Below are 48,014 nucleotides of genomic sequence, written 5' to 3' on the forward strand. Positions count from 1 at the left end.
GCGAGATCGGATCGCACCGCGTCAAGGCTGGCGGCGTTGCGCGCGGCCAGCTGGATCGGATGGCCCTGGGCGGCAAAGGCATGAGCGATGGCCTGTCCCATGTCAGAGCGGGCGCCAAGGATCAGGACGGGCAAATCGGTCACAGGGAAAGCCTTTCGGATTGGGCCGAGGCGAAACGCGCCTTGAGACCAAGGGTTTCGCGCATCTCTTCGAAGTCACGCACGCGGGCATCGGCCTGACGCAGGGTTTCGGCGCGCATCCGGCTGTCCTTGGCCAGATAAAAGCGCCCGCCGTGGGCGACGGCGATGGCGTCAAGCCGTTCCAGCAGGTCCAGAGTGTGTGATTTCATCGGAAAGTCGAGCGCCAGCGTGTAGCCCTCCATCGGGAAGGAAAAGGCGCTGTCCTGCGCTCCAAAGCGTTTGAGCACGGCCAGAAAGGACCCCGCGCCTGCGTCGGCAATCGCCTGCAGCAGCTCGGTCAGCCCCTCGCGGGCAGAGGCCAGCGGGATCACGCATTGGAACTGGGCAAAGCCGCGGCGGCCATAGATGCGGTTCCACTTCAGCACTGAGTCGAGCGGATAGAAATAGGTGTCCCAATCCACCAGCGCCTCACCCCGGTTCCAGACACCCATGCGGTAATAGGCTTCGTTGAAGGCACGCACCGTCCAGCGGTTGAGCGCGAAACCGGGGAAGTCCAGCGGCACGGAGAGCTTGCGCTTGTGACCGGCATCAAGCGGGCTGGCGGATTTTTTCGGGTCGAGGTCAGAGAGCTTGGCGTGTTCCCCGAGGATCACCAGCGACCGGCCCAGATGGGCGCCCTGCCCCATGCAGTCGATCCATGCGACGGAATAGGTGTCCTGCCCGTGCGCCTCGAAAAGCTCCATCGCGGTGGCGAGGTCGGGGGCGGGCAGGGTCGTCTGCTTGATCCAGGCCGTCTCGACGGGACGCAGGCGGATGGCAGCCCGCAGGATCACGCCGGTCAGGCCCATGCCGCCCAGGGTCCACCAGAAGAGGTCGTCCTTGTCCTTGCGGGTGGCGCGGCGCACCTCGCCGTCCGGACCCATGATCTCGACCCAGTCGACGCAGGCGCCAAAGCTGCCCTCGACATGGTGGTTCTTGCCATGAACATCCGCTGCGATGGCGCCGCCCAGGGTGATCAGCCTGGTCCCCGGCGTCACCAGAGGGAACCAGCCGTGCGGCAGGAAGGCGTCGATGACATCGCCGAGAAGGACACCGGCCTCAGCCACCAGGCGGCCTGTCCCGGCGTCGAATTCCAGCATGTGATTGAAATGGCGCATGTCGAGCGTCAGGCCCGCGCCCACGGCGCTGTCGCCATAGGACCGCCCGTTGCCGCGCGCGATCACCGGCCTGTCGCCGGTGACAAGCGCCCGCAGCGCCGCCTCGTCGCGCGGTGCGCGGACCTCTGTTTCGACCTGCGGAAACCGGCCCCATCCGGATAGTTTCATGACATCCCTCCCAGCCGCGCATCGGTAAAGACAAAGCGCCGATCGAGATTGTACTTGATGACGTAGCCGATGGTGAGGCCAAGGACTGCGCCCAATTCGCGCATCACATCGGTTTTCCAGAATATCCAGAAGGCGGTTTCGGTCCCCCAGAAGACCGCCGTCGTCACAAGCCCCATGAGGGTGTAGAGCGTGAACTTGCGCCCATGCGCACGCAGACCGGTGGCGTCGTCGTAAAAGATCCAGCGCTTGTCCAGCAGGTATTTCACCACCAGCCCCACCAGCGTCCCCGCCCCCACCGCCAGCGCAAAGGCAATCCCGCCCTCACCCGCCAGCAGGACCAGCCGCTGGGTTGCCAGGTTGGCGAGCGTGGCAAGCATGGCGAAGCCCGCGTAGCGCAGCAAGAGCGCCTGGCGCGTCATCCTCACAAGGCACCGATCACGGCGAACCCGAGGCACAGCAGCATGCAGAGCTGGCTGACGCGGTCCCGGGCGGCATAGACCAGCGGATCGTCGTGCATGTGGCCCCGGTGCGCGATCATGATGGTCCGGGTGATCCAGAACAGCAGCACCGCCCCGATCCCCCAAAGCATGTAGGGCGCATTGTAGAGCTCGCTGATATCCGGGGAGTCGACATAGAGGACCAGCACCAGCACCGAGACATAGCCTGCCGCGATGGCGATCATCGTGATGATCGGCAAGTCTCCGACGTTGTAGCCCCGCCCGCGCGCATGCAGCGTGCCGCGCCGGGCGCTGTCGACCAGTTCTGCCTGACGCTTGACCGCTGCAAGGGCGAGGAAAAAGAAGATCGCAAAGGCCAGCAGCCAGACCGACAGCGGAATGCCCGTGGCCACGGCGCCCGCGACGATACGCATGCTGTAAAGCCCCGCAAGGGTGCAGATGTCGATCACCATCTTGCGCTTGAGGTTCAGCGAATAGGCCGTTGTCAGCACGAAATAGCCGCAGACCACCGCCAGAAAGAGCGGGCTCACCGCCAGCGACACAGCCGCGCCCGCCAGGAACAGCGCAGGCGCCATGATCATCCCGTGCGACAGCCGCACCGCGCCCGAGGCGAAGGGCCGCCGCTTTTTGCGCGGGTGGGCACGGTCGGCGTTCAGGTCGATCATGTCGTTGACGACATAGACGCTGGAGGCCACGAGGCTGTAGGCAACGAAGGCGGACATGGCCAGGAACACCGTCGCAGGATCGAACTGGTGCCCCGCCAGCATCGGCAGGAAGACCAGGATGTTCTTCAGCCATTGATGCGGGCGCAGCGCCTTGATGTAGGGCCGCAGGGTCACGGGCTTGGTGGTCAGGTGTTCGACCTCGGGGGCGATGGCCTCCGCCTCGGACTGCAGCCGTTTGGAGGCGTTCACTGTGACCGCCCGGGCGGATTGTTCCCAGACCGGCAGGTCGGCGGAACTGTCCCCCATGTAGACGTATTGGCCCGGCCCAAAACGATCCGACAGAAAGCTGGCCTTGGCCTGTCCCTTGAGGTTGCGCGTCCCGTCAGAGCCATGCACCTCGTCGAAGTCGCCCAAATGCGCGGCAATGGCCTCGGCCAGGCTCTGGTCCGAGGCCGTCACAAGCGCGGTGCGCCCGCCCTTTTCGCGCCAGGCCCGGACATAGGCCAGCACGTCGCGGTCATAGGGAAGCGTCGCCGTCTCCAGCCGGGCGGTTTCGGCAAGCCGCTGTTTCAGTGCCGCACGTCCCTGGGTCAGGGCGCGCATGGCGGTCAGGGCGACGGTCCAGTCGCGGCCGAAGGCGGTCCAGAAGCTTTCGTACAGCATGTCGCTGCGCAACAGCGTCCCGTCGAGATCGACAACCAACGTCAGCCCGGTCCGGTCGTGCAGCGGATCCTCCGCTGCCCCGCCGGACTGACCATCCGGACCGCGTGCTGGCTCTGCGTACATTACCCTGTCCATTCAGGTGTTTGGAACAGCCGATACCCTAGGCGGGCCAGCCTGTCACGTCGAGCGCGGAAAACCTGCGGCGCGGAATGTGTCCGAGGGGCCACAGGCCGGATCCCGCCCTGCCGCAGATCCGGACTCGGCCCCTGCCCGCCGAGCGGTCTTGACCCTGCGGCACCCATGCCGCGGACGGCGTTTATCTTGACGCCGCAACCACCTGCCCGCCACACTCCGCCCAAAGCCAGACAGCCGAGACGCGGGAGGAATGCGGCATGATCAGCCAGGAGCTCAATGATCGTTTGACCAGAGTGGGCCGGGACCAGCCCGCTGGCGAAGTGCTGCGCCGCTATTGGCAGCCCGCCGCGCTAAGCGATGAGCTGAAAGGCCCCCGCCCGGTCGTGCCGGTCACCTTGCTGGGTGAGAACCTGGTGCTGTTCCGGGACAACGAGGGGGAACTTGGCCTGATCGGGCGGCACTGCCCGCATCGGGGCGCCGACCTTTGCTATGGCCGACGCGAGGACAACGGGCTGCGCTGCCCCTTCCACGGCTGGCATTTCGACCGCACCGGCCAATGCGTCGAACAACCCGGAGAGCCCGAAGGCTCGAAGATGCATGAACAGATCCGCACGCCCGCCTATCCGGTGGTCGAGCGTAACGGAATCGTCTTTGCCTACCTCGGACCCGGAGACCCGCCGCCGCTGCCGAATTTCGACTGTTTCCGCGCGCCGGACACGCATGTCTTTGCCTTCAAGGGGCTGTGGGAATGCAACTGGCTGCAGGCGCTGGAGGTCGGCATCGATCCGGCCCACGCGTCGTTCCTGCACAGGTTCCTGGAGGACGAGGACCCCAAGGACAGCTACGGCAAGCAGTTCCGCGACAGCGCGGCGGACACGAACATCCCGATGACCAAACTGCTGCGCGACTATCCCCGCCCCGAGATCCGGGTCGAGGAAACCGATTTCGGCCTCAAACTGACGGCGCTGCGGCACATGGAAAACGGGCTGACCCATGTGCGCGTGACCAACCAGATCTTCCCCGAGGCGATCTGCATCCCGATGAGCCGCGAGATGACGATCACCCAGTGGCACGTCCCGATCGACGATGAGAATTGCTATTGGTATTCGATGTTTACCAGCTTCGACAAGCCGGTGAACAAGGACCTGATGCGCGAACAAAGGCTCAAGGAACACCGCCTGCCGGATTACGCGCCGCTCAAGAACAAGCGCAACGACTACGGCTATGACCCCGAGGAACAGGCGCGTGAGACCTACACGGGCATGGGGCTGGATATCAACGTGCACGACCAGTGGGCGGTCGAGAGCATGGGCCCGATCCAGGACCGCACCGATGAACACCTGGGCAAGACCGATGTCGGCATCATCCGCTATCGCCGGATGCTGCGGGCCGCGATGGATGCGCTGGAAAAAGGCGAGGAAGAGGCCCTGCCGATGCGGGGCGCGGTCGATCCGTCGACTCTCAAGGGGCCGCTGTCCAACGATGCGATTGCCGACAGCGCCGATTGGGACGCGGCCAGCCTGCGTGCCGATGCCGAACGGCGCGACGCCTGTCCCTGGGACGCGGGTCTCTGATGCGGGATCACCTGGCGCAGGGACGGCTGTGCCGTGACGGGCTGTTGCAGCCCGAGGCCGCGGCAGAACTGATGGCGCGGGTCGAGGCCGAGGGGATCGAGACCCTGCGCATGCTCTTTGCCGATGCCCACGGCATCCTGCGCGGCAAGACGGTCACGCGGCGCGGGCTGGAGGGTGCCTTGAAGGCGGGCCTGCGGGTTCCTTCGACGCTCCTGCTCAAGGACCTGTCGCACCGGACGGTCTTTCCGATCTGGTCCGAGGCAGGCGACACGCCGATGGCGGGTGCCAGCGACGTGATGCTGGTGCCCCGGGTCGAGACATTCACCCCCCTGCCCCATGCGCCGCATTCGGCAATGATCCTCTGCCGCGTGCTGCGCACCGACGGCAGCGCGATCCCCTTCGTTCCGGAAACGCTGCTGCAGGGGGCCGTCGACCGGCTGGCCCTGCGCGGCATGCGGGCGGTCATGGGGCTGGAGGTCGAATTCCAGGTGTTCGAACCGGTGGAGGCCGCACTGGATCATGCCGACGCCACCATGCCGCCGCGCCCGCCGCTGACGCGCGGCGTTAACCAGGGCTGGCAGTATCTCACCGAAACCCGCTACGACGCTGCCGAACCGCTGCTGGACATCCTGCGGCGCAGTTCCGAGGCGATGGGCCTGCCGGTGCTCTCGGTCGAGGTCGAGATGGGGCCGAGCCAGTTCGAGTTCACCTTTGCCGCAGATGACCCGCTGACGATTGCCGACCGGGCGGTGCTGTTCCGCACGATGGTCAAGGAAGTCTGCGCGCGCGAGGGTTACCTGGCCTCTTTCATGGCCAAGCCCCGGCTGGAGAACGCCGCCGCCAACGGATGGCACATCCACCAGAGCGTAACGGACATGGACGGGCGCAACCTGCTGATTCCGGATGAGGGCGGTGTGCTGACAGATGTGGCCTCGGGCTGGATTGGCGGGGTGTTGGCGCATGCGCGGGCTTCCTGCATCGCAACGACACCCACCGTGAACGGCTACAAGCGCTACGCGCCCTACCAGCTTGCCCCGAACCGGATCGGCTGGGGTGCGGACAACCGGGGCGCCATGCTACGCGCGCTGATGGCCCCGGGCGACGAGGCCAGCCGCGTCGAGAACCGAGTGGCGGACAGTGCCGCGAACCCCTATTTCGCGCTGGCGTTCCAGATCCTCTCGGGACTGGACGGGGTCGAGGCGGGGCACAGCGCGCCCGCCCCGCTTGAGAACCCCTACGACGACGCGGCAGAGCAGCTGCCCGCCACCCTGGGCGAGGCGATTGCCGCCTTCGAGGGATCACAGTTGTACCGCGACGCCCTGGGGGAGGCGACGGTATCCTACCTGGCCACGCTGAAGCGGGCGGAATGGGACCGGTATCTGTCGGCGATCTCGGAATGGGAACAGGCGGAATATTTCACCGCTTTCTGAGGCGCCGCGCCGTCACAGCCCCAGTTCGGCGGCCAGGTCCTCCGGCGTCATGGCCCCCGCCGCCGCGCCGCTGCGCGCAAGCCGGGCCGCAAGGGACGTTACGGCCATGTTGAGGGGCGCCTTGCCGCCGTTGCGCCGGGCGATCAGCGCCACCTCGCCATTGAGGTAATCCGTCTCGACCGACCCCGCCCCGCGCAGGAAGCTCTGCGTGGTGGAGTTGCCGGCCCGGTCGACGCCCTCGACGGGCGCAATCTCCAGCAACGTGCCACGGCGCGGGTCGCCGTCGCCCATGTCCTGCCAGGAGACACCGGCGTCCCGGAACACGGCCTCGGCCTCCTGACGCAGGGCGGTGGTGATCTCGGGCGCCTTCACGCCCCGCCCAAGGGCCGCCTCGACGATATTGCCCAGGTTGACGATCAGCTTGCCAAACTTGTTTTCCATCACGGTATCCGTGACGAATGACCGGATGCCGGCGCCGGTCATCGCCTCTGCCAACACCTCGTCCGACGCGTCCGACCCACCCGGATAACGGCCGATGTCGAAGACGCCGTAGTTGGGACGGCCGAAACAGATCGCTTCGTCTGCCGCGATGTATTCGGCTGGCAGCATCACGTTGATCCCGTGCACATTGTCGAAGAACCGCAGGGCAAGGTCCTCGTTCGCGACACCGTTCTGCATGCAGAAGACCGGTTGAGAGACATAGCCAGCGGCACGCAGGTCGCCCAGGGCCGCGGCGCTGTCCTGGCTTTTGGTCGCCAGCAGAATCATGTCATCTTCGCGCGGCGTCAGCTCTGTCGCCTGCTCGACCAGGGCCAGCGGCACCCGCTGTTCGCCCTGGTGGCCGCGCAACAAAAGGCCCTTGTCACGCACAGCGGCCAGCCGCCGCCCGCGCGCCACGCCGATCACCTCTTGCCCAGCCAGGGCAAGCGCCGCCCCGACGACCCCGCCAACGGCCCCGACCCCGAAAATCACCACCCTCATAACCGTCTCTCCCGTCCGCGTTCCGGGCGCGAGCATGGGGCGCTGAACCAGGGGGCGCAAGTCCGGCCACGGGTGGCTTGGCCACTGTGGACCACATTGTTTCGAAAACCGTGATACAGTGTTTCCATGCGCTCCAAAACCACCTGCACAACCGATGCGTGAAAGCTGGTAACCTCGGCTTGGTTTCGGTCCGATTGGCGGCTCCCGGCCGGGGTATTCCGGGAAATGACAACCTCTGGACGGTGCAACGCCGTGTAGGGCCAAGGGAGAAATGCCATGCCACCTCTCGGGATCACGGGATCGCTGGACGAGATCGAGGATGTGACCGGAGCATTCGAGATCGAGGTGGTCGTGCGTTTCGACGACCTCGACGCGGGCTATTGGCAACGCGTCTTCGACTTTGGCGACGGGCCGAACAGCAACAACCTGCTGCTGACGCAATATGAGAACACCAACACGCTGATGTTCGTCCTCTACCAGGATGGACAGGCCTACCGCGTCACGGCACCAGAGGCGATCGTCGAGGGAGAAACCGCCACCTGGAACGTCGGCTTCGCGGCTGATGGCACCATGTGGATCGACAAGAATGGTCTCCGCTTGGCCGAGGCGCCGGGCGTGGTTCCGACGGAAACCGCACGGCTCAACGAATTGCTGGGAGAGTCGAACTGGGCGGACGATACGCCTCTGGACGGTGCGATTTTGGGCATAGACGTGACCAACGCCGGCGACGCCGTGGACGGCGGGCGCCTGAACATGCCCGAACAGATCGGCGGGGCCTTTCAACTGGATGTCGTCACCCGGTTCGACGACCTCGACGCCGCCCAGGACCAGACCGTCTTCGATTTTGGCGGGGACGGACCCGAAGGCGCGATCCGGCTGCAACAGGTGGGCACCTCCGACGCCCTGCGCTTTTCGATCGTTCAGGATGGGATCACCCACGAGATCACCGCCGAGGGCGCCCTGGTCGAGGGGGACTACGCGGTCTGGTCCGTCGGGATCGACGCGGACGGGCGCATGTGGCTGGAAAAGGACGGTCTGCTGCTTGCCGAGGGCGCGGGGGTGGTGCCGGCGGATGTGGACAGGGGACTTCTCATGGTCGGCAGCCCTGCCGGATCCGATGGCGGAGCACTTGACGGCGTTGTGCTGGACCTGACGGTGACACAGGGGACAAGCGATCCGGTTGATCCCGTCGACCCGGTGGACCCAACCGACCCAGTTGATCCGGTGGTCCCGGTTGATCCGGTTGATCCCGTTGATCCTGTCGACCCGATAGAGCCTGTCGAAGGCCCGCAACAGATCGACGGGGCCTTCCGGATCGACGCAACCGTGCGTTTCGATGACATCGAAGGCGGTTACTGGCAGCGCGTCATCGACTTTGGCGACGGCCCGGCGACGAACAACATCCTCTTTACCCAGATCGAGAACACCTCAGGCATCATGCTGGAACTCTGGCAGGACGGCGAGGTCTATCGCGTCGTGGCCGAGGCGGCCATCGTGGAAGGTGAAACCGCCGACTGGAGTTTCGGCATCGACGAGACCGGCCTGATGTGGATCGACAAGGACGGTGTGCGACTGGCAGAGGAACAGGGTGTGGTTCCGGCGGACGTGGATCGTGCCAACCTGCTGGTGGGCAGTTCCAACTGGGCCGGGGATTCACCGCTGATCGGCCAGATCGACGGGCTGACCGTCCTCAATGGGGTCGACCCCACCGATCCCACGGTCCCGACCGACCCAACAGATCCTACAGATCCGGTCGATCCTGTGGATCCGACCGATCCCACCACCCCCGAACCGCCGATCACCGGTAGCGGCGACATGGTGATCGTTGCGCACCAGGACGACGACCTGCTGTTCATGAACCCGACGCTGGACACGCTGATCGACGGCGAAGAGCCCGTGACCACCATCTACCTGACCGCCGGGGATGCCGGGCGAGGAGAAGAGTACTGGGCCGGGCGCGAAGCGGGGGAAAAGGCGGCCTATGGCCACATGGCCGGGTCCGATGACTGGGTGGATGAAACCGTCAGCGTGACCATCGGGGACACGACCTACGAGGTGGCCAGTTCCTACCTTGCCGACGATCCCGACGTGCGCCTGTATTTCCTGCGCCTGCCGGACGGGTTCGGGGATGGCAGCGGCTCGGCCACCTACGGCTACCAGAGCCTTGAGCAACTGGCCGGGGGCGAGATCGACAGCGTGACGGCGGTGGACGGCAGCGCCACCTATACCTCGGAGGACCTGACCGGGCTTCTGACCGCGCTGATGGAACGGCACACGCCCGACCACATCCATATCCAGGACCACACCAGCGACCTGTCCGACATCGAGCATTCCGACCACCTGACCACGGCGGCCTATGCAACAGATGCCGTGGCCGACTACAACGCCGACCTCACGGTGACGAGCTATGTCGGCTATGCATCCTGGGGGCTGGAAGAGAACCTGACCCCCGATGAGCAGACCGTCGTCGAGAGCACCTTTGACAGTTACGCCGCCTATGATCCGCTGGTCTTTGGCAGCGATGGCGCGCTGATCGGATCTTATGTCGACTGGGTTCAGCGCGAATACGTGGCCGACGAATACCAGCTGACGGCCACCGATCCGGAGGGCGCCACCCTGTACGATGCCCTTATGCGGACGCCAGAAGCCACCGAGCCGCCCCCGGAAGAGCCCGCGCCAGAAGAGATCGACCTGGTGATCTGACCGCATCGGCCCCGACGCGAAGGGATGACCCCGCACGTGGAATCGGCGTAGCCTCGGGCCGAAGACCGGAGGCCCCAATGTCCTATACGCTGCTCTACTGGCCCATCCCCTTTCGGGGCCATGTTCCACGTTTCATCCTTTCCCAGGCGGGCGCGGAGTGGGACGAGCCCGGGTTTGACGCCGTCCTGGCGGCCAAAACCGCCCCACCGGAGGAGCAGCCGACACCGTTCATCGGACCGCCCGTGCTGATCGACCATGACACTGGTCGGGCGCTGTCGCAAATGCCCGCCATCTGCATGTACCTGGGGCGCAAACACGGCCTGTCACATGACCCCGACATGGACCTGCGGCTGCTTTGCGATGCCTCGGATATCCTGCTGGAGATCACCTGCCATCATGGCGCGACCATGTGGACGCGGGACAGCTGGACCGCCTTCCGGAGGGATCGCCTGCCGCGATGGATGCGGGGACATGAACGGCTGGTGACAGAAACGGGGGTCTCGGGAGCGGGCGGATACATGTCCGGAGCAGAGGCGCCGGGCCTGTCCGATCTTGTGCTGGCCGCCCTCTGGCACACGATGGTCGATCGGCTGCCACCGCTTCGGCCCCTGCTGCATGACACCGCGCCGGTGCTGGCCGCGTTGGTGAACCGGGTGGCCGGCTTGCCCGCCCTGCTGCGTTTGCGCGACGACTGGGCCGATTGCGCCGATGTCTACTGCGCGGGGCAGATCGAGGCCTCGCTGCTGGAGATGCTGAACGAGGACATGAGAGCATGAGCACATTCGACGAGGACCTGTTCCTGAAGGGGCTGGAGCAACGCAGGGGAACGCTGGGCGCGGACTACGTCGACCGGAACCTGGCCGCAGCCGATGACTTTACCCGCCCCTTTCAGGAGGCGATGACCGCCTGGTGCTGGGGGTTTGGCTGGGGCGACGACGTGATCGACGCCAAGACGCGGAGCATGATGAACCTTGCCATGATCGGCGCGCTGGGAAAGATGCAGGAATGGGAGACCCACTGCCGGGGCGCCCGGACAAACGGCGTCTCCTGGGAGGAGATCCGCGCCATCATCCATGTCGTCGGAATCTACTGCGGCGTGCCGCAGGCGCTGGAGTGTTTTCGCGTGGCACGCCGCGTGATGGAGGCCGAATAGACCCTGCGCGCCATCACGGCTTGCAGGTCTGGGCAATGGTGACAACCACCCCTTCCGAGGACAGGTACTCTGCCAGGTCCGACGATGGCAGGGCAAAATCCGTCTTCACCTTGGGCGAGGCCGCCTCACCCGAGGGATTGGCCCAGATGATGAAGGTATTCATGCCAATTGCTTTAATGCCAATGACCTGCCCACAGGCATTGATCAATGGGCCACCGCTGTTGCCCTGATGAACCTCTGTGGAATGGGCAAAGACCTCGTGCCCGTCCGCCTGCGGCGGGGCGTCGATCAACTTTCTGACCGAGGTGCGGAAGGCATCCAGTTGCAGACCGTCTTCGGCGCAGATCACGGTCATGCCCAGGTCACGCAGCTTTTTGCGTTTCGGCTTCCTCGTTGTCGAGGATCGCCTTGGTCGCTTTCTGGCGGGTCTGTTCGGCGGCCGAAGCAGTGGGCAGAGATGTCGCGTAGGTTGGCGGCGGCGATCAGGCCTTATCGCTCCCCGAACCGCGCCTGCGTCCCCCTGCGGCTGGGAATCTATTTTCGCGGGCCCCTTCCGCGATGTGGTCTACCCGGCCAGATCGGCATCCCCGTGTTTCGCCCCGAAGCGCGCCAGTTCGCGCGGGTCCGGCGCCTGGCCGGTGAAGGCTTTCACATAGTTGGGAATCCGCGCCAGGCGCAGGCCGACGTCCTCCTGTACCTGCATCGAGATATACCCGATCTGGACCAGGTACATCGTGCGCGCCCGAACGTCAGCTTCGCCCGGATCGAATCCGAAGCGCTCGAACATCCTCCGAATGGCCGAAAGACGCAGGTCGTCAGTGGCGTTCACCTTTGCCGCAATGGTATCGGACTGATGCGCCCACCCCCGCACCGCAAGGTCCAGACGCGGCTCGAATCCGCCGCCGGGCAGAAAGATCCCGATCACCGAGAGCGCCGCCTCGGTGATCGTCTCTGCAAAGGCCTCTGTCGCCTGGACGAGACACCGGGTGTTGATCTTGTCCCAGTCATCCAGCAGCGCCTGCAGCAGGGCCTCCCTGTCGTCGAAGAACCAGTAGAAACTGGTCCGCGACAGGCCAAGCCGACTGGCCAGCGGCTGGATCTTCACCGCGTCGATGCCCGAGGCGATAAAGGCCTCGCGCGCCGCATCGAGCCATAGCTCACGCGATCCCCGCCACCCTTTCGGTTTCTCGTCCGTATCCTGCGTCATGGCGAACCTTCTAGCAGCAGGACCGGGGCGCCACAAGAAAACTCGACATGTGTGAACACAAACTTGACACAAGTGAACATTCAGGGCATCGCTGCCTCGTCAACAGCGGAGGCCCCATGTCCAACGATCCCCTTCTGCAGCCGTACCAGCTCAAGCACCTGACGCTGCGCAACCGCATCATGACCACCAGTCACGAACCGGCCTACCCCGAGGACGGGATGCCCAAGGACCGCTATACCGCCTATCATGCGGAACGGGCCAAGGCGGGCGTGGCCCTGACCATGACGGCCGGCTCTGCCGCCGTGTCCAAGGACAGCCCCCCGGTCTTCAACAACGTGCTGGCCTACAAGGACGAGGTCGTGCCGTGGATCCGCAACCTGACCGATGCCTGCCACGAACACGGCAGCGCGGTGATGATCCAGCTGACGCACCTGGGCCGCCGCACCGCCTGGAACAAGGGCGACTGGCTGCCTTCTGTTTCCTCCTCCAAGCACCGTGAACCCGCGCACCGCGCCTTTCCAAAGCTGGCCGAGGACTGGGACATCGAGCGCATCATCACCGATTTCGCCGATGCGACCGAACGGATGCAGGCGGGCGGCATGGACGGGGTGGAACTGCAGGTCTACGGCCACCTGCTCGACCAGTTCTGGTCGCCGCTCACCAATGACCTCGACGGTCCCTATGGCGGCCGGACGCTCGAGTCCCGGATGCAATTGCTGAACGACGTGCTGGACGGCATCCGCAAGCGGGTGGGCAATGAGTTCATCGTCGGCCTGCGCTATACCGCCGACGAGGCCGAGGCCGGTGGCATCACCCCCGAGGAAGGCATCCAGATTTCCAAACGGCTTGCCGCCGGGGGGAAGGTCGATTTCCTGAACGTCATTCGCGGCCGCATCCACACCGATCCGGCGATGACCGACGTGATACCGGTGCAGGGCATGAAGAACGCGCCGCACCTCGACTTTGCGGGCGCGGTCAAGAAGGCCACCGGAATGCCCACCTTCCACGCCGCCAAGATCCCCGACGTGGCCACCGCGCGCCACGCCGTTGCGGCTGGCCTGCTGGACATGGTCGGCATGACCCGCGCCCACATGGCCGACCCGCATGTGGTGAAGAAGATCATCGAGGGGCGCGAGGACGATATTCGCCCCTGCGTTGGCGCGACCTACTGCCTCGACCGGATCTATGGCGCGGGTGAGGCGCTGTGCATCCACAACCCCGCCACCGGACGCGAGCTGACCATGCCGCACACGATCGCGCCTGCCGCCGACCGCAAGAAGGTGGTGATCGTTGGCGCCGGTCCTGCCGGTCTTGAGGCCGCCCGCGTCGCCGCCGAGCGCGGCCACGATGTGACGGTGCTCGAGGCCCAGCCCGATCCCGGCGGCCAGGTGCGCCTGACCGCGCAGAACCCGCGCCGGCGCGAGATGATCTCGATCATCGACTGGCGCATGGCCCAATGCGCGGCGCGGGACGTCGCGTTCCACTTCAACACCTGGGCCGAGGCCGAGGACGTGACCGCGCTGAACCCGGACGTGGTCATCGTCGCCACCGGCGGCATGCCCAACACCGAACTCTTCGAGAGCGGCAAGGAGCAGGATCTGGTCGCCTCCGCCTGGGATATCATCGCGGGCGACGTAAAGCCCGGCCAGAACGTCCTGATCTACGACGAAAGCGGCGATCACCCGGGGCTGATGGCTGCCGAGGTCGCCGCCAATGCCGGTGCCACGGTCGAGGTGATGACCCCGGACCGGACCTTTGCGCCCGATATCATGGCGATGAACCTGGTGCCCTACATGCGCGCCCTGCAGGACAAGGACGTGACCTTCACCGTCACCCGCCGCCTGCTGGACGTGCTGCGCGACGGCAACGAGTTGAAAGCCGTGATCGGCACGGATTACAGCGATCTCAGGACAGAGAAGCGCTATGATCAGGTGGTGGTGAACTATGGCACCTTGCCGATGGACGAGCTTTATTTCGACCTGAAACCGCTGTCCTCGAATGGTGGGGCCGTGGACTACGACGCGCTGATCGACGGCCAGACGCAGACCGTGACCCGCGGCCCGGCGGACGGTTTCCAGCTGTTCCGCATTGGGGACGCCGTCAGCGCCCGCAACACGCACGCGGCGATCTATGACGCGCTGCGGCTGGTGAAGGATATCTGACGACTGGCCTTTTGGGGTGCCCGCACCCCAAAAGGCCAACTGACCAGCATACACAAAGGGCGGCCCCGGGGGGCCGCCCTTTGCCTGTCGAGGGGCAGCATGATCACGGCCCCATATATCCCCGCCCCGGCGTGGCGGAAAAGCTGGCCTACAAGCGCATTCGAAAAAAGACGACGCGTTCCGTTTCCTCGAACCCCGTCGCCGCATGGAATGCATGGCTTGTCGTGTTCGCGAGATCCGCGTCGGACCCGAGCTCGGAACATCCGATATCTCGCGCCCATGATCGGACGGCCTGCAACAACTGACCACCAAGCCCATTGCCGCGATGCGCCGCGCGCACAAAGATCCCCTCCAGGAAAGCGACGGGGATCGTTTCGCATCCATTTACGTGGTCTCGGCGCAACGCGGCCTCCGCGAAGGCACGGAGACCATTTGGACCATCTTCCTCAAGGAAGGCGATGCAACCCCCGCTGGGGCACGCAAGCATCTCTGCGATTTCGTCCCGGTGTTCGTCCAGCGGCGTATTCGGCCAAAGCAGGACCCGCAACGCGGCCCATGCTTCGACATCTGCAATGGTGGCAACCCGTATCGACATGTCCCGAGCTTGCCCGCTGTCCCGGACCTCTGCAACACATTGCCGGCCTTTGCGCCGCCTGATTTCCGAAGGTGGCCCCGTCCAGCAAGGCGGGCATGTTAAGCCATCTCGCCAAGCCATCAGAAGAACCCTGAGGATACCATGGCGGTGCACCAAAAAATGCAAAGGGCGGCCCCCGGGGCCGCCCTCTTCTGTTTCTCAGATCGCCGGTTCCCCGATCAGGCCGCCTCGGCGGCCAGTTCGCGGACACCGGTTTCCAGCAGGTGCAGCACGTGCGGCGCGAAGCTGTGCCAGACATCCATGCGGAACGCGCTTTCGCCATCGCGCCACAAGAGAACGGTCACCCCGTCAAAGTTGATCCGCCGCCCCTCGCCCACGGCAATGCTGTCGGGATTGCGGGGCATGCCCAGCGTCAGCAGATCCACGGCGCGCGGCCCGCTGATCTCGAAGGTGACCTCACGCCCCGAAACGTCGACCAGGCTGTGCGGCAGCGTGCCGTAAACCTCGTCACAGGCTGCTTGCGTGCCCGGCGCCAGCGTCTCGGGCGCCTGCAGCATCCATTCGTCGGGTCCAAGACACAGGGCCTGGGTCTCGCCCGATTGGGCGCGCTGACCTATCCGGGTGGGCAGTGTCAGCCCCAGAGCCGTGTTGAGCGGTGCAAAGTCACCGCGCACCCGCAGGGACAGTCGCGCGCACGGCGCGGCAAGACTGACCCGCGCCGCCGCGCTTTCTGCGAGGACCGAGGGCGTGAAAGAGGAAATCGGTGCGTTCATGACAGGCTCCTCAGATCTTCAGACGGGCGTTTTCGGGATCGACGAAGATCGTCGAGGTGATCTTGGCCGCGATGGTGCGGTCGGGCATCGGGATATGGACGGTCTCGCCCATCTTGTCGTGCCCACCCTCGACCAGCGCCAGCGCGATGGGACGGCCCGCCGCGTCAGAGTGATAGGAGGAAGTCACATGCCCCACCATCGTCATCGGCAGCGGCTGGTTGGGGTCGAACACGATCTGCGCGCCCTCTTCCAGCTTCGACTGGTCCTCTGACAGCAGGCCGACAAGCTGTTTGCGCCCCGGAGCCACCAGGTCAGGCCGTGCCAGCCCGCGCATGCCGACGAAGTCGGGCTTTTTCTTGCCCACGGCCCAGCCCATACCCGCGTCATAGGGCGTGACAGTGCCATCGGTGTCCTGACCGACAATGATATAGCCCTTTTCGGCCCGCAGGACGTGCATGGTTTCCGTGCCATAGGCGCAGATGTCATACTGTTGACCGGCCTCCCAGAGCGTCTCCCACAGCTTGCGGCCCATCGGTGCGGGCACGTTGACCTCGAACCCGATTTCGCCGGTAAAGCTGATGCGGAACAGTCGCGCGGGCATGCCCGCAACGGTGCATTCGACGCAGGACATGTGCGGGAAAGCCTCGTCGGTCAGATCCACACCCGCGACCAGCGAGCCAAGCAGCTTGGCGGCGTTGGGGCCGTTCAGCGCGACGGTCGACCACTGTTCGGTGGTCGAGGTCAGCCAGACGTTCAGCTCGGGCCACTCGGTCTGGAGGTAGTCCTCCATCATGTTCAGCACGCGCGCCGCGCCGCCGGTGGTGGTGGTGACGTGAAAGCAATCCTCCGACAGGCGCCCGATCACACCGTCGTCACGGATGAAGCCATCATCGCCGCAGAGCAACCCGTAGCGGCAGCGGCCCGGCGCCAGCTTGGTCCAGGGGTTGGTGTACATGCGGTTCATGAACTCGACCGCATCGGGGCCCTTGACCTCGATCTTGCCCAGCGTGGAGGCATCGAAGACGCCGAGGCTGGCCCGCGTTGCGACGCATTCGCGGCGCACGGCGGTCTCCATGTCCTCGCCCGTTTTCGGGAAGTACCAGGCGCGGCGCCACTGGCCGACCGGCTCGAACACCGCGCCGTTTTCCTCGGCCCAGCCGTCGATCTGGGTCTTGCGCGTCACCTCAAAATGTTCGCCCCGGTGATAGCCGGCGAAAGCCCCGAAAGAGGTCGGCGTATAAGGCGGCCGGAAGGTGGTCAGCCCCACCTGCGGCTGCTTTTTCCCGAGGGCGTCGGCGGCGATGTTCAACCCGTTGATGTTGGACATCTTGCCCTGATCGGTCGCCATGCCGTTGGTGGTATAGCGCTTGACGTGTTCGATCGAGCGCATGCCTTCGCGCACGGCCAGGCGCAGGTCCTTGGCGGTGACGTCGTTCTGGTAGTCGACAAAGGCCTTGGCCTTGCCCGGGCTGCGGTCGGTCGGCAGTTCCTTGTGGGTGGTGCCGGTGCCGGGCCGGTCCGCCTCGACGGCATAGGCCAGTTCGGCAGGCGCCTTGCCCAGTGCCGCGGCCACCTCACGCCCCTTTTCGGCCCCATCGTTCAGCGCCGCCTCGATGCCCCAGAGACCCCGGCTTGCGCCCGCGATCACGCAGTCCTCGGGCGTGTCCTTGGGCAGGAAGGTGGTCAGGTCGTCGTCCCAGGTGAGAGAACCCTTGGTGTGCGAGAACAGGTGCAGCGAGGGCGTCCAGCCGCCCGACATCAGCACCGCGTCGCAGGCGATGGTATAGGCCGCGCCAACCGCGTCGCCCTTGACCGGGTTCACGCGCAGGGAGTTGACCCGCAACCGCCCGGTGGTGCCGGTGGCCGTGTGCCCCAGCTTGACCTTGATGCCGCGTTCCTGCGCAGCGGCCAGCAGATCGTCGCGCACGGTGTCGCGCGTATCGACAATCGCCTGCACACGGGCGCCCGCATCGGCCAGATCGAAGGCCGCGTACCAGGCAGAGTCATGCGCGGTCAGGACAACGGGTTTCTTGCCCACCAGGACGCCGTAGCGGTTCAGGTAGGTCTGGGCGGACCCGGCCAGCATGACGCCGGGACGGTCGTTGCCGTGAAAGACCAGCGGCTTTTCCAGCGCGCCCTGCGCCAGCACGACCTGACCGGCCCGCACCCGCCACATGCGTTCGCGCGGCGTGTCCGCGGGCAGGTCGGGCAAGTGGTCGGTCAGCTTTTCGACCATGCCTATCATGTTCTGGTGGTAATAGCCGATGGCCGTGGTGCGGGTCATGACCCGGACGCCAAGCCCCTTCAGCGCCTCGATCTCGGTCGCCAGCCAGTCCCAGGCCGGTTTGCCGTCGATCTGCGTCTGGGGCTCGGACAGCAGCGTGCCGCCTGCCTCCGGGTTTTCATCGACCAGGACAACCTTCAGCCCGTCCACGGCCGCCGCGCGCGCTGCGGCAAGACCCGAAGGACCGGCACCGACGATCAGCACGTCGCAATGCAGGTAGCGCGAGGCGTAGTGGTCCGGGTCTTCCTCGGTCGGGGACACACCCAGGCCGGCAGCGGCACGGATGAAGGGCTCGTAGACCTTGTGCCAGAAATTCTTGGGCCACATGAAGGTCTTGTAGTAGAAGCCCGCCGAGAACAGCATGTAGGCGGCGTCATTGACCGCGCCGATGTCCCATTTCAGGCTTGGATACTTGTTCTGCGAGGTCGTCTCCAGCCCCTGCCAGATTTCCTGCACGGTCGCGCGGGTGTTCGGCTCGAACCGGCCCTTGCCACGGCGGGTGCCGATCAGGGCGTTGGGCTCTTCCGAGCCTGCCGCCACGGCGCCGCGCGGGCGGTGGTACTTGAACGACCGACCCATCAGGTGCACGCCATTGGCCAAGAGCGCCGAGGCGACGGTGTCGCCCTGCGCGCCCTTGTAGGACGTGCCGTCAAAGGTAAAGGTGACGGGCCGACCGGTGTCGACGCGACCCTTGCCCGCTACGCGAAACTGGCTCATTTCAGGCCCTCCGTAAGGCTGGAGAGGTCGGGGCGCGGGGCACCCGCCTTGTAGGTGGTCAGGAACTTGTCCGAGACGGTGTCGCGCACGGCGTTGAAGAACCGTCCGCAACCGTGGAAATGCCGCCAGCGTTCATAGTGCGGCCCCTTGGGGTTGGCGCGGATGAACAGGAATTCCTGCCACTGATCGTCACTCTGGCCAGAGGGATCTTCGGGGCGGATGACATGTGCCTGGCCAGCATAGGTGAACTCGGCCTCGGGCAGCGTCTCTTCGCAATAGGGGCAATGGATCAGAAGCATCTCGATATCCTCAGTGAGCCACAGCCGCAGCGGCGGCCTCGTCGATCAGGCGGCCGGTGCGGAACCGTTCCATCGTGAAAGGTGCGTTGATCGGGTGCGGTTCGTTCTTGGCCACGGTCCAGGCAAAGGTGTGCGCCGCGCCGGGCGTCGCCTTGAACCCGCCGGTGCCCCAGCCGCAGTTGACATAGAGCCCCTCGACCGGCGTCTTGGAGATGATGGCGGACCGGTCCGGCGTCACGTCCACGATGCCGCCCCATTTCCGCAGCATCCGCATGCGGTTGAAGATCGGGAAGACCTCGGTGATCGCGGCCACGGTGTGTTCGATCAGCGGCAGCCCCCCGCGCTGGGAATAGCTGGTGTACTGGTCGGTGCCCGAGCCGATGACCAGTTCGCCCTTGTCGGACTGGCTGATATAGGCGTGCACCGCGTTCGACATCACCACGCAGGGGAAGATCGGCTTGATGGGTTCAGACACCAGCGCCTGCAGCGGGTAGCTTTCCAGCGGCAGACGCACGCCTGCCGTCTCCATCACGACAGAGGTGTGCCCGGCGGCGGAGACCGCCACCTTTTTGGCCTTGATAAAGCCCTTGGCGGTTTCGACACCGGCGACGGAGCCATCGGCGTTGCGGCGGATCGCCGTCACCGGGCAATTCTGGATGATGTCGACGCCGCGCATGGCCGCGCCCCGGGCATAGCCCCAGGCCACCGCGTCATGGCGAGCGGTCCCGGCACGTTCCTGCAGCGCGCCGCCCATGACCGGGTAACGCGCGTTCTGTGCGATGTTCAGCGGCGGACAGTAGTCCTTGCACTCCTGCGTCGTCAGCCAGCGGTTGTCGACGCCGTTCAGCCGGTTGGCATGGATGTGCCGCTTGAAGCTCTGGACGTCATGCACGTTGTGCGCCAGCATCAGAACGCCGCGACGCGAATACATGACGTTGTAGTTCAGGTCCTGACTGAGGTTCTCCCACAGGTCTACCGCGTGATCGTAGAGCTTTGCGCTCTCGTCATAGAGATAGTTCGAGCGGATGATCGTGGTGTTGCGGCCGGTGTTGCCGCCCCCCAGCCATCCCTTGTCGATCACCGCGACATTGGTGATGCCGTGCTGTTTCGCCAGGTAATAGGCTGCGCCCAGACCATGACCGCCCGCGCCGACGATGATCACGTCGTACTCTTTCTTGGGCTGGCTGTCGGGCCATTGCTCGGTCCAGGCCTTGTGGCCGGTCAAGGCGTTCTTCAGCAGGCTGAAGGCACTGAAATGGGTCATGGTCGGCACCTCTGGGGAATACTGCCGTGCAGCCCTACTGGCGTCCGGCGTGTCACGTCGGTATGATTGCGCCATCCAACCTGCAGGTTTGCGCCATGCCCGAACGCACCGGATCGACACCGCCCGCCCCCGCCCCGCGCAAGCGGCTGAGCGTCGCCTTTCTGCTGGCCGACAGTTTCACCCTGTCCGCCTTCGCCAATTTCGTCGACGTACTGCGACTGGCCGCGGACGAGGCGGACATGTCGCGACCGATCCTCTGCGACTGGGCGGTCCTGTCGGACACGATGACCCCGGTCCGGTCCAGTTGCGGCGTGCGCGTCACCCCGGACACCTCGCTGCGACGGGCGGGTCGGTTCGACTATATCGTGGTTGTCGGCGGGGTGATGAGCGACAAACCCGCGCTGAGCCGGGCGGAAAACGCGTTTCTGATCGCACAGGCCGAGGCCGGTACGCCTGTGGTGGGCCTGTGTACCGGGGTTTTCCTACTGCACGAGGCCGGGTTGCTAGACGGCTACCGGTGTTGCGTCAGCTGGTTCCACCACCAGGATTTCGTCAACCGCTTCGACGCGGTACAGCCGGTCTCTGACCAGATCTTTGTCGTCGACCGGGACCGGCTGACCTGTTCGGGCGGGCATGGTTCGGCGCATCTGGCCGCCTTCCTTGTCTCACGCCATGTCGGGCAGTCCGCTGCGATCAAGAGCCTCAACATCATGATGATCGACGAGGCCCTGCGCGGGGACGAGGCGCAGCCCGGCCAGCAGACGGCACGCACGCCAAAGGACGATCTGGTGAAACGGGCGATCCTGCGCATGCAGCAGAACATCGAGGTGCCGCTGTCGATTTCCGCCCTCGCCCGGCAGCTGGGGGTTGGCAGGCGGACGCTGGAACGCCGGGTCCTGGCCGATCTGGGACAGCCGCCCTCGAAGGTCTACCTGGATATCCGGCTGGACCGCGCCTTGCAGAAACTGCGCGGCACGGATGATCCCGTGGCCGAGATCGGGCTGGCCACCGGGTTCTGCGACGGCACCCACCTGGCGCGTGTGCTGAAGGCGGAACGGGGTTTTGCCCCGGGCGAATACCGCAAGGCCCAGGCCACCCCGCAAGAGGATCTGCCCGCCGTCGGCATCCTGCTGAATCCGCGGGGCTGACCGCCTCCGGTCGCAAATTCGATATGCAGAGTCGCAATTCTCGACGTGGCGGAAACCGCCTCGTGCGATTGCGGGGAAAGAGGCACGGGGGCGGTCCGCCGACTCGCCGACCTTATCGACATTGCAACGCGACCACTCTCCCGCCGCAGGGCGGGCACACAGCAGAAAAGGTGCCGAATGCTGCGCGAATCCGATGTTCTTTCGACGTTGATGCGCCGAAAGCCCGACTACTCCCTCGCACAGGAGCTGTATTGCGATCCGGGCGTGTTCCAGGCCGACATGGACCGCATCTGGTACCGTGAATGGCTCTTTGCGATCCCTTCGTGCGAGATCCCCAAGCCCGGCAACTACATCGTGCATGAGATCGGCGCCTATTCGGTCGTGATCGTGCGCGGCAACGACGGCGAAATCCGTGCCTTCCACAACTCGTGCCGACACCGCGGATCTGTTCTGTGCAAGACCAAGAAGGGCACCGGACCCAAGCTGGTCTGCCCTTACCACCAGTGGACCTACGAGCTGGACGGGCGCCTGCTCTGGGCACGCGACATGGGTCCCGATTTCGACGCCTCGAAACACGGGCTGAAGCAGGTGCACTGCCGCAACCTGTCGGGCATGGTCTATATCTGCCTCGCCGACAACGCCCCCGCCATCGACGAACTGGCCGCGGAAACCGCGCGCTACCTGGCGCCGCACGATCTTGAGAATTCCAAGGTCGCTTATGAAAGCACCATCGTCGAGCTGGGCAACTGGAAGCTGGTCTGGGAAAACAACCGCGAGTGTTACCATTGCTCGGGCAACCACCCCTCGCTGTGCCGGACCTTCCCCGAGGACCCCCGCGCCATCGGCAACGAGGAAAGCGGCGAACTCTCCAGCCTGCAGAAAGAGCACAGAGACCGCTGCGAGGCGGCGGGCGCGCCATCGGCCTTCAAGATGTCGGGGCTGGGCGACTGGCGCTTCGTCCGCACGCCGCTGTTGGACGCCGGCGAAAGCTATACGATGGACGGCAAAGTCGCCGTGACGAAACCCAACTCTAACCTGCCCTTCCGGAACGCCGGATCGCTGCTGAAGTTCAAGTATCCCGCCACCTGGAACCACTTCCTGTCCGATCACGTCCTGCTGTTCCGTGTCACACCGATCAGCGCGACGGAAACCGAGGTCTGCACCAAGTGGCTGGTCCACAAGGATGCGGTCGAAGGCCAGGACTACGATCTCAAGCGCCTGACAGAGGTCTGGATCGCGACCAACTACGAGGACCGCGAGGTGGTGGAGAACAACCAGCGCGGCATTCTCTCGCCCGCCTATGACCCCGGCCCCTATTCGCCGACCCACGAAGGCGGCAACATCCAGTTCGTCGACTGGTACGCCAACACGATGATCCGCGCGATCACCGGCGGCGTCACCCCGATCGCGGCGGAGTAAGGACATGGGACTGGACATGGACCTCACCGCCTCGGCGGATGACGGAATCTGGACCGACGCAGAGCCGTTGATCTGCTGTGCGGTCGTGCCCGAGGCACCGAACACGGCGACCTTCAGCTTCGTCGCCCCCTCGGGCGCGCAGTTCAGCTATGATCCGGGGCAGTTCCTGACGCTGGAACTGCCGGTTCCCGGTGGCACGGTCTGGAACACCTACACGATCTCCTCCTCGCCGTCGCGGCCGCTGACCATCGCGGTCACGGTCAAGGCGCAGGCGGGCAGTGTCGGCACACGCTGGATGCTGGACCACCTGCAACCGGGGATGAAGATCAAGGCAATCGGCCCCGCTGGCATCTTTTCCTTGCCGCGCAAGGAGCAGAAGAAATACCTGTTCATCTCCGCCGGGTCCGGCATCACGCCCTCGCTGTCGATGACCACCTATCTCTACGACCGTGGCACCAACATCGATGTCACCTTTGTGCATTGCGCCCACCGCCCGCAAGACATCATCGCGCGTCAGCGGCTGGAACAGATGGCGTCGCGCGTGCCGTCGCTCAAGCTGTTTTTCATCGTCGAGGAGGATGACCCCTACCGGGTCTGGACCGGGCTGCGCGGGCGGCTGAACCAGCTGATGATCGGCCTGATCGCGGGCGATTACCTGGAGCGTGAGATCTATTGCTGCGGGCCAGAGCCCTTCATGAACGCCGTGCGCGAAATGCTGATCGCGCTTGGCTGCGACATGGATCACTACCACCAGGAAAGCTTTACCGCGCCGGTCAAGGAAGAAGAGCAGCTGCCCGAGCATGACGACGTCATCCCGGACGAGGAGGCCAGCGCAAGCATCGCCTTCGCCCGCTCCGAGGTCACGGCGGATTGCACCGAAACGGATACAGTCCTGGCTGTCGCCCGTGGCGCCGGGATCGTCATCCCGTCGGGCTGTACCTTTGGCGTTTGCGGAACCTGCAAGGTCAGGAAGACCTCTGGCGACGTGCACATGGTCCACAACGGCGGCATCTCCGAGGACGACATCGAGGAGGGTTATATCCTCGCCTGCTGTTCCAAGCCCATCGGCGCCGTCGAACTGGACGTCTGATACGCGTCGGCCCGCCCCGGCGGGCCGGCGCCGCTTGACGTAAGCAACGCTTCCGACTTTTGGCACGATCTTCTCGATTCAGAGGAGATCCCCCGGTGCCCCAGCTCTTGCCCCGCCAGCCTGCCCGGTCCGGAGGATTTGGAAACTCCGGAAACCTTGCGCGGGTCTTCCGGAGGGCTTTCGGCATCACGCCCATGATGCAGCGCGGGGTCGGTGCCAGACCAGCAAAACGGCCGCCCGATCATGATTCTCTGGCGGCTTGCAGATGGCTGGACAGGCCGCCGGGCGGCCTGCAAACCGGTCGCAGACAGGGGCTGGCACAACCAATAGCGGTGCCGGGGCCCGTTTTTCCGGCAAACCGCCCCCGTTCCGCGCACCAATAATACGCCAACCTCTGAACCTGGGGCTGTGAACGGTTTCCTACCGGCAAATCCCTGTTTTTCGGCACATCTTTGGCAACCAGTCAGCCGTCTCTCGCCGGGCGCCCAGTGCGAAATGGCACCTTTCGACCCTCCCACCTGGACCAGAAGCGCCACCGAATGGACCAATTTTCTGATGGGCGGCGAAGCTGCTGACTATTCAGGCATAGTCTTGTAACATACTATATTATATTGTTATTTTATGTATTTGATGCATTGAAGCCCGGCAATTTCCACCAAGCCCACCACCCCATGTTAGAAAATTTGTTTCTCTTGGGTGAATGTTTTGTTTGAAAAGTGCCAATTTTCCGTCATCATATCGACAGGTCCATCCAACCGCAAATGTGGTTCAAAATGGTTCCAAGCTCGCTGGCATTGGTCTTCCGTCGTGTTTTTCGGTGTCAGCCAAGTGAGCCGGCCAAGAAAGACCGGAACAAGACATAGTCCAAGAGGGAAGACGAAATGTCACTCGACGTAAGCGCAATATACGCCGAACAAGTCACACTGAATTCACTGGTCCAGAACGTTCTTTACGCCTCTGGCACGGTGGGGGCGATCCTGGTCGTCGTGGGGCTGTTGCTGATCGACGCGGGCACCGCCCGGCGCAAGAACCTGTTCAACTCCACCATTGAAAAAACCCTGGGCTTCTTCCTGGGGTTCGCCACCTACTATGTGATCGGCTTCGGCCTCTGGGCGGCGCAGTATTACATCATGGTCGAAGGCACCATGATGGATTCCATCAAGGATTGGTGGATCGGCGGCGCCATGACCAACGTGCACGCCCATGACGTCGACCCCGCGGTCTTTCCGGGGCTGAACACCTTCCAGATCTTCATCTTCTTCCTGGCGGTCTTCGCGGGGATCATCAACATCCTGCTGCATTTCTCGGTCTCCGAGCGGATGAAGCCGTCGGCCTATTACATCACCTGCGTGGTCGCCACCGTGGTCTCCTCGGGGCTGAGCTTTGCGACTTGGGGATCGGTCGGTCCGCTGACCAACATGGGTTTCCACGACTTCTTTGGCGTGGGCTTCGTCTACATGTTCCCGGCGGGCATGCTGCTGGTCTTCACCCCGATGCTGGGCAAGCGCCCCGGCATGATGGAACCGCACCCGCGCGTGTCGGCCTACCTGGCGCCCAGCATCGGCCTGTGCGCGCCCGGCCTGCTGATGATCTTTGCCGGCCTGCCGATGGTCATCCTGTCCTGCCTGTTCTTCTTCGATCCCGAGGCCCTGGCGGTCAGCGTGACGATGGCGGAGACCAGCGTCGGCGTGGCCCTGAACAACTACGCCCTAGTCTGGGCGGGTGGCGCGATCACCGGCATGATCCTGGCCTACAAGTCGGGCAACTACGCCTACACCCTGCTGGGTCCGCTTGCGGGCTACGTCGCGGGCGCCTCGGGCTTTGACGTCTACATGCCCTGGCAGGCCTTCCTCCTCGGCCTTGCTGCACCGTTCGCCGCCTACATCGTCTACGAGTTCACGCTCAAGCGCGGCATCGACGAGCACAAGCTGTTCCCACTCTTCATTGGCGCCGGTTCGCTGGGCATGATCAGCCTGGGCCTGTTCAAGGCGGGCACCCCGCGCGGCGGCTACCTGGGCATCGAGGAAGGTGCTTATGCCTTCCAGCACGGTGAGATTTCGCTGGTGATGCAGCTTGTCGGCATCGTGACATGCCTTGGCACCGGCGCGGTGACCGCTCTGATCCTGTCGGTGATCCTCAAGGCCACCGTCGGGTTGCGGATCGACGATGAAGACCAGATCGACGGCCTGGACAAGCTTTACTGGGATCTGGAACCGGATGTCGTCACCCATGCGGACAATGTCCCGCGCGGCTGACGCCATACCCCCAAGGAAAGGCCCCGGACGTCGCGCCGGGGCCTTTTTTGCATTCGACGCAGCTTGTGCCGGGTTGAACCCATGTCATACCATGCTGCACAAGCACAGCCGGACAGCCCCGACGGACAAACAGATGCCGAACACCAGAAATGCCGAAGTCACCCCCGATCACACCATCGGGGAAACCGTGCGCATCGTGGTCGACAAACTCCTGGTGCGCATCCAGTCAGGGGAATACCCGCCCGACTCGCGCCTGCCCAGCGAGCGCGCGCTCGCTGCGGAACTGGGCGTGTCGCGCAACACCGTGCGCGAGGCGCTGGACGTGCTGGAAAGCCGTGAGCTGATCCGCCGCCGGCAGGGCAGCGGCAGCTTTGTCACCTACCAGTCGCATCGCGCCGAGGCACCGATGCCCGGATCGGTCGGCGAGCGCACCAGCCCGCTGGACCATTTGATCGTCCGATCAATCATCGAACCGGAAATGACCCGCATGGCGGTGATGAACATGACCCCCAAGGATCTTGACGGGCTGGCGCAGGTGGTGGCCCAGATCGAGACGGTGCGCACCGACCTCAACGAATTCATCCGTTGCGAGGAAGAGTTCTACCGCTCGATCGCGCGGGCCACCCGCAACCCCCTGCTCGAGGCCTGCTACGAGCTGACAATCGAGGTCTGCCGCCAGAGCTTTCGCACCGCGCTGATGCGCAAACACCTGACGCCCGGACGAATCCAAAGCTATCAGTCGCGGTTCAACTCTCTGTTCAACGCCATCGCCACGCGCGACGTCGAAGCGGCGGTCGAGATCACCAAGCTGCACCTTGTGGAAGAACAAAAGCTGTTCCTGCACGAGGGCTGACCCCGGCGCCGCGCCGGGTCCCTGCCCTGTCAGTCGATGATCTCGCGCGCCGTCAGGCCGGTCTGGTGTTCGCCCATTTCGACCCGTTGTTGCCAGAGCTGTCCGACTCTGCCCATGTGATCACGAAGCAACTCTTCGTGCCGGTCCAGCCAGTCGGGGACCGAGAGAAACTCGGCGATCCGGGCGCGGCCTTCACGCAGATGCACCACGGGCCAGTCACCGATCAGCGCGTTGTCGATGCCGAACATGTGCTCGCCCCACCAGCGCGCGGGGCCAAAGGCATGGGTGACGGGCTCCATCTGTTTCATCGTGGTCAGGACAGAGACCGGGTTCACCGAGGCGACCTTTTCCACCGCGGCGTGCCAGATTTCCAGGATGGCGACATATTCCCAGCTCACCGCGCTCCATGTGCCGGGATAGCGGGCGTTGTATTCCTTGAAGAAGGCGCTCGGCTTGTTGAAAAAGAAGGCCTTGCGCGCCAGCTTGGGGTCGTCGAAGTCCGGGAACTGGAACAGCGTGCCCTCCATGAACGTCTCGGACGTGCGGGCGACGATGCGTTCGTAGTTGTCCAGCGTGCAGGACAGGATGCGCCCCTTGAACCCCTGTTCGTAGGCGTATTCCGTCATCGCGTGCACCATCGGCGTGTAGCTCGTGCACCAGCACAGGACGTCCGGCTCCGCCGCCAGCATCGGCCCGACGATTTCAGCCACGTCGGTCTGTTCGGGATCGTACTGGATGTCCTTGACCACCGGCAGGCCCTCCGCCTCGAACGCCGCGCGATAGGTGGCGGTCGACGGCAGGCCAAGCGCGTCTTTCTGGCTGCACATGGCAATGCGGCGGCGGTGCGGTTCGTTCCGGGCCAGCCACTCGACCCCGGTCACGTTGTAGACCGGGTGCACCTCTGACGGCGCAATCAGATAGCGCGTGTCCGGCGACAGGTCGCTGGGCAAGAGCGTCGAGGTCAGGACCCGGTTTTCCGTCAGGAAGTTGCGCAGCGGGGTAAAGGTATCCCCGCCCAGCATCATCAGCAGCTTGACCTGCTCGCTCAGAACAAGGTGGCGCGCGCCCTCCATCGCCCGTTCGGGTTCGTAGCCGCAGTCGAAGGGAACGATTCGCAACGGGTACCTGCGGCCGCCGATCAGGATGCCACCCGCCTTGTTCAACCATTCAGCCCAAAGTTGCACCCCGTTGAGCCCCGGCAAGCCCCAGGAACTGACCGGACCGCTCAAAGGGGCCAGAAAACCGATGCTGACAGGCTCGGTCATGCCCACCCTGTCAGAGGGGAACATGGATGTGACAGCGATACGATGAGCGAAGCTGGAGTTGAGCATACCAATTGCTACCACTCAAACCGCCTATCTCAAAACATGATTTTCTTTATCTCACGGGAAATTTGTTGCCTAAGGTGAAAAATTATTGACAGGAGGCAGGATCAATGGCCACATTTGGTTCAACCAAAAAGAACCAATTGATGCCTATCATACATGGGAGACAGACATGACAAAGAAACGCGTCGCGATCATCGGAGCGGGCCCGTCCGGACTGGCCCAGCTTCGTGCGTTCCAGTCAGCCGCGGACAAGGGTGAAGAGATTCCCGAGGTCGTGTGCTTTGACAAACAGGACAACTGGGGCGGGCTGTGGAACTACACCTGGCGGACCGGGCTGGACGAAAACGGCGAGCCGGTTCACTGCTCGATGTATCGTTACCTGTGGTCCAACGGCCCGAAGGAAGGTCTTGAATTCGCGGACTATTCCTTTGAGGAACACTTCGGTAAGCAGATCGCGTCCTATCCGCCGCGCGCCGTCCTGTTCGACTATATCGAAGGCCGCGTGCAGAAGGCCGGCGTGCGGGACTGGATCCGCTTCAATTCCGCCGTGCGCTGGGTCAGCTATGATGATGACACGGGCAAGTTCACCGTGACGGTCCATGACCACGCAAAAGACCACGTCTACTCCGAAGACTTCGACCACGTGATCTGTGCGTCGGGCCACTTCTCGACACCGAACGTGCCCTACTACGAAGGCTTCGAATCATTCAACGGCCGCCTCGTGCACGCGCACGACTTCCGCGACGCGCGCGAATTCTCTGGCAAGGACATCCTCGTGGTCGGCGCGTCCTATTCGGCCGAGGACATTGGTTCGCAGTGCTGGAAATATGGCGCCAAGTCGATCACGTCCTGCTACCGCAGCGCCCCGATGGGCTTCAAATGGCCCGACAACTGGGAAGAAAAGCCGGCGATGGAGAAGGTCAGCGGCAACACCGTCTACTTCTCGGACGGCACGACGCGCGACGTCGACGCGATCATCCTCTGCACCGGCTACAAGCACTACTTCAACTTCCTGCCGGACGACCTGCGCCTGAAAACCGCCAACCGCCTGGCCACCGCCGACCTCTACAAAGGCGTGGTCTACGTCCCCAATCCCAAGATGTTCTACCTTGGCATGCAGGACCAGTGGTTCACCTTCAACATGTTCGACGCGCAGGCCTGGTGGGTGCGTGACGCGATCCTCGGCAAGATCGACCTGTCCAAGGTCTCGAAAGAAGAGATGCAGGCCGATGTGAAGGAACGCGAAGCTCGCGAAGAGGCGGATGACGACGTGAAATACGCGATCCGCTACCAGGCCGACTACATCGAGGAACTGGTGGCCGAAACCGACTACCCGAGCTTCGACATCGACGGTGCCTGCCAGGCTTTCTACGAGTGGAAGAAGCACAAGGCAGAGGACATCATGGGCTTCCGCAACAACCGCTACAAGTCGGTGATGACCGGAACGATGGCGCCCGTGCACCATACGCCCTGGAAAGACGCGCTGGACGACAGCATGGAAGTCTACCTGCGCAACTGATCCGAATGGCGTCCGGGGCATCACGCCCCGGACCCACCTGCGGCACGCGGCGCCTTTCGCTCCCGTCGCGACTGACCGCAGCCCCCTTTGCCGGGATCACAACGGGCCCTGCCCCGCGTGGTCCCGGCATTTTCATGTCCGATTTCCCGCCTCCCGGTCACACCGAAATGCCCGCGACATGTGCGCAGGGCAGCGGAAGAACATTTCACAGTCTATTTTCGCAATTTTTGCACCAGCAGGAATAATAAATTCCCTACGGGGTCACCTCCAACTGGCACTTCCGGCTGCACTTTTAAGGCTGGATGTCCGATTTGCGCCCATTTCTGTCTGATCGGGGCAGCGACTCGCAGCAAAGTATGGCCGAAGATGGGACAAAGGAGTCCGAATCTATGCACTACTCAGGGTTCAAGGTCATCAAGGAAGCGCTCACCGGACATCGCGGCTGGGGTCCGGCCTGGCGCGATGCCACGCCAAAGGCGCAGTATGACTATGTCATCATCGGCGGCGGCGGGCACGGCCTCGCCACGGCTTACTATCTGGCCAAGGAGTTCAAGCAGGCCCGTATCGCGGTGCTTGAAAAGGGCTGGATCGGCGGCGGCAACGTGGGCCGGAACACCACGATCATCCGCTCCAACTACCTGCTGGACGGAAACGAGCCCTTCTACGAGTTCTCACTGAAGCTTTGGGAAGGACTGGAGCAGGACCTGAACTACAACGCGATGGTCAGCCAGCGCGGCATCCTCAACCTGATCCACTCGGACGCACAGCGCGACGCCTTCATCCGGCGTGGCAATGCAATGATCCTGAACGGTGCGGATGCCGAACTGCTGAGCACAGCCCAGATCGTCGAGCGCTACCCCTTCCTGAACGTGAACAACGCGCGGTTCCCGATCAAGGGCGGGCTTGCGCAGCATCGCGGCGGCACGGTCCGCCACGACGCGGTGGCCTGGGGCTATGCCCGCGCCGCCGACCGGCGCGGCGTCGACATCATCCAGAACTGTGAAGTCACCGGCTTCCGGATCGAGAATGGCACCTGCAAGGGTGTCGAGACCTCGCGCGGGTTCATCGGCGCGGGCAAGGTCGCTTCCTGTGTCGCGGGCTCCTCCTCGCGGCTGATGGAGAAGGCCGGGATGCGGCTTCCGATCGAAAGCCATGTCCTGCAGGCCTTCGTGTCCGAAGGTTTGAAACCCCTCCTCCCCGGGGTGATAACCTTCGGCGCCGGCCACTTCTATTGCAGCCAGTCCGACAAGGGCGGGCTGGTCTTCGGCGGCGACCTGGACGGCTACAACTCCTACGCGCAGCGCGGCAACCTGCCGGTGGTCGAGGACGTCTGCGAGGGCGGCATGGCGATCTTCCCCAACCTGGGCCGCGCGCGCCTTCTTCGGATGTGGGGCGGCATCATGGACATGTCGATGGACGGCTCGCCGATCATCGACCGCACCCATATCGACGGGCTCTATTTCAACGGGGGCTGGTGTTACGGCGGCTTCAAGGCCACGCCGGCCTCGGGCTTTGCCTATGCGCACCTGCTGGCCACCGACACCCCGCACAAGACCGCCACAGCCTATCGTTTCGATCGTTTCGCCACGGGCCACATGATCGACGAAAAGGGCATGGGCAACCAGCCCAACCTGCACTGAGCGAGGACCGGACATGCTGATAGACCACCCCATCCTCGGCCCCCGCGACGCTGCCGAGTTCGTCTACAAGGGCGACGCGATGCTCATCCACCGGCCCGACTGGCAGGCCGAGGATGCAGTCGCCCAATTCACCGACTATGGCTACCTGCGCGACAACCCGGCAGGTCTGCACCGCGAGTTGTGGTTCCACGAACAGGGCGACCGGTCCTGGCTGGTCGTGACCCGCGACACCACCACCCATGAAATCACCAAGGTAGAGCTGGCGCGCGATGTCGCGCGGGCCGAGGGGCGCTCCAGATGAGTGACAAGAACCGACTGAACGGCGGGTTGATCGAACGCAACAGGCCCATGTCCTTCACCTTCGACGGCAAGCGCTACAGCGGCTACGCCGGTGACACCCTGGCCTCGGCCCTGCTGGCCAATGGCGTGCGCCTGATGGGCCGGTCTTTCAAGTATCACCGCCCGCGCGGCCCCCTGACCGCCGGATCGGAAGAACCGAACGCGATTGTCGAACTCCGCGGTGGCGCCCGCAAGGAACCGAACACCCGCGCCACCACGGCGGAACTGTTCGATGGGCTGAGTGCCAATTCGCAGAACCGCTTTCCCTCGCTGAAATGGGACGCGATGGCGATCAACGACCGGCTGTCGACCTTCTTTGCCGCCGGGTTCTACTACAAGACCTTCATGTGGCCCGCCGCCTTCTGGGAAAAGCTCTACGAGCCGATGATCCGCCGCGCCGCGGGCCTTGGCACCCTGTCGCATGAGCCGGATCCAGACTGCTATGACAAGGGCTTTCTGCACTGCGACGTGCTGATCATCGGCGCCGGTCCCGCTGGCCTTGCCGCGGCTCTGACGGCAGGCGAATCCGGTGCCCGCGTGATCCTGGCGGACGAGGATTTCCTGCTGGGTGGGCGGCTGAACGCCGAAACCGGCCTGCTGGCGGACGAGGACGGCGTGGCCTGGGCCGCGCAGGCGGTGGCACGCCTGCGCTCCATGCCCAATGTGCGGGTCATGCCGCGCAGCACGGTCATCGGCGCCTTCGATCACGGCGTCTATGGCATGGTCGAACGTGTCAGCGACCACGTCGCGGAACCCGCCGCCGGCAAACCCCGCCAGATCCTGTGGCGGATCTATTCCAAGCGCGCGATCCTCTCTGCCGGGGCCACGGAACGGCCCATCGTCTTTGAGAACAACGACCGGCCCGGCATCATGCTGGCCTCGGCCATGCGCAGCTATGCCAACCGCTGGGCGGCAACGCCGGGCAAGGCCGTGGCCGTGTTCACCAACAACGACGACGGCCACCGCACCGCCGCCGACCTGCACGCCAAGGGCGTCAAGGTCACGGTGATCGACACCCGCCCCGACGCCGGGGTGAGCCCGGATTACGAGATCCTCTCCGGGGCGCAAGTCGTCGACACCAAGGGGCGGCTCGGCCTGAAATCCGTTGACGTGCAGCTGTCGAGCGGTGGCACCCGGACGCTCTTTGTCGATGGTTTGGGCGTCTCCGGCGGATGGAACCCCAACGTCCACATGACCTGCCACCAACGTGGGCGCCCCCAGTGGGACGAGAGGCTCTGCGCCTTTGTGCCGGGTGGCACCATGCCGACCGGCCTGATCCCGGCGGGCGCGGCCATTGGTGCCTTCAGCACCCATGCGGCGCTGAACTCGGGCCAGGACGCGGCGGCCACGGCCCTTGGCGACCTTGGCCTGACCGTCACGCGGCCCGACCTGCCAGGCGCAGAGGACGCGCCCGTGCGCGTCGCCCCCTTCTGGCACGTCAAGGGCGCCAAGCGCGCCTGGGTCGACCAACAGAACGACGTGACCGCCAAGGATGTGAAACTGGCCCACCAGGAGAACTTTACCTCGGTCGAACACCTGAAGCGCTACACGACGCTGGGCATGGCCACGGATCAGGGCAAGACGTCGAACATCGCCGGTCTGGCCATCATGGCAGAGGTCGCGGGCAAGCAGATCCCCGAAGTTGGCACCACCATGTTCCGCCCGCCCTACACGCCCACCGCCATCGGCGTGCTGGCTGGCCGGTCACGGGACAAGGATTTCCGCCCGGTTCGCAAGACGCCCAGCCACTACTGGGCCGAGGAACAAGGCGCGGTCTTTGTCGAGGTCGGCATGTGGCTGCGTGCGCAGTGGTTCCCGAAACCCGGTGAAACCCACTGGCGCGAAAGCGTTGACCGCGAGGTGTTGCAAACCCGGAAATCGGTCGGCGTCTGTGACTGTACCACGTTGGGCAAGATCGACGTGCAGGGTGCGGACGCGGCAGAGTTCCTGAACAAGATCTATGCCAACGGCTTTGCCAAGCTGGCGGTGGGCAAGACCCGCTATGGCCTTATGCTGCGCGAAGACGGCATCGCGATGGACGACGGCACCGCCGGTCGACTGGCCGAGGATCACTTTGTCGTCACGACCACCACGGCCAACGCCGTTCCGGTCTTCCGGCACATGGAGTTCATACGCCAGTGCCTGTACCCGGACATGGACGTGCAGCTGATCTCGACCACCGAGGCCTGGGCGCAATATGCCGTCGCCGGTCCCAACTCGCGCAAGCTGCTGCAAAAGATCGTCGATCCAGAGTTCGACATCTCGAACGAGGGCTTCCCCTTCATGGCCTGTGGCGAGATCACGGTCTGCGGCGGGTTGCGGGCGCGACTGTTCCGGATCTCCTTCTCTGGCGAACTGGCCTTCGAAATTGCGGTGCCGACCCGTTATGGCGATGCGTTGATGCGCCGCCTGATGAAGGAGGGCAAGGAATTCGACGTAACCCCCTACGGCACCGAAGCGCTGTCCGTCATGCGGATCGAAAAGGGCCACGCGGCGGGCAATGAGCTGAACGGGACCACGACCGCCTTCAACCTCGGCATGGGCCGGATGGTGTCCAAGAAAAAGGACTCGATCGGCTCCACCCTGTCGGAACGTCCCGGCCTGAACGAGGAGGATGCGCTGAAGCTGGTCGGGTTCAAGCCGGTCAACGCAGAGCACAAGGTGCCCGCAGGCGCACACCTGATGACCAAGGGGGCCCCCGTCGATGCGGCACATGACCAGGGCTATGTCACGTCGGCCTGTTATTCGCCGAACCTCGGCTGCCATATCGGCATCGGCTACCTGAAATCCGGCGATACCCGCCTGGGCGAGGTCGTGCGCCTCGTCAGCCCGCTGACCGGTGTCGACCACGATGTCGAAGTCGTCAGTGCCCATTTCGTCGACCCAGAGGGGGAACGTCTCCGTGCATGATCTGAAACCCATCACTCCGCTCGGCGCCGCCGACCCTCGCGTCGACAATGTCGGCCCGCTCACCCTGACCGAGGTCACCTCGGTCGCGCTGGCCTCTGTCGCCGCGCGGCTGGGATCCGAGGAGGCGACCCGCAAGACGCTTGGCGAGTTGATCGGAGCAGAGGCCCCTGCCCCGTCACGTCATACCGGGGACATGCTCTTGGCCTTCTGGACCGGCCCGGATCAGTGGATGGTCGAGGCCCCCATCGCCACGCATGAGGACCTGGCGCATCGGCTTGTCGCGGCCTTTGGCAGCACTGCCAGCGTGACCGAACAGACCGATGCCTGGTGCCGATTTGACCTGAAGGGGGATGACTACCCGGCAATGATGGAACGGCTTTGCGCCATTGACCTGGGCAATTGGCAAGGCGGCGAGGTGCAGCGCACCACCATCGACCACCTGGGCTGTTTCGTTCTTGCGCGCGATGCCCGCACCCTGTCTGTGATCGGTCCGCGCAGTTCTGCCGGATCTCTGCATCACGCGTTGATCACCGCCTGCCGGTCGGTGTTCTGAATGGATCAGACCGAGGGCACCGGACGGTTGCCCTCGGTTCTGTAGAGGTTGATCCGCTTGCGATCTTCCTGCGGGCTCAATCCGTATTCGGCCCGATAATGACGGGTGAAATGCTTGGCGCTGGCATAGCCCACCGCAGCGGCCACATCCGCCACCGCATCGTTGGTATACATGACGATCTGCCGCGCTGCCTGCATCCTGAGCCAGCGGAAATAGGTGGTCGGGTTCTGACCCGTCGCCTGTTTGAAACTGCGTTCAAGATGGCGCGGCGAAATCTCCAGCCGCTCTGCCAATTCGGCGACGGAAACCGGTGTCGACATGTCGGCGGCAAAGACCTCGATCGCGCGGGACACGATGGGCGACAGATCATCCTGTATGCTGCCGGTCAAATGCACCGGCACCGATTGCTTGACCCCGATCTTGCGCATCATCGGGTGCTGGAACCAGCACGCCACCTCTGTTGCCACATGCCCCCCCAGTGCCGCGTCAATGAACCCCAATGCCAGGTCAAAGGCCGCGGCCGCGCCAGAGGCCGTGACGCAACGTCGTGAGACCTCGATCACCTCGTCGCTATAGGCAATTTCCGGGAATTCGGTGGCAAAGGCCGCCTCATAGCACCAATGAACGGACAGTCTTTCGCCCGTGACCGCACCACTTCGGACCAGCGGGAACACCCCTCCGCTGATGGCGCCAAGGGTGCAACCGTGTCGCCCGAGCCGCCGCAGGTGCGCCGCGCTGCGCGGGTCGGCAAACTTGACCGCGGGCGCCGCGAGCAACAGCAGGTAATCCACCTCTTCCACGTCCTCCAGCAGTGTCTGCGGTTCGAACGGGATCCCGGCGCTGGACTGGACCGCCTCGGGCACTTCAGCCACCAGTGTCCATTCAAAGGCGGCTGTGCGCGAAATCTCGTTCGCGGCGCGCAAGGGTTCGATCACCGATGTCAGGCAGGCCATCGGGAATCCCGGGAACAGGAGGAAGCCGATCTTCTTTGTCATCAGAACCAATCTCCGACCAATCCGACCAATTTTTAACCACAGGAATATTTTTTTGCAATGGAGTGAATTTTCGCTACATTAAGACCATGTACACGTGACCGGAATTTGAGGCCAAATCCAGAGAGATCGCATGAATCTAGAGTCGTCGAAACCCATGACCAAACTCATCCAGGATCCGCACAGCCTGCGCGAGGAACGTGAGAAGGTATTGGAAGTCGCCATCGGTCGCGAAGTCCGTGCCTATCGTAAACAACAGGGCATCACCGTTGCCGAACTGTCCAGGCTGACGGACCTGTCCATCGGGATGCTGTCCAAGATCGAGAACGGCAACACCTCGCCTTCCCTGACCACCTTGCAGACTCTGGCCAATGCCCTTTCGGTCCCGCTGACTGCCTTTTTCAAGGGTTACGAGGAACGCCGCGAAGCCGTGCACACCAAGGCCGGCAAAGGCCTGGAAATCGAGCGCGCCGGCACCCGCGCGGGCCATCAGTACAACCTTCTGGGCCATATCGGGTCGAACTCCAGCGGCGTGATCGTCGAGCCGTATCTCATCACGCTGAACACCGAGGCCGACACTTTCAAGACCTTTCAGCATGACGGGATCGAGATGATCTACATGCTCGAAGGCAAGCTGGGCTACCTGCATGGCAACCAGCATTACCCGCTGGAACCGGGCGATACGCTGTTCTTTGACGCTGACGCGCCTCATGGGCCGGAAGTGCTGACCGAACTGCCCGCGCGCTACCTTTCGATCATCTGCTATCCGCAAAAGACCTGATCACCGGCTCCGGTGACGCAAAAAGCCCCCGCATTGCGGGGGCTTTTCCGTTTGGTCCTGTCACTTCTGCAGCGGCGGCTCGGTATCGAGGTCCGGCCAGACACCGGGCGAGGTCGGCAAGCCGTCGTCATACTGGCTGAGATAGTCCAGCATCATCGGGCGGTTGTCGATGAACCCCTTGTAGGTCGCCAGTTCTTCCGGCAGGTCGCGGATCACACGGTGCAGGCGGCGGCCCCATTTCGGAATGGTGACAATGTCCTGGAAGGCGATCAGGTAGCACCGGATCGGGAACAGCAGCGCGTTGGAGCGCGGCAGCCGGTAAAAGGTCTGCAGCTCGACCCGCAGATGCTGTTTCGACCCGATGTTCTGGGGCGTCAGGGTCGATTTCTGCACACCCCACTTGTGATAGTTTTCGGGCGAGGTATCCAGCAGCGGATTGACCGTCATGGTCCAGTTCAACCGCCGCGCCGGGGCGCCCTGCTGGACGTTGAGCAGGAATTTCAGCGCCCGCTTGAAGATCCCCATCTCATGCGCCAGCGGCACGGGAGCGTGCCACTCGAAGAAATCCATGCCGATGTCGAAATCCAGACTCCAGTCCGCCTGGGTCGTGATCATGCCCGCGTCCATGTAGAGCATGTCGTTGCGCTGATCGAGGACCGCATAATCGCCCTGCGCCTGACGCGTGATGTATTCCAGCGGCCCGCAGGGCAGCGTCGTCTCATCGAGGAAGGTGAAGGTGTGGTCGATCCCCATCGGCTTGTTGATCCAGCGCCAGCGGTCGCCGTCGCGATGCAGCTCGAACAGGTCGGGATAGTCCTCGGACTTGGACACCATGATCAGTTCCAGCGTGTCCCAGCCGGCCAGCGTCATATGCGGCAGCGACTGGCACCGCAGCGGATCGTCGGCCAGCACGATGGCGCGGTCCCGCATTTCCGAGACATAATGCTCGTCCACGTCGAAGCGCTTTTCGTATACCGACCCCTCCGGCCCGCCCCGGTGCTGCTCCATGTTCACCGAGTACATGTAGCTGTCTTCGTGGAACGGGAACGGAAAGCGCTTGATGGCCCAGTCCGAATTCCGGAACGAATAATCGTCGCGGAAGGTCTCTTCGTTGAATTGAATCGTCATGGTCGCTTTCCCTATCGGTCCAGAACCAGCGTCTTGCCGACAAAGCGGCTGACGCAGGGCATGATCTTCTTACCGCTGGCGTGGTCGTCGTCATCCAGCCAGTGATCGCGGTGGATGAACTCGCCATCGGCCTCGACGACATCGGTCTCGCACTGACCGCAGGCACCGCCACGGCACAGGAAGGGCGCCTCGACGCCGCAGCGTTCGATCGCCTCCAGCAGGCTTTCGTGTTCGCCCACCTGGATGGTGATGTCGGACTTGCACAGGCGTACCTCGAAGGGTTTGCCGGGCTGCGGGGCCAGGAACTCCTCGGAATGCACGTTCTCGTCCGGCCAGCCATGCGCGGCGGCGGTCTTGTGCACCCATTGGATCATGCCCTGCGGACCGCAGACGTAGACATGCGTGCCCAGCGGTTGACCGTCCAGCAGATCCTCCAGCGCGATGGCCTGCTTCTTGTCGTCGTAGTAGACGTGCACCTTGTTCGGATGGCGCGAGGTCAGCTCATCCACATAGGTGCCCAGGGCCTCGCTGCGGCAAGCATAGTGCAGCTCCCAGGCGCCGCCCATCCGTTCCAGGTACGCGATCATCGCCATGAAGGGCGTGATGCCGATACCGCCGGCAAGGAAGACATGCTTGCGTCCGCGCAGGTCCAGCGGAAACAGGTTCACCGGATAGGTGATCGTCATGGTGTCGCCGACCTTGACCTTGCGGTGCATGAACAGCGAGCCGCCACGGCCCTCGTCATCCCGCCGGACGGAGATGGCGTATTTGGTCGAATCCGCCGGATCGGACATCAGCGAATAGGGGTTGAGACGCGTGCGACCGTCGTCGTTCATCTCGACCACGGTATGCGCGCCCGCCGAGAACGGCGGAAAGGGCAAACCGTCACGGCGCGTGAATTCGAACCGGGTGACCAGATCGTTCAGGGGGACAATGGCGCTGACCTCGACCTCGATCTTTTCGGCGCCTGCCTTGGCTTTCTGGGGGGCAGCACTCATTTGTATAGCTCCACGGGTTCGGGCACGTTTCCGGGATCCTCGGCGTCCACGCAGACACCCTGGAAGGCGGCCAGCCGGCGCGAGTAGTGATCGCGCACGAACAGGTTCAGCCCGCAATGCGAACAGACAAAGGGATCGGTCATCACGTCCTCGGTGATGCCCTTGCAGTGCACGCATTGCATCCGGCGCGCGACAGAGCCGCGGTGTTCGGTCTGGATCGCGGAATGCGGGATGCCCGCGGTCATCGCCTCGTTCTGGGCCTGGCCCATCAACCCTTCTGTCCCGGCCAGGTAAACCTGCAGACCCATGTGAGCGTCCGACAACACCCGTCGGATGCGCTGGACAGAGGCCTCGTAGGTCGGGCCGACATAGAACTGCGCCGGTTCCAGCGCCTTCAGCCGGTCGACATAGGTGTCGCCGGTGTCCTTGGGAATATAGATGATATGAGCCGCGCGAAAGATCGCCGCGTCCTGCGCCGCGAGGTCCAGCAACGCCTCGGCGCCCTCCGCATCCGCGATCATCAGATGCGCCTTACCCGGCCGAGGTTCGAGCGTGCCATAGACCGGCCGGCTCCTGATACTTTCGGGGAATTGGAATTTCGACATGCTGCCGTGTCTCCCTTGGGATTCTTGGTGGCAAAAAGGCGCGTCCCGGGGGTCGCGCCTTCTGCATGGCCGGGCGTCAGCCCTTGGCGGTGCGGATCTTCTTGTCCTTGTCGTAGAAGGGCATTTCTTCTGCGACACAGGGGATTTCGGTGCCATCCGCGTTGCGCACCGTCATCTTGGTCCCGGGGACCGCACAGTCGACCGGCATCCGCGCGATCCCGACGGTGTGATCGAACAGGTCCGACCGCATGCCGTAGGTCACGACGCCCACCGGCTTGCCGTCCTTGAGCAGTTCCGCGCCCTCGTCTGCGGCAGTGGTGCCTTCCAGGCGGACACCGTAGATCTTGAACCGCTCCTTGCCTTCCAGCGCATAGTGGTTTTCGGCGCCGCGAAAGCCCTTCTTGCCGGGAGAGACCGTGAACTCCAGTCCCAGTTCCCACAGCGAGTCGCCGCAGGCGCTGCCATCGGCAAAGGGATAGGTTTCCGAGTTGTCGCCCGGGTAGAACAGCAGGTAGCTTTCGGTCCGCAGCAGGTCGAGGGTCGAGAACTGGACCGGGCGGATGCCCATGTCTTTGCCGTCTTCGAGGATAGCATCCCAAAGTTCGATCGCGTGGCGCCCTTCGCAGAAGATCTCGTAGCCGCGTTCGCCGGTATAGCCGGTGCGCGAAATCATGACGGGCTTGCCGAACAGTTTGGTCTGGATGATGCCGAAATAGGCCAGGTCACGGATGCCCGCGACGTGCTTTTCCAGAAAGTCCACGGCCACCGGCCCCTGCAGCGACATGTCGTGCAAATCGTCGTCGAAGATCATCGAGACGTTCTTGCCGTAGGCGGCCATGGCCAGGCTTTCGTGGCCAGCCCCGGTGCCGTGCACCAGCAGCCAGTAGTTGACCGAGACGCGGTAGATCACGCAGTCGTCGATGAACAGGCCACGGTCGTCCAGCATCGCCGCATAGACCGCGCGGCCCGGCATCAGCTTGTCCACGTTGCGGGTGGTGGCGCGGTCGATCACGGCCGCCGCATGGGGACCGCTGAGGTGAATCTTCTTGAGGCCGGACACGTCCATCAGGCCGGCCTTGGTGCGCACTGCCTCGTAGTCGGCCTTGGCGCGTTCGTCGGTGTGGTCATAGAACCAGGCGGTTCCCATGCCGTTCCAGTCTTCCAGTTCACCGCCGATTTCCGCATGGCGCTGAGCCAGCGCCGACGTCCTGTAGATGATCGCCATTCCTTGTCTCCCTGACTCTGAGGTTTGGAGATATTGAGACCGATCCGTCGAGAAAAATCAATACCTGCGTTAAGATTATTTTCCTGACGGGAAACGCATCACAAGCATGACGGTCAGATCGACCATAGGGAAAGATTGCCACAAATCCACCCTGCGAGTGAAATAAATTTGACATGATGAATGATTTTCCCTTCCTATTGGTGAAATAAATTGCACGAAAATCAAAATCCAACACACAGGGAGATACATAATGGATGGCAACCTGAACGCCCTGACCACGGTGTTCACCGAGTTTTACTACTGGGTGACCGTGGTCTTCATGTTCCTGATTCACGTCGGGTTCTGCATGTATGAGGTCGGCGCCAGCCGTCGGCGCAACCACATGCATACGCTCATGAAAAACGTCATGGTGATCCCGCTGGTCACAGTCACGTTCTTCTTCTTCGGATGGTGGATCTACTGGGCTTTCCCGATGTTCCCCTTCTTCGGCGGGCTCGACCACGAGATGGGCTCTGGCAACCTGCCCTGGGCGGAAACGATGGGCCCGAACGCCGCTGACCGAATCACCGGCGTGTTCTGGGCGGCCTTCCTGCTGTTCTCCTGGACCGCGGCCTCGATCGTGTCGGGGGCCGTGATCGAACGCATCCGCTCTTCCGCGCTTTGGGTGCATGCGGTGCTGATCGGCTCTGTCTGGTGGATCATCGATGCCGCCTGGGGCTGGCATTATGGCGGCTGGATGGTGAAATACCTCGGCTATCACGATGCCTATGCATCCGGGGTGATTCACGCGATCGCGGGCGGCTACGCTCTCGGCGTGATCGCGGTTCTCGGCCCGCGCATCGGCAAATTCGCCAAGGACGGCACGCCGCGGGATATCCCGCCGCACAACCCCTGGATGCTGACCATCGGCATCTTCCTGATCTACACCGGCTTCTGGGGTTTCTACGCGGCCTGCAACGTGCCCGTGATCTCTCCTGAAGGCATCGGCGGCCAGATCACCGGCACCACCTGGACAGCCACCAACATCTACCTGGCCCCGACATCCCTGTCCGGGATCACCTTCAACTTCCTGATGTCGCTCTCGGGCGGCCTGATGGCGGCCTATGTCGTGTCCAAGGGCGATGCCTTCTGGACCTTCTCGGGCGGCCTTGCCGGGGTCATCACCGCGTCTGCGGGCAATGACCTTTACCATCCGGTGCAGGCCATGCTGATCGCCGCCGTCGGCGTGGTCATCGTCTACCGCCTGCACTTCTGGGTCGAACGCCGGTTCAAGCTGGACGACGCCGTAGGCGCGGTCGCGGTGCATGGATATGCCGGGTTCGTCGGCCTGATCATCGCGGGCTTTGTCCTCTGGGGGGCGCCGTCGTCGCCTTATGAAGGCTATGCGACGGTCAATCCTCTGGGCCAGTTCATCGGTGCATTGATCATGTTCTTTGGCCTTGGGTTCCTGCCCGCCTTTGCCGTGTCCAAAATTCAGGCAGCGATGGGCGTGTTGCGGATCCCCGAAGAGGTCGAGCTTGAAGGTCTCGATTACGCCGAACACCATGCCTACGAAGAAGCCAAGGAGGCCATCATCGAGGCCGACAAGGCGCATCTGGCCACCAAACTCACCCCCGCAGAATAAGGAGCGTCCGCTATGTCCTCGATTGGTTACGAAAGCTGGGCCGTAGACCTGGCCGATGTCGGCCCGATCTACCCCTTCCAGGGGTACGAAGTCCTGATGGTCGCGATTGGCGTGATCTTCTGGCTGGGTTGGCACCGCATTCAGTTCGTGCGGGAAAACGAGCACCTGGAACGTGCCAAGAAACGCGCATTGGACCATGAGAAGGTCCAGCAAAGCGTCGAACGGTACTGAGCCCTGGACCGGCAAGGGTGGGTCATGCACCCACCCTTGCCTCTCAGGAATATTTTTTTCATCATAGTTGCGGCAGCGCTTTTCCGGTGCTAGCCTGAACCGGTCAGCCCGAACCGGGTAGAATCAAGAAAGTGGAGCGACACCAGAATGTGCGGAATTGTCGGACTGTTCCTGAAGGACAAGGCGCTAGAGCCCCAGCTGGGTGCCTTGCTCACCGATATGCTGATCACCATGACCGACCGCGGCCCTGACAGCGCCGGCATCGCGATCTACGGCGCCGAAGATACCTCGGCCTCGAAACTGACCGTCCAGGCCGAAGACCCGGACACGGCCTTTGACGGCCTGGCGGACAAGATGGCCGCAGCCCTCGGCGGCCCGGTCACCCTGACCCGCAACGACACCCACGCGGTGCTGCGCGTCCCCGCCGGCAAGGCCGAAGAGGCCCGCACCGCGCTGCGCGAGGTTGCGCCGGACGTCCGCGCGATGTCCTTTGGCGACACGCTGGAAATCTACAAGGAAGTCGGCCTGCCCAAGGACGTGGCGGCCCGTTTCGACATCGCCAAGATGTCGGGCACCCACGGCATCGGCCACACCCGCATGGCGACTGAATCCGCGGTGACGACGCTGGGCGCGCACCCGTTCAACACCGGCTTGGACCAGTGCCTGGTGCACAATGGCTCGCTCTCGAACCACAACTCGCTGCGCCGCAAGCTGCAGCGCGAGGGCATCCACATCGAGACCAAGAACGACACCGAGGTCGGCGCGGCCTACCTGACCTGGAAGATGCAGAACGGCGCGACCCTGGGCGAAGCGCTCGAGGCCTCGCTGGAGGACCTCGACGGTTTCTTCAACTTCGTCGTCGGCACCAAGGACGGCTTCGGCGTCGTCCGTGACCCGATTGCCTGCAAGCCCGCCGTCATGGCGGAAACCGATCAATACGTGGCCTTCGGCTCGGAGTATCGCGCGCTGGTGAACCTGCCGGGCATCGAAACCGCCCGCGTCTGGGAACCCGAACCCGCGACCGTTTACTTCTGGACCCACGACCAGGCCCCCACCCCTAGCAAGAAGGCGGCATGATGCAGACTTACGATCTTCAAGCCAATGGCCTGCGCGAGCTGAACGCCGCGCTGCATGCACAGGCGAATGACACCAACCAGACCAGCTGGGAAATCGTGAACCCGCGCGGAAGCCACGCCGTGGCTGTCGGCCTCGACGCCCCGATCGAGGTCAGCGTCAAGGGATCGACCGGCTACTACACCGCCGGCATGAACAAGCAGGCGACCGTGCATGTGCACGGCTCCGCCGGCCCCGGCGTCGCCGAGAACATGATGTCCGGCACCGTAGTCGTCGAAGGCGACGCCAGCCAGTACGCCGGTGCCACCGGCCACGGCGGCCTGCTGGTCATCAAGGGCAACGCAAGCTCGCGCTGCGGGATCTCCATGAAGGGGATCAACATCGTGGTGCACGGCAACGTCGGCCATATGTCCGCCTTCATGGCCCAGTCCGGCAACCTGGTGGTCTGCGGTGACGCGGGCGATGCCCTGGGCGACTCTATCTACGAGGCGCGCCTCTTCGTGCGCGGCTCGGTGAAATCGCTGGGCGCGGACTGCATCGAGAAAGAGATGCGCCCCGAACACATCGAGATCCTGCGCGACCTGCTGGACCGCGCGGGCAGCGATGCCAAACCCGAAGAGTTCAAGCGGTACGGTTCGGCTCGCCAGCTGTACAACTTCAAAATCGACAACGCGTATTGAGGGAGACATGAGCGTGAAAGACATCAAGGACAAGACGCCCCCTCGGACGATGCCCATCCAGTCGGCGACCTTCTCGAACCCGATCAACGCCGAGATCCGCCGCGCGGCGGCAACCGGCATCTACGACATCCGCGGCGGCGGCGCCAAGCGCCGGGTCCCGCATTTCGATGACCTGCTGTTCCTCGGCGCCTCGGTCTCGCGTTACCCGCTCGAAGGCTACCGCGAGAAATGCGACACCAAAGTGACGCTGGGCACACGTTTCGCCAAGAAGCCGATCGAACTGGATATCCCGATCACCATCGCGGGCATGTCCTTCGGCGCCCTCTCGGGTCCCGCGAAAGAGGCCCTGGGCCGCGGCGCTTCGGCGGCGGGCACCTCGACGACCACCGGTGACGGCGGCATGACCCCGGAAGAACGCGGTCACTCCACCAAGCTGGTCTATCAGTACCTGCCTTCGCGCTACGGGATGAACCCCGACGACCTGCGCAAGGCGGATGCGATCGAGGTCGTGGTCGGCCAGGGCGCCAAGCCCGGCGGCGGCGGCATGCTGCTGGGTCAGAAGATCAGCGACCGCGTGGCCGAGATGCGTAACCTGCCCAAGGGCATCGACCAGCGCTCGGCTTGCCGTCACCCGGACTGGACCGGCCCGGACGATCTGGAGATCAAGATCCTCGAACTGCGCGAGATCACGGCCTGGGAAAAACCGATCTATGTCAAGGTCGGCGGCACCCGCCCCTACTATGACACCGCGCTGGCGGTGAAGGCCGGGGCAGACGTGGTGGTTCTGGACGGCATGCAGGGCGGCACCGCCGCCACCCAGGACGTGTTCATCGAACATGTCGGCCTGCCGACGCTGGCCTGCATCCGCCCCGCGGTTCAGGCCCTGCAGGACCTGGGCGTCCACCGCGAGGTTCAGCTGGTGGTGTCCGGCGGCATCCGCACCGGTGCCGACGTGGCCAAGGCCATGGCCCTTGGCGCCGACGCGGTCGCCATCGGCACCGCCGCGCTGATCGCCCTGGGCGACAACGACCCGCGCTGGGAATCCGAGTACCAGAAGCTGGGCAGCACCGCTGGCGCCTACGACGACTGGCACGAAGGCCAGGACCCGGCCGGGATCACCACCCAGGACGCCGAGCTGCAAAAGCGTCTGGACCCGATCGAAGCCGGGCGGCACCTGCGCAACTATCTCAGCGTCATGACGCTGGAGGCGCAGACCATCGCCCGCGCCTGTGGCCACAACAACCTGCACAACCTCGAACCCGAGGACCTGTGCGCGCTGACGATGGAAGCGGCGGCAATGGCCCGCGTCCCACTCGCCGGCACCGAATGGTACCCCGGCAAACCCGGCTTCTGAAACAACACGGCGCGGCCTCTTGTAAGAGGCTGCGCCGCTTCACAAGATGGTGCGCAAACACGATGACGCCCATCGCGAAACGATAGGACAGAGAGGATGACAAAAATGGCAAAAGATCAGGCCGCGCCGGACGCAAAGATCGACCTCGCCACCTACGCCGCTGAACGCGGCGTCAAGTATTTCATGATCTCCTTCACCGACCTCTTCGGTGGACAACGGGCCAAGCTGGTGCCTGCGGCGGCCATTGCCGACATGCAGGAAGACGGCGCAGGTTTCGCCGGCTTCGCGACCTGGCTGGACCTGACCCCGGCCCACCCCGACATGCTGGCGGTTCCGGATCCGTCTTCTGTCATCCAGCTGCCCTGGCAGACCGACGTCGCCTGGGTCGCCGCCGACTGCGTGATGGAAGGCAAACCCGTTGAGCAGGCTCCGCGGAACGTGCTGAAGCGCCTGATCGCCGAAGCCGCCGAAGAAGGCCTGCACGTCAAGACCGGTATCGAAGCCGAATTCTTCCTGCTGACGCCGGAAGGCGACGAAATCTCGGACCCCTTCGATACCGCCGCCAAGCCCTGCTACGACCAGCAGGCGGTGATGCGCCGCTACGACGTGGTGCGCGAGGTTGGCGACTACATGCTGGACCTCGGCTGGAAGCCCTACCAGACCGACCACGAGGACGCCAATGGCCAGTTCGAGATGAACTGGGAATTCGGCGACGTCCTCAAGACCGCCGACCAGCACTCCTTCTTCAAGTTCATGGTCAAATCCGTCGCCGAAAAGCACGGTTACCGCGCGACCTTCATGCCCAAGCCCATAGAGGGCCTGACCGGCAATGGCTGCCACGCGCATGTTTCGGTCTGGGATGCCCCCGGTGACGCGGCCAAGGTCAACGTCTTTGCTGGCGACGGCGAAGGCCAAACCGGCGAGGTCGGCCTGTCGGAGCGCGGCAAGCACTTCCTCGGCGGCATCATGAAGCATGCCAGCGCGCTGGCGGCGATCACCAACCCGACCGTCAACAGCTACAAGCGCATCAACGCGCCGCGCACCATGTCCGGGGCCACCTGGGCGCCCAACACCGTGACCTGGACCGGTAACAACCGCACGCACATGGTGCGTGTTCCCGGCCCCGGCCGGTTCGAACTGCGCCTGCCCGACGGCGCCGTGAACCCCTACCTGCTGCAAGCGGTGATCATCGCCGCGGGACTGTCGGGGATCCACACCAAGGCCGACCCCGGCAAGCGCCACGACATCGACATGTACGCCGAAGGCCACAAGGTCCGTGGCGCGCCCAAGCTGCCCCTGAACATGCTCGACGCGATCCGTGAGTATGACAAGGACAAGGAGCTGAAGAAGATGATGGGCGCGGATTTCTCGTCTTCCTACATCAAGATGAAGATGCAGGAGTGGAATTCCTTCGTGACCCACTTCAGCCGCTGGGAGCGCGAGCACACGCTCGACATCTGAGGCGTCCCCCCTCGCCCCAGATCCGAAAGGCCGCTGCGTTTCGCAGCGGCCTTTCTCTTTTGGCGCATCAAGCAAGAGTGGCGCCGAAAAAAAGGCGGATCACGATGATATCGTGATCCGCCGCAACCGGGCTTCGAGGGTGGAAGGGCGGCCTCAGAGGTCCGGGTAGATGGGGAATCGTTTACAGAGGGCCTCGACCTCTGCCTTGACCTTGGCTTCGACCGCGCCGTTGTTGTCCTCGCCGTTGGCGGCCAGGCCGTCGACGACCTCGATGATCCA

41 protein-coding genes (1 of these 41 running past the window's edge) are annotated in these 48,014 nt (G+C 64.0%); 23 read left to right on the top strand and 18 right to left on the bottom strand.

The genetic code is table 11. The features are described from left to right. The 4 genes in view from KZZ07_RS14780 to KZZ07_RS14795 are tightly spaced (at most 2 nt apart) and all read right to left on the bottom strand, a layout consistent with a single transcriptional unit that may run on beyond the window. On the bottom strand, nucleotides 1-143 hold the 5' portion of the coding sequence (locus KZZ07_RS14780; RefSeq protein ID WP_219515213.1) for an SDR family oxidoreductase. Its footprint begins 595 nt before the window's first position; the window shows 143 of its 738 coding nt (coding positions 1-143); its start codon is at nucleotides 141-143; its stop codon lies beyond the left edge, outside the window. Next, complete coding sequence (locus tag KZZ07_RS14785; protein ID WP_219515215.1) at nucleotides 140-1,465, bottom strand: FAD-binding oxidoreductase; 1,326 nt, start codon at nucleotides 1,463-1,465, stop codon at nucleotides 140-142. Before KZZ07_RS14785 ends, KZZ07_RS14780 begins: the two co-directional genes overlap by 4 nt. Continuing rightward, entirely contained in the window at nucleotides 1,462-1,884 is a 423-nt protein-coding gene (locus KZZ07_RS14790) for a GtrA family protein (RefSeq protein WP_219515217.1), read from the bottom strand. The genes KZZ07_RS14785 and KZZ07_RS14790 overlap by 4 nt, the downstream gene beginning before the upstream one ends. 2 nt (nucleotides 1,885-1,886) lie before the next feature. After that, the gene (locus tag KZZ07_RS14795) at nucleotides 1,887-3,374 is read right to left on the bottom strand and encodes a UbiA family prenyltransferase (protein WP_219515219.1); all 1,488 of its coding nucleotides are present in this window, start codon (nucleotides 3,372-3,374) and stop codon (nucleotides 1,887-1,889) included. A 269-nt stretch (nucleotides 3,375-3,643) separates the two neighbouring features. On the opposite strand from KZZ07_RS14795, the gene KZZ07_RS14800 reads away from it, so the two are divergent. Both KZZ07_RS14800 and KZZ07_RS14805 read left to right on the top strand, forming a co-directional pair. Next, nucleotides 3,644-4,960, top strand: coding sequence for an aromatic ring-hydroxylating dioxygenase subunit alpha (locus KZZ07_RS14800; RefSeq protein ID WP_219515222.1), 1,317 nt, complete (start codon nucleotides 3,644-3,646; stop codon nucleotides 4,958-4,960). Continuing rightward, a complete protein-coding gene (locus KZZ07_RS14805; protein WP_219515225.1) occupies nucleotides 4,960-6,390 on the top strand; it encodes a glutamine synthetase family protein in 1,431 nt (476 codons plus the stop codon). Before KZZ07_RS14800 ends, KZZ07_RS14805 begins: the two co-directional genes overlap by 1 nt. Before the next feature lie 12 nt (nucleotides 6,391-6,402). Here KZZ07_RS14805 and KZZ07_RS14810 read toward each other — a convergent pair whose 3' ends face one another. Continuing rightward, nucleotides 6,403-7,371 carry a ketopantoate reductase family protein gene (locus KZZ07_RS14810; protein WP_219515229.1) on the bottom strand — a complete coding sequence of 323 codons (969 nt, stop codon included), beginning with the start codon at nucleotides 7,369-7,371 and terminating at the stop codon, nucleotides 6,403-6,405. A gap of 276 nt (nucleotides 7,372-7,647) precedes the next feature. Between KZZ07_RS14810 and KZZ07_RS14815 the strand changes: the two genes are divergently transcribed. From KZZ07_RS14815 to KZZ07_RS14825, 3 genes are all read left to right on the top strand, one after another. Continuing rightward, nucleotides 7,648-10,074: a PIG-L family deacetylase gene (locus KZZ07_RS14815; protein WP_219515231.1), complete on the top strand. Its 2,427-nt coding sequence runs from the start codon at nucleotides 7,648-7,650 to the stop codon at nucleotides 10,072-10,074. 77 nt (nucleotides 10,075-10,151) lie between these two features. After that, complete coding sequence (gst, locus tag KZZ07_RS14820) at nucleotides 10,152-10,850, top strand: glutathione transferase, Atu5508 family (RefSeq protein WP_219515234.1); 699 nt, start codon at nucleotides 10,152-10,154, stop codon at nucleotides 10,848-10,850. Continuing rightward, the gene (locus KZZ07_RS14825) at nucleotides 10,847-11,227 is read left to right on the top strand and encodes a carboxymuconolactone decarboxylase family protein (protein WP_219515237.1); all 381 of its coding nucleotides are present in this window, start codon (nucleotides 10,847-10,849) and stop codon (nucleotides 11,225-11,227) included. Before gst ends, KZZ07_RS14825 begins: the two co-directional genes overlap by 4 nt. 13 nt (nucleotides 11,228-11,240) lie before the next feature. Here KZZ07_RS14825 and KZZ07_RS27730 read toward each other — a convergent pair whose 3' ends face one another. Both KZZ07_RS27730 and KZZ07_RS14835 read right to left on the bottom strand, forming a co-directional pair. Then, nucleotides 11,241-11,582 (bottom strand): trypsin-like peptidase domain-containing protein, encoded by a 342-nt coding sequence (locus tag KZZ07_RS27730; protein ID WP_255564366.1) that lies wholly within the window; start codon nucleotides 11,580-11,582, stop codon nucleotides 11,241-11,243. A gap of 210 nt (nucleotides 11,583-11,792) precedes the next feature. Next, nucleotides 11,793-12,434, bottom strand: a complete 642-nt coding sequence (locus tag KZZ07_RS14835; RefSeq protein ID WP_219515240.1) for a TetR/AcrR family transcriptional regulator — start codon at nucleotides 12,432-12,434, stop codon at nucleotides 11,793-11,795. A 116-nt stretch (nucleotides 12,435-12,550) separates the two neighbouring features. Here KZZ07_RS14835 and KZZ07_RS14840 point away from each other — a divergent pair, with 116 nt between their 5' ends. Beyond that, nucleotides 12,551-14,596, top strand: a complete 2,046-nt coding sequence (locus KZZ07_RS14840; protein ID WP_219515242.1) for an NADH:flavin oxidoreductase — start codon at nucleotides 12,551-12,553, stop codon at nucleotides 14,594-14,596. 148 nt (nucleotides 14,597-14,744) lie between these two features. Here KZZ07_RS14840 and aac(6') read toward each other — a convergent pair whose 3' ends face one another. The 5 genes from aac(6') to KZZ07_RS14865 form a co-directional block, all read right to left on the bottom strand. Next, entirely contained in the window at nucleotides 14,745-15,191 is a 447-nt protein-coding gene (aac(6'), locus tag KZZ07_RS14845) for an aminoglycoside 6'-N-acetyltransferase (protein ID WP_219515244.1), read from the bottom strand. A gap of 218 nt (nucleotides 15,192-15,409) precedes the next feature. Then, nucleotides 15,410-15,964, bottom strand: coding sequence for a sarcosine oxidase subunit gamma (locus KZZ07_RS14850; protein WP_219515246.1), 555 nt, complete (start codon nucleotides 15,962-15,964; stop codon nucleotides 15,410-15,412). 10 nt (nucleotides 15,965-15,974) lie between these two features. Then, the gene (locus tag KZZ07_RS14855; RefSeq protein WP_219515248.1) at nucleotides 15,975-18,965 is read right to left on the bottom strand and encodes a sarcosine oxidase subunit alpha; all 2,991 of its coding nucleotides are present in this window, start codon (nucleotides 18,963-18,965) and stop codon (nucleotides 15,975-15,977) included. Next, nucleotides 18,962-19,264 (bottom strand): sarcosine oxidase subunit delta, encoded by a 303-nt coding sequence (locus KZZ07_RS14860; RefSeq protein WP_219515250.1) that lies wholly within the window; start codon nucleotides 19,262-19,264, stop codon nucleotides 18,962-18,964. Before KZZ07_RS14860 ends, KZZ07_RS14855 begins: the two co-directional genes overlap by 4 nt. Nucleotides 19,265-19,274: 10 nt before the next feature. Further along, nucleotides 19,275-20,528, bottom strand: coding sequence for a sarcosine oxidase subunit beta family protein (locus tag KZZ07_RS14865; protein ID WP_219515251.1), 1,254 nt, complete (start codon nucleotides 20,526-20,528; stop codon nucleotides 19,275-19,277). Between the two features lie 95 nt (nucleotides 20,529-20,623). On the opposite strand from KZZ07_RS14865, the gene KZZ07_RS14870 reads away from it, so the two are divergent. The 5 genes from KZZ07_RS14870 (at nucleotide 20,624) to KZZ07_RS14890 (ending at nucleotide 27,293) form a co-directional block, all read left to right on the top strand. After that, nucleotides 20,624-21,676, top strand: a complete 1,053-nt coding sequence (locus tag KZZ07_RS14870) for a GlxA family transcriptional regulator (protein WP_219515253.1) — start codon at nucleotides 20,624-20,626, stop codon at nucleotides 21,674-21,676. 177 nt (nucleotides 21,677-21,853) lie between these two features. After that, nucleotides 21,854-23,095 carry an aromatic ring-hydroxylating oxygenase subunit alpha gene (locus tag KZZ07_RS14875; RefSeq protein ID WP_219515256.1) on the top strand — a complete coding sequence of 414 codons (1,242 nt, stop codon included), beginning with the start codon at nucleotides 21,854-21,856 and terminating at the stop codon, nucleotides 23,093-23,095. Nucleotides 23,096-23,099: 4 nt separating this feature from the next. Continuing rightward, nucleotides 23,100-24,185 (top strand): FAD-binding oxidoreductase, encoded by a 1,086-nt coding sequence (locus KZZ07_RS14880; protein ID WP_219515259.1) that lies wholly within the window; start codon nucleotides 23,100-23,102, stop codon nucleotides 24,183-24,185. Nucleotides 24,186-25,066: 881 nt separating this feature from the next. Further along, the gene (locus KZZ07_RS14885; protein WP_219515261.1) at nucleotides 25,067-26,440 is read left to right on the top strand and encodes an ammonium transporter; all 1,374 of its coding nucleotides are present in this window, start codon (nucleotides 25,067-25,069) and stop codon (nucleotides 26,438-26,440) included. A 133-nt stretch (nucleotides 26,441-26,573) separates the two neighbouring features. Beyond that, nucleotides 26,574-27,293: a FadR/GntR family transcriptional regulator gene (locus tag KZZ07_RS14890; RefSeq protein WP_219515263.1), complete on the top strand. Its 720-nt coding sequence runs from the start codon at nucleotides 26,574-26,576 to the stop codon at nucleotides 27,291-27,293. Nucleotides 27,294-27,322: 29 nt separating this feature from the next. Here KZZ07_RS14890 and KZZ07_RS14895 read toward each other — a convergent pair whose 3' ends face one another. After that, complete coding sequence (locus KZZ07_RS14895) at nucleotides 27,323-28,624, bottom strand: ABC transporter substrate-binding protein (RefSeq protein ID WP_219515304.1); 1,302 nt, start codon at nucleotides 28,622-28,624, stop codon at nucleotides 27,323-27,325. Between the two features lie 166 nt (nucleotides 28,625-28,790). Here KZZ07_RS14895 and KZZ07_RS14900 point away from each other — a divergent pair, with 166 nt between their 5' ends. The 5 genes from KZZ07_RS14900 (at nucleotide 28,791) to KZZ07_RS14920 (ending at nucleotide 35,582) form a co-directional block, all read left to right on the top strand. After that, nucleotides 28,791-30,140 carry a trimethylamine monooxygenase gene (locus KZZ07_RS14900; RefSeq protein WP_219515265.1) on the top strand — a complete coding sequence of 450 codons (1,350 nt, stop codon included), beginning with the start codon at nucleotides 28,791-28,793 and terminating at the stop codon, nucleotides 30,138-30,140. 389 nt (nucleotides 30,141-30,529) lie between these two features. Beyond that, the gene (locus KZZ07_RS14905) at nucleotides 30,530-31,780 is read left to right on the top strand and encodes a sarcosine oxidase subunit beta family protein (protein ID WP_088715354.1); all 1,251 of its coding nucleotides are present in this window, start codon (nucleotides 30,530-30,532) and stop codon (nucleotides 31,778-31,780) included. A gap of 13 nt (nucleotides 31,781-31,793) precedes the next feature. Further along, nucleotides 31,794-32,081 carry a sarcosine oxidase subunit delta gene (locus KZZ07_RS14910; RefSeq protein ID WP_088715353.1) on the top strand — a complete coding sequence of 96 codons (288 nt, stop codon included), beginning with the start codon at nucleotides 31,794-31,796 and terminating at the stop codon, nucleotides 32,079-32,081. Beyond that, nucleotides 32,078-35,029 (top strand): sarcosine oxidase subunit alpha family protein, encoded by a 2,952-nt coding sequence (locus tag KZZ07_RS14915; protein WP_219515267.1) that lies wholly within the window; start codon nucleotides 32,078-32,080, stop codon nucleotides 35,027-35,029. Before KZZ07_RS14910 ends, KZZ07_RS14915 begins: the two co-directional genes overlap by 4 nt. After that, entirely contained in the window at nucleotides 35,022-35,582 is a 561-nt protein-coding gene (locus KZZ07_RS14920) for a sarcosine oxidase subunit gamma (protein ID WP_219515269.1), read from the top strand. Before KZZ07_RS14915 ends, KZZ07_RS14920 begins: the two co-directional genes overlap by 8 nt. Nucleotides 35,583-35,587: 5 nt before the next feature. On the opposite strand, the gene KZZ07_RS14925 is transcribed toward KZZ07_RS14920, so the two are convergent. Continuing rightward, nucleotides 35,588-36,577, bottom strand: a complete 990-nt coding sequence (locus KZZ07_RS14925; protein ID WP_219515272.1) for a GlxA family transcriptional regulator — start codon at nucleotides 36,575-36,577, stop codon at nucleotides 35,588-35,590. 154 nt (nucleotides 36,578-36,731) lie between these two features. On the opposite strand from KZZ07_RS14925, the gene KZZ07_RS14930 reads away from it, so the two are divergent. After that, nucleotides 36,732-37,355: a helix-turn-helix domain-containing protein gene (locus tag KZZ07_RS14930; protein WP_370631179.1), complete on the top strand. Its 624-nt coding sequence runs from the start codon at nucleotides 36,732-36,734 to the stop codon at nucleotides 37,353-37,355. Nucleotides 37,356-37,415: 60 nt separating this feature from the next. Here the strand turns inward: KZZ07_RS14930 and dmmC are convergent, their stop codons facing one another. The 4 genes from dmmC to KZZ07_RS14950 form a co-directional block, all read right to left on the bottom strand. Further along, nucleotides 37,416-38,483 (bottom strand): dimethylamine monooxygenase subunit DmmC, encoded by a 1,068-nt coding sequence (dmmC, locus tag KZZ07_RS14935; protein WP_219515278.1) that lies wholly within the window; start codon nucleotides 38,481-38,483, stop codon nucleotides 37,416-37,418. 11 nt (nucleotides 38,484-38,494) lie between these two features. Then, nucleotides 38,495-39,481: a PDR/VanB family oxidoreductase gene (locus tag KZZ07_RS14940; protein ID WP_219515280.1), complete on the bottom strand. Its 987-nt coding sequence runs from the start codon at nucleotides 39,479-39,481 to the stop codon at nucleotides 38,495-38,497. After that, nucleotides 39,478-40,086, bottom strand: a complete 609-nt coding sequence (gene dmmA, locus KZZ07_RS14945) for a dimethylamine monooxygenase subunit DmmA (RefSeq protein ID WP_219515282.1) — start codon at nucleotides 40,084-40,086, stop codon at nucleotides 39,478-39,480. Before dmmA ends, KZZ07_RS14940 begins: the two co-directional genes overlap by 4 nt. A 76-nt stretch (nucleotides 40,087-40,162) precedes the next feature. Further along, the gene (locus KZZ07_RS14950) at nucleotides 40,163-41,311 is read right to left on the bottom strand and encodes an aminomethyl transferase family protein (protein WP_219515284.1); all 1,149 of its coding nucleotides are present in this window, start codon (nucleotides 41,309-41,311) and stop codon (nucleotides 40,163-40,165) included. Between the two features lie 250 nt (nucleotides 41,312-41,561). Here KZZ07_RS14950 and KZZ07_RS14955 point away from each other — a divergent pair, with 250 nt between their 5' ends. From KZZ07_RS14955 to glnT, 6 genes are all read left to right on the top strand, one after another. Then, nucleotides 41,562-42,935 (top strand): ammonium transporter, encoded by a 1,374-nt coding sequence (locus KZZ07_RS14955; protein ID WP_219515286.1) that lies wholly within the window; start codon nucleotides 41,562-41,564, stop codon nucleotides 42,933-42,935. Between the two features lie 12 nt (nucleotides 42,936-42,947). Continuing rightward, a complete protein-coding gene (locus KZZ07_RS14960; protein WP_219515288.1) occupies nucleotides 42,948-43,166 on the top strand; it encodes a hypothetical protein in 219 nt (72 codons plus the stop codon). A gap of 147 nt (nucleotides 43,167-43,313) precedes the next feature. Next, complete coding sequence (locus KZZ07_RS14965) at nucleotides 43,314-44,243, top strand: class II glutamine amidotransferase (RefSeq protein WP_219515290.1); 930 nt, start codon at nucleotides 43,314-43,316, stop codon at nucleotides 44,241-44,243. Next, the gene (locus KZZ07_RS14970; RefSeq protein ID WP_219515306.1) at nucleotides 44,243-44,920 is read left to right on the top strand and encodes a GltB/FmdC/FwdC-like GXGXG domain-containing protein; all 678 of its coding nucleotides are present in this window, start codon (nucleotides 44,243-44,245) and stop codon (nucleotides 44,918-44,920) included. The genes KZZ07_RS14965 and KZZ07_RS14970 overlap by 1 nt, the downstream gene beginning before the upstream one ends. 7 nt (nucleotides 44,921-44,927) lie before the next feature. After that, nucleotides 44,928-46,274 carry an FMN-binding glutamate synthase family protein gene (locus KZZ07_RS14975; protein WP_219515292.1) on the top strand — a complete coding sequence of 449 codons (1,347 nt, stop codon included), beginning with the start codon at nucleotides 44,928-44,930 and terminating at the stop codon, nucleotides 46,272-46,274. 105 nt (nucleotides 46,275-46,379) lie between these two features. Then, nucleotides 46,380-47,735 (top strand): type III glutamate--ammonia ligase, encoded by a 1,356-nt coding sequence (gene glnT, locus KZZ07_RS14980; protein WP_219515295.1) that lies wholly within the window; start codon nucleotides 46,380-46,382, stop codon nucleotides 47,733-47,735. The last annotated feature ends 279 nt before the right edge of the window (nucleotides 47,736-48,014 follow it).

This window comes from Mameliella sp. CS4 (assembly GCF_019392335.1).
In the GTDB taxonomy this organism is placed as follows: Bacteria; Pseudomonadota; Alphaproteobacteria; order Rhodobacterales; family Rhodobacteraceae; genus Antarctobacter.

Coding starts and splice junctions, on each gene's coding strand:
- KZZ07_RS14785 (WP_219515215.1), bottom strand. CDS start 1,465: ATGAAACTATCCGGATGGGGCCGGTTTCCGCAGGTCGAAACAGAGGTC.
- KZZ07_RS14790 (WP_219515217.1), bottom strand. CDS start 1,884: ATGACGCGCCAGGCGCTCTTGCTGCGCTACGCGGGCTTCGCCATGCTT.
- KZZ07_RS14795 (WP_219515219.1), bottom strand. CDS start 3,374: ATGTACGCAGAGCCAGCACGCGGTCCGGATGGTCAGTCCGGCGGGGCA.
- KZZ07_RS14800 (WP_219515222.1), top strand. CDS start 3,644: ATGATCAGCCAGGAGCTCAATGATCGTTTGACCAGAGTGGGCCGGGAC.
- KZZ07_RS14805 (WP_219515225.1), top strand. CDS start 4,960: ATGCGGGATCACCTGGCGCAGGGACGGCTGTGCCGTGACGGGCTGTTG.
- KZZ07_RS14810 (WP_219515229.1), bottom strand. CDS start 7,371: ATGAGGGTGGTGATTTTCGGGGTCGGGGCCGTTGGCGGGGTCGTCGGG.
- KZZ07_RS14815 (WP_219515231.1), top strand. CDS start 7,648: ATGCCACCTCTCGGGATCACGGGATCGCTGGACGAGATCGAGGATGTG.
- gst (WP_219515234.1), top strand. CDS start 10,152: ATGTCCTATACGCTGCTCTACTGGCCCATCCCCTTTCGGGGCCATGTT.
- KZZ07_RS14825 (WP_219515237.1), top strand. CDS start 10,847: ATGAGCACATTCGACGAGGACCTGTTCCTGAAGGGGCTGGAGCAACGC.
- KZZ07_RS27730 (WP_255564366.1), bottom strand. CDS start 11,582: ATGACCGTGATCTGCGCCGAAGACGGTCTGCAACTGGATGCCTTCCGC.
- KZZ07_RS14835 (WP_219515240.1), bottom strand. CDS start 12,434: ATGACGCAGGATACGGACGAGAAACCGAAAGGGTGGCGGGGATCGCGT.
- KZZ07_RS14840 (WP_219515242.1), top strand. CDS start 12,551: ATGTCCAACGATCCCCTTCTGCAGCCGTACCAGCTCAAGCACCTGACG.
- KZZ07_RS14850 (WP_219515246.1), bottom strand. CDS start 15,964: ATGAACGCACCGATTTCCTCTTTCACGCCCTCGGTCCTCGCAGAAAGC.
- KZZ07_RS14855 (WP_219515248.1), bottom strand. CDS start 18,965: ATGAGCCAGTTTCGCGTAGCGGGCAAGGGTCGCGTCGACACCGGTCGG.
- KZZ07_RS14860 (WP_219515250.1), bottom strand. CDS start 19,264: ATGCTTCTGATCCATTGCCCCTATTGCGAAGAGACGCTGCCCGAGGCC.
- KZZ07_RS14865 (WP_219515251.1), bottom strand. CDS start 20,528: ATGACCCATTTCAGTGCCTTCAGCCTGCTGAAGAACGCCTTGACCGGC.
- KZZ07_RS14870 (WP_219515253.1), top strand. CDS start 20,624: ATGCCCGAACGCACCGGATCGACACCGCCCGCCCCCGCCCCGCGCAAG.
- KZZ07_RS14875 (WP_219515256.1), top strand. CDS start 21,854: ATGCTGCGCGAATCCGATGTTCTTTCGACGTTGATGCGCCGAAAGCCC.
- KZZ07_RS14880 (WP_219515259.1), top strand. CDS start 23,100: ATGGGACTGGACATGGACCTCACCGCCTCGGCGGATGACGGAATCTGG.
- KZZ07_RS14885 (WP_219515261.1), top strand. CDS start 25,067: ATGTCACTCGACGTAAGCGCAATATACGCCGAACAAGTCACACTGAAT.
- KZZ07_RS14890 (WP_219515263.1), top strand. CDS start 26,574: ATGCCGAACACCAGAAATGCCGAAGTCACCCCCGATCACACCATCGGG.
- KZZ07_RS14895 (WP_219515304.1), bottom strand. CDS start 28,624: ATGCTCAACTCCAGCTTCGCTCATCGTATCGCTGTCACATCCATGTTC.
- KZZ07_RS14900 (WP_219515265.1), top strand. CDS start 28,791: ATGACAAAGAAACGCGTCGCGATCATCGGAGCGGGCCCGTCCGGACTG.
- KZZ07_RS14905 (WP_088715354.1), top strand. CDS start 30,530: ATGCACTACTCAGGGTTCAAGGTCATCAAGGAAGCGCTCACCGGACAT.
- KZZ07_RS14910 (WP_088715353.1), top strand. CDS start 31,794: ATGCTGATAGACCACCCCATCCTCGGCCCCCGCGACGCTGCCGAGTTC.
- KZZ07_RS14915 (WP_219515267.1), top strand. CDS start 32,078: ATGAGTGACAAGAACCGACTGAACGGCGGGTTGATCGAACGCAACAGG.
- KZZ07_RS14925 (WP_219515272.1), bottom strand. CDS start 36,577: ATGACAAAGAAGATCGGCTTCCTCCTGTTCCCGGGATTCCCGATGGCC.
- KZZ07_RS14930 (WP_370631179.1), top strand. CDS start 36,732: ATGACCAAACTCATCCAGGATCCGCACAGCCTGCGCGAGGAACGTGAG.
- dmmC (WP_219515278.1), bottom strand. CDS start 38,483: ATGACGATTCAATTCAACGAAGAGACCTTCCGCGACGATTATTCGTTC.
- KZZ07_RS14940 (WP_219515280.1), bottom strand. CDS start 39,481: ATGAGTGCTGCCCCCCAGAAAGCCAAGGCAGGCGCCGAAAAGATCGAG.
- dmmA (WP_219515282.1), bottom strand. CDS start 40,086: ATGTCGAAATTCCAATTCCCCGAAAGTATCAGGAGCCGGCCGGTCTAT.
- KZZ07_RS14950 (WP_219515284.1), bottom strand. CDS start 41,311: ATGGCGATCATCTACAGGACGTCGGCGCTGGCTCAGCGCCATGCGGAA.
- KZZ07_RS14955 (WP_219515286.1), top strand. CDS start 41,562: ATGGATGGCAACCTGAACGCCCTGACCACGGTGTTCACCGAGTTTTAC.
- KZZ07_RS14960 (WP_219515288.1), top strand. CDS start 42,948: ATGTCCTCGATTGGTTACGAAAGCTGGGCCGTAGACCTGGCCGATGTC.
- KZZ07_RS14965 (WP_219515290.1), top strand. CDS start 43,314: ATGTGCGGAATTGTCGGACTGTTCCTGAAGGACAAGGCGCTAGAGCCC.
- KZZ07_RS14970 (WP_219515306.1), top strand. CDS start 44,243: ATGCAGACTTACGATCTTCAAGCCAATGGCCTGCGCGAGCTGAACGCC.
- KZZ07_RS14975 (WP_219515292.1), top strand. CDS start 44,928: ATGAGCGTGAAAGACATCAAGGACAAGACGCCCCCTCGGACGATGCCC.
- glnT (WP_219515295.1), top strand. CDS start 46,380: ATGGCAAAAGATCAGGCCGCGCCGGACGCAAAGATCGACCTCGCCACC.